Source organism: Flagellimonas hadalis (assembly GCF_007785775.2).
Taxonomy (GTDB): Bacteria; Bacteroidota; Bacteroidia; order Flavobacteriales; family Flavobacteriaceae; genus Flagellimonas; species Flagellimonas hadalis.
Map to the genome: position 1 here is coordinate 1 of NZ_VNIK02000013.1, position 57143 is coordinate 57143.

Below are 57143 nucleotides of genomic sequence, written 5' to 3' on the forward strand. Positions count from 1 at the left end.
TTCACGGAAGTGGACGGGAGCATCACCAATGAGGTGAACACCCGCTTCGAGGTAATTGGGACCAACCTAGAGATAGAGGACAGCAACGGGACCCTTCAGGTACCATTGGCCAATTTGGGCAGTGACGACCAGACCTTGTCTGAGGTACTTGCCGAGGGCAACAGCGCGGGGACCTCGATCACCAATGTGACGGACCCTACCAANAAACATCAATATAGATCAAACAGCTTCAGAAGTTGATTCTGACAACCCTGTGGACGTGAATGGAGATGGAACAGCAGAGGATACGGTAGAAGAAGTGATTCAAGCTATTGCCCCGATCACGGCCAAAGCCGCACGAATTTTCTATCCGCCTTCCATCGCTATTGATGCTTCAACAAACGGTACTTTCAATCTTGACCTTTACCAAGAATATATTGATCAATATGGTTCTCCAGCAGTGGGTAGCACCGGTGCTCCAGCAACGATTCCTACCTATAGTCGTTCCGAATTGTATTATTATGTGACTTATGCTGATCCAACGGTATTTGACATAAGTGCCATGGCGATTGATGCAAATGGTAACCTTACTTATAAGATTGATGCACAGCCATCGGATTACAATGCATTGATCAACGTGGTTTTTGTCGTAAAATAATAATCAATACGGACGCACAGATTTGAAACCAAAAACCTCATATACGTCTTTATTCATTGGATTGTTCATCCTGTTCATGGGGATCAACTTTGCAAATGCCCAGTTTTTGCTCCAGGCACCCAATACAGGGGATGAGAACAATTACCGATGGTATGAGGCATCCGACCCCGCTACAGTCTTGGGAACAAATTCATTTTATGAAGCTACTCAAACAGGGGTTTATTTTGCAACCTATGATGGAACCCTTTGCGGTTCCAACGCTACGGGATATTTTATTTTGACGGATTGTGAAGCTCCGAACAATCAGGTAACGCTCGATATTTCAGCGAGCATACCTTCTGGTGCAACTGTAAGTTGGAGTCCTTCGCTGAGCGGCGACCAGACCCGTCCCACGGTGACCAGTACACAAAGTGTAATGCGGTACACGGCTACCATCACAAAAGTTGGGAATAGCAGCGAGCTACCACGATTTACCGTGGTGTGCATGAGCCAAGCTGCCAATTTATTGGATGATGTAGTGGTGGTGAACGAAGACGAATCCGTGGTCGTACCCATATTTGATAATGATACCGATTTGCCGACTTCCGGTACCTTGACCATCACAGACCCAACCAATGGAACTGTGAATGTTGATGACAATGGAACCCCTAACGATCCAACGGACGATGTGGTTACCTATTCTCCAAATGCGGATTACAACGGCAGTGATAGCTTCGATTACACCATTTGCAACAATTTTGGGGATTGTAGTACGGCAACAGTGATAGTTGATGTACTTCCAATTTTGGATGTCAATGATGATGTGACCTCCACAGAACAAGGGGTGGATGTGACCATTTCTTGGCGGGCCAATGACAATGATATTCCCACTTCGGGCTCCATTTCGGCTACCAACCCTTCCAATGGAACCATTGTCTTGAACGATAATGGCACTTCGGCGAATCCATCCGATGACAACATCACCTATGTGCCCAATCTAGGGTATTCAGGTACGGATTCCTTTGAATATACCGTTTGTGATACCAATGGAAATTGTGGTACGGCCACGATTACGGTGGTGGTCACTTCACAACAAATCTTGGATAGCGATGCAGATGGTATATTGGATAGTTTTGAAGACCTTAATGTGGATAACGACAACGATCCATCCACCAATCCAACAGATACCGACGGTGATGGTATTCCGGATTATCTGGACATCGACAGTGACAATGATGGTATTCCGGATAATGTGGAAGCCCAGTCCATCTCGTCCTATATACCCCCAAGTTTGGTGGATGCCAACGGGAACGGTCTGGACGATGCCTACGAAGTGGATGGAAGCATAGGTTTGATCCCAGTGGATTCAGATGAAGATGGTATCCCGGATTATGTTGACCTTGATAGTGATGATGATAATGTGCCCGATGCCATAGAAGGACATGACCATGACCATGATGGTATTCCAGATGTGGAGTTCATAGGTTCGGATAAGGACAATGATGGTCTGGATGACGGTTTTGAGGGTGAAACAGTCATCGACATCGATGTGAACGACGAAATGGACGATCCAAGCACGGCCTTGCCTGATACCGATTCAGATGGTATTCCTGATTTCAGGGATTCGGACGATGATGGCGATGGCATAGAGACCATTGACGAAGACTTGAACGGAGATGGAAATTATGCCAACGACGATTCCAACGAAAATGGTACTCCAAATTATTTGGATCCCGATCTGGGTGAAACAACAATCGAAGAAATTGATGTGATCAATGTGATAACACCCAATGGGGACGGAATTCACGATGTGCTCAACATCAAGGGAATTGAAAATTATCCGAACAACACGGTGAGGATATACAATAGATGGGGTGTCATGGTATTCCAGACGAAGTCCTACAACACCAGTGGAAATGTGTTTGACGGAACCTCACAAGGTAGGGTCACCGTGGATAGTGACAATAAACTCCCTGTGGGCACCTATTTCTACGTGATAGATTATGAAGATCAAGGAGGAAACACAAAACAGCTTTCGGGCTACATATATATAAACAGATAAAGAAAATGGGTACGGCGGACAAAAATATCTTTATGGGAAAAACAGGATGGCTATTTCTGATTTTAATGATCTGTATCATGTCATCACTCCACGCACAGCAAGATGCCCAGTACACCCAATACATGTACAATACCGTGAGCGTGAACCCTGCCTATGCAGGTTCCCGCGGACATTTGAGCATAGCGGCACTCTACAGGAACCAATGGTTGGGCCTGGACGGTGCCCCGGAGACCCAGACGCTCAATATCCACACCCCAATGGGCTATCGTGGAGTTGGATTGGGTCTTTCCATTGTGAACGATAAGATAGGGCCCACCTCTGAAACCTATTTTGATGTGGACTTTTCCTATACCATCCAAACCTCTTGGGAAGGAAGGTTGAGCTTTGGCCTAAAGGCCAGTGCCCACATGTTGGATATCCGTTATTCCGAACTGGACGAATTTGAAGTGGATCCGCAGTTGCAATCCCAACAGGATATCCAAAATAAGTTTTCCCCGAACATAGGAGCAGGTGTCTATTACCATACGGACAGATTCTATGTTGGCCTGTCCGCACCCAGAATATTGGAGACTTCCCATTTTGATGAATCCTCCGTGTCCACGGCCAAGGAGCAGATCAATATGTATCTCATTACAGGTTACGTTTGGGACCTTAACCCTTTTTTGAAGTTCAAGCCCACCCTTTTGACCAAGGCTGTTCAAGGGGCGCCTTTGCAGGTCGATCTTTCGGCCAATTTCATGATGAACGAAAAGTTCATTGGTGGGGTGGCCTACAGATGGGACGCTGCGTTCAGCGGACTTTTTGGCTTCATGCTGTCCGACCAGTTGATGCTCGGTCTTGCCTATGACCGTGAAATAACGGAACTCGGTGCAGCGACCTTCAACGACGGTTCCTTTGAGGTCATCATACGGTACGATTTCATCAGGAATATCGGAAACCTGAAATCCCCACGTTTCTTTTAGCAAGAATTTAAATACTCTGATCGGATGTTTTTCCCCTAAAGGTCATATTTTTACCATATGACAGAGGAAAACGTGATATTGGTCAATGAAAATGATGAACCCATTGGGTTGATGCCCAAGATGGAAGCCCATGAAAAAGCCCTTTTGCATAGGGCATTTTCGGTTTTTATCATGAACGATAAAGGGGAGACCATGCTGCAACAACGTGCCAGTGACAAATACCACTCCCCATTGCTGTGGACCAATACCTGCTGTAGCCATCAACGGGAAGGTGAGGGAAACATTGAAGCGGGAAAGCGTAGGCTCATGGAAGAAATGGGTTTTACCGCCAATCTCGAGGAACTCTTTTCCTTTGTGTACAAGGCCCCGTTCGATAATGGCCTGACCGAGCATGAGTTTGACCATGTGATGATAGGTTTCTACAATGATGCTCCCAAGATCAATCCGGAGGAAGTGGCCGATTGGAAATGGATGCAGCCCAGCGACATCAAAAAGGACATGGCCCAAAACCCTCAGCACTACACCGAATGGTTCAAGATCATCTTTGAAAGGTTCTATGACCATCTAATGAAGAACATCCCTGTGCAATGAAAGTCAAAGTAAGCAGAAAGGCCAGTTTCAATGCGGCCCATAGGTTGTACAGACCGGACTGGGACGAGGAGAAGAACAATGCCGTTTTTGGCAAATGCAACAATCCCAGGTTCCATGGACATAATTATGACCTGATCGTGAGTGTGACCGGGGAGATAGACCAAGCCACTGGATTTGTGATGGATTTGAAGGTGTTGAAAGATTTGATCAAGGAACATGTGGAAGATGCCCTAGATCACAAGAACCTCAACTTGGATGTGCCAGAGTTCAAAGACTTGAACCCTACCGCAGAAAACATAGCCGTGGTCATTTGGAACAGATTGCGGCCACATATTGAAAACGAGAACGAATTGGAGGTGGTGCTGTATGAGACCCCTCGCAATTTTGTAACCTATTCCGGATAAAATGGACTTATACCCCTTAAAATTCCGCCCCATTCTTAAAGAACGCCTTTGGGGAGGGACAAAACTGAAAGAAGTACTTGGAAAACCAATAGAAAGTGACATAACAGGGGAAAGTTGGGAACTTTCTGGGGTCAAGGGGGATATTTCCGAAGTGGCCAACGGACCTTTGGAGGGCACTTCACTTGAAGACCTGATTTCGAAACAACCCGAAGCTGTACTGGGTAAAAGTGTAGTGGAACGGTTCGGAAACGAATTTCCCATACTCATCAAATTTATCGATGCCAAACAGGATCTGTCCATACAGCTGCACCCGAATGATAAGTTGGCCAAGGAAAGGCACAACTCCTTTGGAAAAACGGAAATGTGGTATATCATGGACGCCGACCCTGGGGCCAAGCTCATTGTGGGCTTCAATAAGGATGTGGAGAAGACAGAATACATCGAAAGCCTTGAGCAGGGTACCCTTTTGGACCTTATGAATTATGAAGAGGTGGAAGAGGGCGATACGTTTTTCATCAACACCGGAAAGATACATGCCATAGGCGCCGGAGTGCTGTTGGCCGAGATCCAACAGACCTCGGATGTGACCTACAGAGTGTTCGATTTCAACCGAAAGGACAAGGATGGGAACCTAAGGGAACTCCACACCGGTCTGGCCGTGGATGCCATTGATTACGAAAAGAAGGACGATTTCAAGGTAGGGTATCCCAACGACAAGGACACGGTGAACGATATGGTGGACTGTCCGTATTTCAAGACCAATTTTTTGGAGCTGACAAAAAATATGGAGCAGGATCTTTCCCAAAGGGACTCCTTTACCATTTATATGTGTGTTGGGGGTGGGGCGACCATCACCAATGATTGGGGCAGTGCCACCATTCAGAAAGGGGAAACTGCCCTTCTTCCCGCATCCAGCACCTTTGTGGAAATTGAAGCCAAAGGGGCCAAACTGTTAGAAGTTACCATTTAAGTAGTACATTTGAAAAAACACTAGTATGCCAAGCATTCGCGATCTTAAGAAAGACATCAATTTTGTCCTTGGGGACATCATAGAGGCGGTTTACATTTGGGAAGCCGGTTCCGGCAACAAGGAATCCGAAGAAGGGACGGTCATCATTGACAAGGCCATTGCCATATACGATGAGTTGATGGACAAGGTGAACCAAAAGAATGTGGAGGACCGTAAGGCCCACTTTACCCAAATACGCAAGGAGTTGGAAGAAAAGGCCACCGAATTGGTGGAGCAGTTCAACAGTCTGGCGGGCTAGTCCTTTTTGTCCAAAAATTCCTTGAACGCCTTTCCGTGTTTGGATGATGCCACTTCTGGGGAAAGGTTTCTATAGATGGAATCCAGATATTTTGGATTGGCCTCACTGGCCTCCGTCATCATAATGTACGGGGTGGCAAAGGAATTGCCATTGTTCAGGCCAAAGTTGAGGGCATACCGGTACCTGCTTATGGTATTTTGGTTGATCAGCCCTTGGAGTGAATCCAATGCCAATGAATCTTCTTGGAATTTGGGAAGCGAAGCCTGTTGGGCCAAGGACAGTTCCTTGATGTTGAACTTGGAGGCCATCTCATAGAACTCCACCAATTTCTCATGTGATTTGGAGCCCATTATTTCCGAGTTGGTGTCGAATGTGTTCCAAGAGGTGTTGATGGTGATATTTCCTGCCTCGCCAAAAAAGGTGATGCGGTCGTTGATGTCGTTATTGTCCTCTTTCTTCAGGTAGAGATAGAAGATATCAGGGGTTTCCACTTCCTCATTGAAAGAAAACTGTCCATCCCCTTGGATTTCCAACGAATCCAAGGTCACAAGTGTCGAATCTTGGAACTGCTGCAGGTAAAGGGTCCCCTTTTTCAGACCTTTGATGTTTCCATTGACCACCATGGTGTTCTCCGTGTTCTTTTCACACGAAACCATTATTGCTCCCAATAGCAATACGAAGAATATCCGCTTCATTGTAAATTTTTTGCAGGGCAAATATGCATAAACTTCTGAAATAATCTAAACTTTGGAAGCGACTTCCATCAACAAAGCGCACAAATAGGCCCCTGCCGTGCCCACCACATAGCCAAAAACGGCCAAAAGGATGCCCACAGAGGTAAGGGATGGGTGAAATTCGGCCGCCACCACAGGAGCGGAGGCTGCTCCGCCCACATTGGCCTGACTACCCACTGCCAAGAAAAAGAACGGAGCCTTGATGAGCTTTGCCACCAAGATCAACAGTCCGGCATGGATGGTGATCCAGATAAGGCCAATGGCGATCAACCCTGGGTTATCGAGTACCTTGCCCAGGTCCATTTTCATGCCGATGGTGGCCACGAGAATGTAGATGAACATACCCCCGATCTTACTGGCTCCCGCACCTTCATAGTTTTTGGCCTTGGTAAAGGACAGGCCTATGCCGATGGCCGTGGCAAAGACCACCATCCAAAGGAAATCGGAACCCAATGAGGACAGTATTTTCTGGGGATTTCGGACCACTTCGAAATTGTTCTGCAAAAAATCGGCAAAATGGAAGCCCAACAAATGGGCAAGGCCCACCCCGGTAAATGCATAAAAGAGCATCATGATGAGATCCTTGAGCGAGGTGACCCTTGCAATTTTTTCGGTATGGGCGGATACTTTTTGTTTCAATTCTTCAATGGAAGATGTGTCCGCCTTGAGCCATCGGTCTATCTGTTTCGTTTTGCCCACGCCCAATAGGATAATGGCCATCCAGAGATTGGCCACCACAATGTCTATGAGCACCATGCCACCATAATTCTCTTGGTTGTATTGGAACACTTCCAGCATGGCCGCCTGGTTGGCACCGCCGCCGATCCAACTCCCGGCTATGGTGGCCAGACCCCTCCAAACAGCATCAAATCCATTTCCGCCCACGGTCTCAGGGGAAAAAATGGAAACGATCAATATAGCGATGGGGCCACCAATGATGATACCAGCGGTTCCCGTCAAAAACATGATGAGGGCCTTGGATCCCAAGTTCATGATGGCCTTGAGGTCAATGCTCAGGGTCATCAAGATCAGTGCGGCAGGCAGCAGATACCGGCTGGCCACAAAATAGGTTTGGGAAGAGGCTTCGTCCACAATGCCTACACTGGCCAAAATGGCGGGCAACAGGTAGCACATGAGTACGGTGGGCACAATGGTGTAAAACTTACTCCAGAAACCTGAGGCAATGGATGAGGTATAAAAAACAAAGCCGAGGCAAAGACAGAGAAGCCCAAAGATGACGGTGTCATCGGTAAACGGTAGTTGGTCCATGGATTTTAAGCTAGTTGCCCAAATATATGGAATTCGGAGGGGGTGTCCATCCTATTGATGCATATAATGTACGATGCTAAAATCAAATTGAGTCAACAATTCCACCGTTTGAAATAATAACATGACTGCTTTTTGCCTATTTTTAGGATATAACACAAAAACCATAACATCATGAGAAGTTTACTTTGGTTAGTTGCCGTAATTTGTATTATAATTTGGGTATTGGGGTTTTTTGGCGTGGTCGCTGGTATGGCTACCAGTAATTTGATCCATATCCTGTTGGTGATTGCCGTGATTGCCATCTTGTACAATATTATATCTGGACGTAAGCCCTTGTAATTGTTTCAAGGACTGGAAATCTGGATTTTTTTCCGGTAGGAAAAAACACAGTATAAAGAACAGTTGTCCGTATGGGACAGCTGTTTTTTTATTTGAGTTGGGGCCGATTCCTATTGCTGAACATTTGGACATAGTTAAAAAAAAGCCAAAATTGCAAATTCGATTGCCCATCGATAAAACATTCTGAAATTTAGCTAAACCTATTGCCATAGGAATCATACCTTATTATATAAGAGAAGCTGGAAATGAAAAAAACCGTATTCGTATTGCTTTTGTTGCCCATTATTGGTTTTGGCAACACCATTTGGGGGAAAACGGGACACCGTGTCACGGGAGAGATTGCCCAGAGCCACTTGACTGGAAAGACCAAAAGGGCATTGACCGATCTATTGGACGGGCACAGTCTTGCCTTTGTATCGACTTTTGCGGATGATATCAAGGCAGATCGTGCCTATAACAAGTTTTCACCATGGCACTATGTAAACTATCCCTTGGGAATAAATTATATAGATTCTGAAAAAAGCGAGGAAGGTGATATCATCACAGCCATAGAGGAATGCAGGGCCATCATCAAGAATAAAGCGAACAGTAGGGAGGACCGTGTGTTCTATCTAAAGATGTTGATCCATTTCATTGGAGATCTGCACCAACCCATGCACGCGAGCAGGGCAGAGGACAAGGGAGGCAATGACATCCAGGTGCAATGGTTCGGGCAGGGGACCAACCTGCACAGCATCTGGGACAAGAACCTTATCGAATCCTATGGGATGACCTTTACAGAGTTGGCCGATGAACTGGGCAATGTTTCCAAAAAGGAACGAAAAAAGATACAGGAGGGCACCATTTACGATTGGGTGGACGAATCCCACGACATTTGCGCGGAACTCTACGATTCTGTCAAAGTGGGTGACAAACTGGGCTACCAGTATTCTTATAAATACAATGACCTATTGTTCCAACAGCTCCAAAAAGGAGGATTGCGATTGGCGAAGGTCCTCAACGATCTATTTGATTGAAAACTATCCTTTAGGATAGAACGGTCTTCAACTGGTTTCGGTACTCGGATGGGTTCTGCCCGGTAAATGCCTTGAACGATTTGTTGAAGTGCGAAAAATTATTGAAACCACTGTCATAACATACTTGGGTGATGCTGATGGGCTGTTCGGCCAATAGTTTCGAAGCGTGCACCAAACGGTATTCGTTCACGAACTGGGTAAAGGTTTTGTTGGTGATCTTTTTGAAGTACCTACAGAATGAGGGGACCGTCATGCTCACCATGTCCGCAATTTCATCCAGACTGATGTCCTCTTTGAAATGGGCCTTCACGTGGTTGAACACAATATTGATACGATCGTTGTCCTTCACCTCGGTCTCCAGGGAAAAGCCTTCTGCGTTCAAAACATTCATTTCGTTGGAAGTGGCCAAGATGTTCAAAATGTTGAGGATGGACAATAGCCTTTGGAAATCGGTCTGGTATTCCAAGATCTCCATTTTTTCACCGACCTTCATCTTGGTCTTTCCCGAAAAGGCAATGCCGCCTTTGGCGACTTCGAACAATTTTTGGATGTTCTTCATTTCCGGGATGTTGAAAAAATCACTGCCCAGAAAATCGGCCTTCATCTGTACCAAGGTCTCACTTTTGTTACCGGTAAGCTTATCGGTGAACCCGCAGTGGGGCAAGTTGGAACCGATAAGGATAAGGTCTCCGTTCCTAAAATAGGAAACATGGCTGCCTATCTGGCGTTTGCCAGACCCCCCGTTCACATACACCAGCTCCAGTTCAGGGTGGTAGTGCCAGCCATTGTTCTTGTTCTCGTTGCTTTCATTGAACTTCTGAAAAGTGAACGAGTGGCCAAAACTAGGTGCAATGGATTCAAAAGCAGGTTTTTGGGTCATGTATGCCAAATTTTGTTCTGTACTATAAAGGTATATCGATGTTGGTCGAACACTTATCTGCAAAATTACCAAAAAGATGTGCTATTTTATCATTAATAAAAGGTTAATATCCACGCCATGTTAAAATTGCATATAAACTGGAAAACATGGTGGTGTTCCTGTCCTATATTGCGCCATACATTTGTATCATCATCCTAAAAAAACAAAGTGTTATGAAAGCAGTAGTAAAAAACCTAACAGTAGTAGCGGTCCTTTTGGTATCTGCCATGGGATTGGCTAACGGAACAGCAACCGATTTTGGTAAGAAAGTAACTGCCAAGAGCGAAGTGGAGAAAAGCATTATCAATATAGAGTTGGACCCCGTGTTCGTGAAAAAAGGTCAGAAAGTGATGATGAACCTTTTGAACATTTCACAGGACAAAGTGACCCTAAAGGTGTATGACAGCCAGGACAGGCTTGTGTACAACGAATCCATCAGCGGTCAACTTGTTGTGGAAAAGGCGTTCAACTTTGAGAAAGCTTTTGAAGATAAATACACCATCGTAGTCTCCGATAAAAACGGTACCTACAAAGAGACTATGGAAGTAAGATAGTTTGTTTAGTTAATTTTTATGTGCACGGGGGGTCGAAAGGCCCCCTTTTTTTATGCCCACTTTTTTAACCGTTCCCTTTTTCCGGGAGGCAAAGCCTCATTGTCTATGGCCCACTGCAAAAGTGTTTTGTCCTTTTCCTTGGCAAAGAGCAGTTGGTAAAATTGTTGGGTGGTCAATGGGTTTTTGGATTCTTCCACCAGTTCCATCCCATCACCAACGGACACTTTCCCGGTTTCCACAATACGGAGATAGGTACCCGGCCAGCCGTGGTCTATAAAAGCTTTCAATATATTCTGGTCACCAAACCGAATGCCCAATTTGTAGCAAGGTTCCCTAGGTTGGCTGATCTGCACCAGTGCCGACCCCAATCTATAGATGCTGCCTATCCTGATTTGGGACTCGTCCAGCCCTTCCACGGTCAGGTTTTCGCCGAACATGCCCCAGTTCCAATCCAGATGGGGGTATTTTTCCCGCCAGTACGGATAGTGGTCGGAAGCGAAGAGGTAGCATGCCTTGTATTCCCCTCCATGTACCTTTCTGTCGGCAACGGTATCGCCCTTAACTTCTTCCACATCCAGAAACAGCGGTTCCTGTACCGGAAATTTGTAGATGCCCGTAGTGGTTTCCTTGCCGTTCCAAGTTATTTGGGTCGGGCGGCCTATGTTGGTAGAGATGATTTTCATCCTACCAAGATAAAAAAACCACTGCTTTTGGCAGTGGTCCTTTCATTTGTTTTTAATGGGGCCCTTCTTATTGCTTTTCCAAGCGCCTGGTCATGGTAAAACCTACCAAAAGCCCCACGCCCGCCAAAGTGAAGATGGTACCGGGGTACGCTACTTCATCATCCATCCCAAGATTGTACACCAAGATGGAAGCCACGAAAATGGCCAATCCAATACCGATGAGCAATAATGAAATGTTGAGGATGATGATTTTCCAGAAGGGTGCTGCACCCTCGCGTCTGCCCTTGACAAAAATACTGGCGTCCGCTCCTTTTTCTATCAAGGCAAGGCGCTCTTTGTTCCTGGTTGAAAAATAGAGGTAGGCAATGGCAAAAATGACCCCAAAAATAATAGGTATGATAATTACTTCAGATCCCATAACAGTTCGTTTTTAATGATTAAAATTATTTGCTTTTCATATCGTATGACGACAGGTTTTAGATGCAGGTTACATAATTTTATAAAATATGTAATCTGTGTAACCCAACCCCGTGTTTCGTCGTCCAATGTGCAATGCTGACCACTAACGAAAAAGAACTGATCAAGAAAATAAGCAACGGAAACACCGTGGCGTTCTCTGATTTGGTGGACGGTCATAAGGACCTGGTCTATACCTTGTGCATACGGATGTTGGGCAATCGGGAAGACGCAGAGGAAGTATCACAGGATGTTTTTATCAAAGTGTTCACAGCTTTGCGTACCTTTAAAGGAGATTCCAAATTGTCCACATGGATCTATAGGATAGCCTATAACGCCTGTTTGGACCGCTTGAAAAAGAGCAAAAAGGAACGGATGCGCGTGGAAGTGGACCATTTGAAGAGCGCGGCATTTTCCGTGATGGACAATGCATTGGACAGGATGGTGCGGGAGGAGAGGTCGGTATTGATCAATTCCTGTTTGGCAGCATTGCCGGCCGAGGATGCAAGCATCCTGACGCTTTTTTATTTTGAGGAAAAGAACCTCTTGGAAATGGAAAAGGTATTGGACCTTTCCGCGAACACCATCAAGGTGAGATTGTTCAGGGCCAGAAAGAAACTGGCTGCTATCATGGAAAATAAATTTGACAAAGAAACAGTGGGAAGCAATGGATAAGCACGAAGAAAAAGAATTGGAAGCATTTGTGGACAAGATCATGGCAGAAGCTCCTTTGGAGTCGCCCTCCGCGGACTTTACCAAGAACCTTGTGCAACGCATAGAAGCCACACAACACAAAGAGGTATATCAATATAAACCCATAGTGCCCAGGCAAGTACTCGTCCTTCTTTTTATTGGATTGTTGACCTTGACTTTCTATCTCATTGCCCAATACGGTCTGGAAAGTGATGGCGGATGGTTCGGAAACGTATCCGTGGAACCTGTTTTTGACAACATTTGGGGCTGGTTGGAAAATTATACCTCATCCAAAATTTTGATGTATGCCGTATTGCTCTTTGGGCTGTTGTTCTTTGTACAGGTGCCCTTGTTGAAGAAACAACTGGACCGCAACGTGATGCTAGAGTGAGTAGGAGTAGGCCCAGTACATCAATGCGAACTGTAAGGGTATTCTAAGGACCAAGGCCCATTTGGGCAGACCTGCTGCGGCCTTTTCATTGGAGAGCATGTAAAAATGGACGGGCAGAAAAACAGCAAGCATCAAAATGATGCCAAAAGCGCTGAGTTTTTGTGTTGCCTCAAAGCATAGACCGATTCCCAAAATAATTTCGGCCATCCCGCTCAAGAACACCAACAACTTGTGGTAAGGGAGGTATCTTGGCATGATGCGCAGGTATATCTTCGGTTTAATGAAGTGCATGGTGCCCGCAAGAATGTACAGGCCTGCCATCAAGTAAAGGTGCCATGGTGCCATAGATCAATCCTTAAATTTCCAAAAAGGGACCACAGACTCCGTCAAGGTGACAATCTCGCCCTTATCTTTTCGTTTCCTTTTGAGTTTGAGGAGGTGTTTGCCCTCTTCCAGGTCCGATATTTTGAGGAAGGTCTCAAACCCAAGAACATTGTTGAGACCCGTGGTCAGGATGAAATCCCCATCCATTTGCAAGGTATCTATTTCGAAAGAATAGACATCGTTGAAGGTCCTCAAGTATATTTTTCGGATACTGTCCTTTTGTTGTTTCGTGGTGATTTCATCACTCCAGTTGGTAGTGATCTGGATGTTCGAGCTAAGGCCCCTTCTGTCTTTTTTGGGTTTGAGCGAATCATTGAAAATAAAGATACGCTCCTCGATATGTTCCGAGAACGGGACAAAAATGTTCAAGTAGGATTTGGTGGTCACTTTGGAAGGAATGATCATGGTACCCGGAAAATCCCCATCATCGATCAGCATGTCCCCATAATTCTCCTTATTGGCAAAAGTGCCGGATGAGTTCAAGTCTTTTTCCAGATAGTTGGAATGGCGGTACTCCAAACTGGTGATGACCAATATCAGAATATATATCGGTGCCAAAAAGAGGGTCAACCGCTTGCCAAAACGATGGTCCAGAAAATTATAGACCAAAGGTCTATACAGAAATGAGAGGGTCAAAAAACTGAATACCCAATAGATGGGAAAATAGATTTTGGATACCCACTTGTTCCGTTTGAGCAGTCCTTGGGTCAAAAAATCGATAAAGGTGAGGAACATTCCCACGATGATGAACACAATGAGGATGGAACCCACAATGCTTCCCAACTGTTCCGGCAACCATTCGCCCTGAATGATGAAAGTGGCCACCACTACAATCGAAATGATGATCATGGTCATGGCCAGCACATAGAAGATCAGCAAAAAGGAAATGGCAAAGAGCACACTACAATAGTTCTCCAGATTGGCGATATATCGGTCAAAGGAAACAATCCTCTTCTTCAGGTAGTTGGTGAACAGTTCGGAATACCTCAGTTTTTCGAACTCAATGTCACCCGACACATACCGAAGCCCGAGGGCACCGATCCATAATCCCCTAAGGATGACATGCAGCAACAAGTTGAACAGGAGTATGGAACTTGCAATGTGCAGGATGAAATAGGCAACAAACCGATAGATGTGTTGTTCGTTCTCGGCATTGACCATCTCTATACGAAGCGGTTCGTAGGCCGTGAACAGTCCAAAAATGGAGAATCCGGAAATGATGAGTTCCAATTCCCAGCTTTGCTGTTGAAGGGAATCCAACAATTTTTTGAAGGACGGACTCTTGTAGTCGTTATGGTCCACGGTTTGGTCGATTGATTGTTGGAACCAATATAGTCATTAAAACGAAAAACCGCTCAAAATGAGCGGTTTTGTATCAATTGGAAATCAAAGTAGATGTGCTACTTGATCATCTCGTAGCTACGGGCAATGAATTTGGTCAGTTCCTCACCTTTTAGCAATCCCTTGGACAATCGGGCCAAATCCAAGGATTGGTTGATCAACCGCTCCCGCTTTTTGTCCGTCTTGGTGTTCAAGATCTCGCCCACCAGCTCATGGTTGGTGTTCACTATGAGGTTGTACATATCGGGCATATTGCCCATTCCGAACATGCCACCGCCACCAGTGCGCTGCATTTCCTTCATTCTTCGCATAAATTCGGGCTCCGTGATGATGAAAGGGGATGCGGTACTGTCCATGGCCTCCAATTGGATGGTGTAGCCCTTGTCAGCAATGGCGTTTTCCAGACTGGTCTTCAACTGGTCTTTTTCCTCATCGGAAAGTTTGGAAATGGCCGTGTCCTCTTTTTTGATGAGGTTATCGATGTGGTCAGCATCCACTCGAACAAAAGAAACCTTCTCCTTGGAGGTCTCCAATTTTTGCAAAAGGTGCGGAACAATGGGCGAATCCATCAAAAGCACCTCATAGCCCTTGGTCTTGGCCGCCTCGATGTAGCTGTGCTGTGCCTCTTTGTCCGAAGCATAGAGTACCACCAGCGTGCCGTCCTTATCAGTTTGGGTATCCTTGATCTTGGCCTCCAGTTCCTCGAAGGTGTGATAGGATCCATCCACGGTGGGGAACAGGGCAAATTTTTCAGCTTTCTCAAAGAATTTCTCCTCGGTGAGCATTCCGTACTCGATCACCACTTTGATATCGTTCCACTTTTGCTCAAAATCCTCCCGGTTGTTCTTGAAGAGGGAACTCAATTTGTCTGCAACCTTTCGGGTGATGTAGGATGAAATTTTCTTCACCGCGCCATCTGCCTGAAGATAGGACCTGGACACGTTCAATGGAATATCGGGCGAATCGATTACCCCGCGGAGCATGGTCAGGAACTCTGGGACTATACCTTCCACATTGTCCGTTACGAACACTTGGTTTTGGTACAATTGTATCCTGTCCTTTTGGATGTTGAGGTCGTTGCTCAATTTCGGAAAGTATAGGATACCCGTCAGGTTGAAGGGATAGTCCACGTTGAGATGGATGTGGAAAAGCGGTTCCTCGAACTGCATAGGGTAGAGTTCCCTGTAAAAACTCTTATAATCTTCGTCCTTCAGGTCGGTAGGCTGTTTGGTCCAGGCCGGTTCTGGATTGTTGATGATGTTGTCCACCTCTTGGGTCGGGGCCGGTTCGTCTTCCTTGGCCCCTTCCGGTTTGGGCAGGGTCTCTTTTTTGGTGCCGAATTTGATCGGGATGGGCATGAACTTGTTGTACTTCACCAGAAGTCCACGGATTTTGGAATCTTCCAAAAACTCTGTGGAATCATCGGCCACATGGAGAATGATCTCCGTTCCTCGTTCCTTTTTATCGGCACTTTCCAAGGTAAATTCGGGCGATCCGTCGCAGATCCAATGTACGGCCGGTTCGTCCTTGAAGCTCTTGGTGATGATCTCCACCTTTTCGGCCACCATGAAAGCGGAATAGAAACCAAGACCAAAATGACCTATGATGCCTGCTTCCTTGCCAGCGTCCTTGTATTTGTCCAAGAATTCCTCGGCACCCGAGAAAGCAACTTCGTTAATGTATTTTTTGACCTCGTCCTCGGTCATCCCGATACCTTGGTCAATAATATGGATGCGTTTTTGGTCCTTGTCCACTTTCACCTCTATGATAGGGTTTCCATATTCCACCTTGGCTTCGCCGATTGAGGTCAAGTGTTTTAGTTTTAAGGTTGCATCCGTAGCGTTGGAAATAAGCTCCCTTAGAAAGATTTCGTGGTCACTGTACAGAAACTTTTTGATCAAGGGAAAAATGTTCTCTACCGAAACATTGATTTTACCTGTAGCCATCGTTTTTATTTTTTGTCTTTATCCCTTTCAGTCAAAAAAAATACCAGAACCCCAAATCTGACAAACTGACATTTGCCCCTTGTCGAGAATGGCAAATTTCAACTTTAACAAAATTTTGTTTATTCTTTTTGATTAAAAATTAAACAATATAGGTATATTTACAGTGTTATAGGAAAGATTGCTATGAGATAGTTTTACTATAACAATTTGTTTATTTATTGGTTAGGTTGTGGAAAATGCACTTTCGCCTGAAAGTGCATTTTCTTTAAGTGGTTCCACCGGACAGCCCAACACACAAAATTTAATTTTCGGTAAAATGGCAAAGACGACCAAAACAGTAATCACGGCGGACAAATTGATTGCCCTGTACATGGATCATGTCTTGGAATATGAAAAAGTCCCAGGGACGATCTATAAGTTTTGTAAGGACCATAAGATAAAGGAAGAGGAGTTCTATACTTTTTTTGGCTCATTTGAGGCCCTACAAGTATGCATTTGGAATCGATTTTTTGAAAACACCATTGGACTTCTGCAAAAGAACAAACAGTTCAACGCAATGTCCAATGAAGAAAAGATGCTCACTTTTTTCTTTACCTTTTTTGAAAACTTGGGGTTGAACAGGAGTTATGTCCTATTTGTTCTAAAGGCGCATAAGAATCCCATTGAAAATCTCTCCCAACTAAAAGGTCTTCGGAAGCAGTTCAAAAATTTTGCTTCAGGACTCATCGAGGAGAAGAACAGTGAAAAGAACCTGAAAATCTTACAGCACAATGCGCCACTTTTCTCGGAAGGGGCTTGGTTGCAATTTTTGTTCCTCCTAAAATTTTGGATGGAGGATGGTTCCCCTGGTTTTGAGAAAACGGATATCGCCATAGAAAAATCGGTGACCACCATTTTCCAGATTTTTGAAAACACCTCATTGGAGAAAATAATCGACCTTGGAAAGTTCCTATATAAGGAAAAGTTTGTGTAGTCGCCTATGAAAACATTGGACAGGATACCTACGGGGAAGATGGAACGCGCCGGGAAATTGGTCAGTACCGGGGTAAAGATCGGGGGAAACTACGTCAAATATTATGGCAAAAAACTGGTCGACCCGGAAACTTCCAAAGAAGAATTGGATAGGGACAATGCGGAGGACATTTATGATGGGCTCAAAAGCCTGAAGGGAAGCGCACTCAAGGTTGCCCAAATGCTCAGCATGGAGAAGAACCTATTGCCCCGTGCCTATGTGGAAAAGTTTTCCCTTTCGCAATTTTCCGTACCTCCACTCTCTGCGCCATTGGTGCGCAAGACCTTCAAAAAATACTTGGGAAAATACCCCGAGGACATCTTTGACACTTTTGAAAAGGATTCCATCAATGCTGCCAGTATTGGCCAAGTCCATAAGGCCACCAAAGATGGTAAACAGTTGGCGGTAAAGATCCAATATCCCGGTGTGGCAGAAAGTATAAGTAGTGATTTGGCATTGGTAAAGCCCGTGGCCATCAAAATGTTCAACTTGAAAGGGAAAGACTCTGAAAAATATTTCAAGGAGGTGGAGCACAAACTGATGGAGGAGACCGATTATATTTTGGAACTCCAACAAAGTACTGAAATCACCAAGGCCTGTGCAGTCATTCCAAACATGGAATTCCCGGAGTATTATCCCGAACTTTCCAGCGAACGGATATTGACCATGGATTGGATGAAGGGCATCCATCTGGGAGAGTTTGTCCAAACGGAATTTGGTTCCGAACTGGGCAATAGATTGGGGCAGGCATTGTGGGATTTTTACATGTTCCAGATCCATCAGCTCAGAAAAGTACATGCAGACCCCCATCCAGGAAATTTTTTGGTCAGCCCCAAGGGAAAACTCATTGCCATAGATTTTGGTTGCATCAAGGAAATACCCGAAGAGTTTTATGTCCCATATTTTGAACTGGCCAAAGAAGAGAACATCAATGATGATGAAGTCTTCATGCAGAAGTTGTACGAACTGGAAATACTGACCCCTACCGACACGAAGGAGGAACTTACCTTTTTTACGGAACTGTTCAAGGAAATGCTCAGTATATTCACATCACCTTTTCACAAAGCGGAATTTGATTTCGGGGATGATGTTTTTTGGTCGAGGATTGCCGATTTGAGTGAACGCTACTCCAAGGATGAACAGATTCGAAAAATGAACGGAAACCGTGGCTCCAAGCACTTTTTGTACATCAACCGAACCTTTTTTGGACTGTACAATCTGCTCCACGATTTGAAGGCCAAGGTGCGTGTGGGCAATTTTGCCACACAGATGAATTGATTCAACTTGTCATAAAAAAAGCATCCTAAACCTATTGGCTTAGGATGCTTTCAAGTGGATTGGGCCAATCTTAATTTGACCCGGAAATGTTGTCACTGTTCATTTCCTGCTTTTGCTTCACGTACTTTTCCAGCCATTGGTCCTGCTCCCACAAAAGGTGCAGAATGCTTTCCTTGGCCCTGTAGCCATGGCTTTCCTTGGGCAGCATCACCAATCGGACGGTAGCACCCAGTCCTTTCAATGCATTGAAATAACGTTCACTCTGCATGGGGTAGGTGCCGGAGTTGTTGTCCGCCTCACCATGGACGAGAAGTAAGGGCGTCTTCATTTTTTCGGCATGCATAAAAGGGGACATGGTATAGTATACTTCGGGGGCTTCCCAATAATTCCGTTCCTCACTCTGGAACCCAAACGGGGTCAGGGTCCTGTTGTAGGCACCACTTCGTGCAATCCCTGCTGCAAAAAGATCGGAGTGGGATAGCAGGTTGGCCACCATAAAGGCACCGTAGCTATGTCCGCCAACGGCAACACGATCCGTATCAATATATCCCATCGCGTCCAATGCATCTATCGCAGCTTTGGCATTGGCCACCAATTGGCTCCTAAACGTATCGTTGGGTTGCTCGTCGCCTTCACCGATGATTGGGAAGGAGGCATCATCCAAGACCACATAGCCGCGGGTCACCCAATAAATGGGCGAGCCCCAGTAGGGATAGGTAAATTCATTCGGGTTCTGTGTGTTCTGCGAGGCACTGTTCTTGTCCTTGAATTCCCTGGGATAGGCCCAAAGGATCATGGGCATTTTTTCTTTTTTCTGCATATCATAGCCCACAGGAAGGTATAGCGTGCCGGTCAGTTCCAAGCCATCGTCCCTTTTATAGGTAATGACTTCCTTGTGCACATTTTGGATGCTTTGGTAAGGATTTTCAAAAGCGGTGAGCTGCATGGGGCCTTTTCTTCTGATCACACTTTTGTAATAATAATTGGGGTATTCGCTGGGCGATTCGATACGGACCAATAATTGGTCATTCTCTGGATTGTATTCAATGAGGCGCTCCAACTTGTTTTCCAACTTGGAAGTGTACAAGCGGGTCTTTTTCAAGGTGTTCAGGTCCATTTTTTCCAAAAAGGGAAATTGGCCCTCCTCCGTATACCCATCTCCCAAAAGATAAGCGTTGTTGTTTTTATCGAGGGAGAGCACCCAACTTCCATTTTCATTCCTCTTGGTGATGAAGTTCCCGGGGTTGCTATACACATCCTGATAGTTTCTGTCCGAAATGACCTTGGGTTGTTTTTCTGGGTTGGAAGGGTCAAAAAGATAAGTTTTGGTGTTCCGATCGTTCCACCAACGGTCATGGGCAATGGCAATATCATCGTTGCCCCATTGGATCCAGGAGAACCTGTTCTTTGTTTTTAAAATAGATTTTCCTTGCCCATTGAAAGGTGCTTCCAGTTCAAAAACCTCGTCACGGTAAGGAACCTCATTTTGGGGGTCCCCACCATCCAATGCCTCCACATAGACCAAGGTTGCAGGCTTGTCGTTTCTCCAGCTGAGGTCGCGCATGCCCGTCCTTTCGGCCATAAAACCTTGGGGCAGGTCCTCAATAAGGGGTATTTCCAGCATTTTCTTTACCAACTTGCCATCCTTGTCAAAAATGTTCGTGGTGTTCGGAAACCTGTAATAGGGCACCAAATAGGAAAAAGGCTTGTCCAGGGTCACTGTCATTACATAACTGCCATCCGGTGAAAAGCTGATGCTGGTGTACATGTCCGTTTCTTTCCATTTGGTCTTGCTTCCATCCAATTTTACTTTGTAAAGTTCGGATCGTGCCAATTGCTCAAAATTGAATTCGTCATTGGGGTTCTTCAACAGATCCTGATAGGTCCTGTTCTGGGCTTTTTTGCCATCGTTCGCGGAAATGGTAGGGCCATCCGGAACGGCTTCGCTCACATCGATCAATGGTTTCCGGTCACCCGGCAACATTTTGACCAAAATGGATTCCCCATCCTTGAACCAATTGATCACATCCCTCATATTGGCATTCACATTCGCATCGGTAAGTTTGGTCGCTTTGGCGGTTTCCACATCCAGCACCATCACCTCCACGCCTTCCGAAGTAGTGTGGGTAAAGGCCATTTTGGATTGGTCCGGTGACCAGTTGAAATTGGCCAATCTTGGATTTTGAGGCAGACCTTCCACTTGGATTCCATCTTTCTCCCCAATTTTTTTCACCACGATGTTGTTGTAATAATTGGTACGGCTGCCGATGTTGGTTTTTGGGTTGATCCGAAGACCTGCCAGGCGAAGTTCTGTTTCTGAAAGTTCGGCTATCGTCTTGTAGTAATCGCTGTAGAGCAGCAACATATGTTCGCCATCGTCGGCAATCAGGACACTGGGTGCCGTAGGGGCATTGACCAGTTCCAGTATTTCTTCAGGTGGTTGTTGATAGGTCAGTTTCTCTTGCGATTGTCCCCAACCGAAAGCGAGCAACGCCAGAAAAACCAGGTAGTGTTTTCTCATGATGATTTTTTTAAGGGTTAAGAATTTGATGAATCTTTAAATGTACAATTTTTTAAAAGTATTATTTTGGCTGACTTTTGAACATTTGGCATGAATATTTGCTAATTTTCAATTTGTAACTATCTTTTTGACTTAAATTTTTTCACATGTATAATTCCAAGATTGCAGGATTGGGTTTCTATGTACCTGAAAACGTGGTCACCAATGATGACCTCTCCAAGATAATGGACACCAATGATGAGTGGATACAGGAACGTACCGGGATCAGAGAACGGCGCCATGTGGTCAAAGGTGAGGACACCACCACCTCCATGGGGGTCAAGGCGGCCCAAAAGGCAATAGAACGGGCCGGAATAGATAAGAATGACATAGATTTCATTGTTTTTGCCACATTGAGTCCGGACTATTACTTTCCAGGCCCAGGGGTATTGGTCCAACGGGATTTGGGGCTCAAGACCGTGGGCGCCCTTGATATCCGCAACCAATGCTCGGGTTTTGTGTACGGGGTTTCGGTGGCCGATCAGTACATCAAAAGTGGGATGTACAAGAATGTTCTGGTCATCGGTTCCGAATTGCATTCCCATGGTCTGGACATGACCACTAGGGGCAGAGGGGTATCTGTGATTTTTGGAGATGGTGCAGGTGCGGCCGTGATGACCCGCGAAGAAGATCCCAAGAAAGGGGTTCTTTCCACTCACTTGCATTCGGAAGGCGAACATGCCGAAGAACTTTCCCTCATTGCTCCCGGAATGGGAAAACGATGGGTCACGGACATCATTGGCGATGCCGACCCAGAGGATACATCCTATTTTCCCTATATGAACGGGCAGTTTGTCTTCAAAAATGCCGTAGTGCGTTTCAGTGAGGTGATCATGGAAGGTTTGCAGACCAATAATTTGACCCCAACGGATATCGATATGTTGATCCCCCATCAGGCCAATCTCAGGATATCCCAATTCATCCAGAAGAAATTTGGACTGTCGGACGATCAGGTGTTCAACAACATCATGAAATATGGGAACACCACGGCAGCATCCATTCCCATCGCTTTGACCGAGGCCTGGGAGGCCGGAAAGATCAAGGAAGGTGATCTGGTGGTATTGGCAGCCTTTGGCAGTGGCTTTACTTGGGGCAGTGTTATTATCAGGTGGTAACCAAACTACAAAAACGACTTAAATAACAAACCCCGATCTCTTTTGGAGATCGGGGTTCTTTATTGATGCCCTTGAAAGACTAACCAACCAACACTCTGGCAAGGACCATCAATTTACGTTAAAGGATGCCGCCACCACCTTGTTTGGTGTTGTCGTCCCTGTTCTTGCGTTGCTTCGCACGGTTCTTTCCACTGCCGAAGCGATAGGACAGCCCTACGTAAACATTGTTGCTCTCCCAGTTGAAGGCACCTTCCTGTGCATAGGGGTAATCACCCTCAAAAGCGAAACGCATGGTATTGAATATGTCGTTATAGTTCAGGCTGATGGTGCCCTTGCCCTCGTCGAAGCTGTAGCGTGCCCCCAAATTGACAAAGTACATGGGGTCTGCGTCAAACTGGATGCTCCTGTTCCTGCCCCGGTAAAAACCGAATGCCTGAAGGGTCAGTTTCTTGGTCACCGTGAAACTGTTGTTCATGCGTAGGTTCCAGGCCGTGTTGTCCACTTGCACCCTTTCCGCAACGATATCTTCTTCCGATGGATCAGGGTCTGTGGTGTTCAGGGTCTCCGTTATCCCACGTTGCGTTTGGGAGAACAGGTCAAAACTACCGTTGATGTTCCACCATTTGGCGGGTCTGTAGTTAGTGGACAGTTCCATACCATAGGCAGAGGTCTTGTCAAAATTGTCAAAGGTCAAGATGGTTTTGTTCAGGTCCAATCGGTCAATATAGATGGCCCTGTTGATTTCATCGGCGATACTTCTATAAAATACACCTGCCGTTATGCTTCCGCTCTTCAGGCGTTTGGTATAGTTGGCCTCATACGAACTGGTGAACTGTGGCACCAAGTTCGGGTTTCCAAATGCGGAGATCAATGGCGTGGCGAATTCCCTGATGGGGTTTACCTGCTGCAATCCGGGACGGTCCACACGTCTGCTGTAGCTCACTTGCACTTGGTCTCCTTCATTGATGCTATAGGTCACAAACGCCGATGGATAGATCTGTGTGTAATTGTCCGTGAATGCTCGTACGGCATTGGTGTCCGCCTGTACCTGGACATCCTCGATACGTACACCCATCTGATAGGACCATTTTTTATAGGTCTGGCCAAAAGTGGCGTAGGCAGAATAGATGTCCATGTCATAAATGAACTCGGTGGATGGGGTAGGGACCAGTTCGCCACCGGAATTAAAGGATTGCCCAGTGGAGGAATAATCCACAATGGTCTCAAAGTTTCTCGATTCCAACCCCAACTCCAATTTGGAAATACTGTCCAATGGGTTCACGTAGTCCAAGTTGGCTATGGTCTGGGTGCGTTCGGTGTCCACAAAATCCATGTAATCAGGATAGAGCGATGCCCCAGTGGACCTGAAATCGGCATCTTGGCCACTTTCAAAACGGTTGTGGTCCACTTCCAGTTCTATATTGTGTCCTTCCTTATTGAAATCCAGCTTATAATCAAAATTGTACTGTTCGCTCCTGTTGTCGGAGTCATCAATGAACAACTGGGTAACATTCCGGGAGGGATTGTTTGCATAAGAAACCTCCGTGGCCCCATTACCGATACCATCATAAATGTTCTGGTTGGTAAAGAAGGAAATAGTGTTCTTGTCGTTCAGGTAAAAATCGACCCCCAATTTGTAGAGGTGGGATTTGTTGTTGTTGAGAAAGTCGAACTCCTGGCGCGAGTTTTCATCCACCCGTAGAATACTACCGTCGTTCACCCATTTGCCAATATTGTTGCCATAGTTTCCATAAAAATTGAACTTTCCGTTCCTGTAATTCAGGTCGATGGAGCTGTTGAACTTGGCCTCGATGCCCTTGGTGAGTCCCATGCTCACATTTCCGTTGAAACCGATGTTGGCATTTTTGTGCAGCACAATGTTGATGATACCGCTCATGCCTTCGGGATTATACTTGGCCGATGGATTTGTAATAAGCTCTATGGATTTGATGGATGTTGATGGAATCTGTTTCAACAATTGTGCTACGGGCACGTTGGAGAGTTTCCCGTCCACCATGACCCTTACGTTGGAGTTGCCCCTGAGGGTAATGTCGCCCGTTTGGGAATCCACGTTCACGGAAGGGATGTTGTTCATGATGTCGGAGGCCGTGGCACCGGAAGTGGTGAGGTCCTTCCCAACGTTGATCACCTTTCGGTCCACCCGTTGCTCAATGGTGGTGCGCTCGCCCACCAGTTCCACTTCGTTGAGTTCCTGGGTCTGCTCCATCAAGGTGATGGTGCCAATGTCCACGTTGCGGTTATCTTTGTCAATGACCAGTTTTTGGGAATGGGTCTTGTACCCGATGAATTGTACCTCGAACAGAAAATTTCCATCTGGCAGTTTGTTGATCTCGAATGTTCCGTCTTCGGCGGTGATCCCCCCGGTAATGGTCTCTGTACCATCTTCAGATTTTACGACCACCGCGGCATAGGCCACAGGCTGGTTCAAGGCGTTGTCCACCACGGTTCCCGAAATGGAGCCCAGGGCGTCCGATGAATCGTTGATGGCGAATAATGAATTTAGACCGCACAAGAAAAGTGCAAAAAGTAAGGTCAACTTTTTCATGAGTTGTTCGTTTTTTGATTGATGATTGAGTTGATTGATGATATTTCTAAGACGCCAGTTGAAAGGGAATGTTACAGCAATCCATTTTTTTAACATTCTTTAACAAACAAAAAGAAAGCAGGGATCCATTTGTAAGGATGGAACTTCTTGAAGGACAAAGGAAAGTGTATAAAAAGAAGAAACCCCGACAATTTAATGCCGGGGTTGTACATTGATAAGCTATACTAAACACTAACCATTAACTATAAAAATACAGTCTTACCAATGAAAATATCTTATATACCAATAGACGGATTAATTTTGAAATCGTTACAGTCTATATATTAGTTTAACACAATAATTAACAAATGGCAAAAGCACTTGTTTTTGGGGCATCATTAGACCCGGGAAGATACAGTAACATGGCACTACGTAGGTTGGTTGAGAACAATATTGAAACAACCGCATTTGGGATACGTGGGGGAACTGTATCAGGGGTACAAATTAAAGACAAACTTGATGATTTTCAAAATATTGACACCATTACCTTGTATTTAAATCCCATAAAGCAGAAAGAGTACTACCAAAAAATAGTGGATTTGAAACCAAAAAGAGTGATTTTTAATCCCGGAACGGAGAACCCAGAATTTTACCAAATCCTTGAAAAAGCTGGGATTCAGGTCGAGGTGGCCTGCACTTTGGTGCTGTTGGCTACTGGACAGTATTAAACTTTTCCTTTTTTTTGATGAGCCATAACCCAAAGAAGGTCAACAGTCCGTTCAACGGTAACAATTCATAGCCCACCTGATACCCTCCCAAGTAGGAGGAAGGGATATTGGCGACCAAAACAATGATGCAGACCGATAGCAGGGCGACCACCCACACATATCCATCATGGATCTTGTGCTTGGTCAAAATGCCAAAGGCAAAGAGGCCCAACAGGGGTCCGTAGGTATATCCGGCAACCGTCAATAAACTGTCGATCACGTTGCTGCTCAGGATATATTTGAAGGCAATGATGACCAAAATCAGCATGAGGCTCATGCCCACGTGGGTGCGCTTGCGTATTTTTTTCTGCTCGGCATCTTCCTTTTTCTCCACGTTCAAAAAATCAACACAGAACGAGGTGGTCAGCGAGGTGAGCGCACTGTCGGCACTACTGTATGCCGCAGCGATCAGTCCCAACATAAAAGTAATCGAAAGGGCGAGTCCAAGTCCACTGTTCAGGGCTATCTCGGGGAAAAGTAAATCCGTTTTTGGCGTACCGTCCATAAGCGGGATACCTATACCGTTTCGTTTGTCGTATATGAACAGCAATGCACCCAACAACATGAAAAGAAAAGTAACGCCCACAAGGACAAAACTGAAGGAGACCATGTTTTTTTGCGCATCCTTCAAGGATTTGCAGGTGAGGTTCTTTTGCATCATGTCTTGGTCCAGACCCGTCATGCAAATCGTGACGAACATACCGCCGACAAAGGATTTTATAAAATAATTCCTGTCCAGAAAACTATCCGTCACCAAAAAATCATTGTAACCCTTCAATTCATCCGAGGCCAAGAACTCGCCAAAGCTCCAGCCCAATTCTTGGTTGATGAACACAATGGAAAGCAGCACGGCCACGATCATAAAGAGCGTTTGCAGCGTATCGGTCCAAACAATTGTTTTGATGCCTCCTTTGTTGGTGTAGATCCAGATCAGCAAAATGGAGATCACCACGGTAAACTCAAATCGCACCCCAAGATCATCAAAAACGAACTGCTGCAGCACAATCGCCACTAGGTACAGCCTAAAGGCCGCACCCAATACCCTGGAGACGAAGAAGAAGAACGCCCCCGTCTTGTGGCTCACCGTCCCGAACCGTTCCAGCAGGTATTCATAAATGGAAGTGAGGTTGAGCCTATAGTATAAGGGCAACAGCACAAAAGCCACCACAAAATAGCCGACCAAATAGCCCAGCACCACCTGCATATAATTGAACTGGCTGTCCTCCACCCATCCCGGAACCGATATGAACGTCACCCCCGATAGCGAGGCGCCCACCATGCCGAAGGCCACCACAAACCAAGGTGATTGTTTTCCCGCCTTGAAAAAATCGGCATTGGAATCATTCTTTCCTGTAACGTATGAAATCAATATAAGTACCAAGAAATAGGCGCCTATGAGCAGTAGAATTTGTGTGGCGGTCATAGATGAAATTTGATTTGCAAAGTACGAAAGTAAATTGGTAAAGCTAAAATCGTAATTTTGTGGGAGATTAGAGCCTATGGAATTTTCGTCCAAACTATTGGAAAATGCAGTTCAGGAAATGTCGCACTTGCCCGGCATAGGCAAGCGCACGGCATTGCGCTTGGTCCTTCACCTGCTGAAACAGCCGCAGGAGCGAACAGAACTGCTCACCGAGGCCCTGATGAAGCTCAAGAGCGAGGTGAATTTCTGCAAGAGCTGCCACAACATTTCCGATACCGAACTCTGCGAGATATGCGCCAACCCCAAACGGGACGAGAGCTTGGTGTGCGTGGTGGAGGACATCAGGGATGTGATGGCCATTGAGAACACCTCTCAATACAAAGGCCTTTACCATGTGCTCGGCGGAAAGATATCCCCTATGGAAGGTGTGGGTCCCCAAGACCTCAATATCGCTTCTTTGATCCAAAAGGTCAAGGAAGGCACGGTCAAGGAACTTATTTTTGCCTTGAGTTCGACCATGGAAGGGGACACTACCAATTTTTACATTTATAGACAATTGGAAGGGTTGGAGGTCGTTACCTCGGCCATAGCCAGAGGTATTTCCGTTGGGGACGAACTGGAATTTGCCGATGAGGTCACCTTGGGAAGGAGCATCGTGAACAGGGTGCCTTTTGAGAGTTCCATAAAGGCGAATTAAGGAATGATTAAAAAATGCACACAAACCAATAATAAGTGGATTTCTTTAGTATTTTTGCAAAATACTAGTCAAAATCACTTTGATAAATAGGAATATGGCAAAATTTGAATTGAAATTACCGCAAATGGGAGAAAGTGTCGCCGAGGCCACGTTGACCAATTGGTTGAAAGAAGTGGGCGATACCGTGGAATTGGATGAAGCTGTCTTCGAGATCGCGACCGATAAAGTGGATTCAGAGGTTCCCAGTGAAGTGGAAGGCGTGCTGTTGGAAAAGCGGTTCGATGTGGACGATGTCATAAAAGTGGGTGAAGTGGTTGCCGTGATCCAAGTGGATGGCGATGTGGATGATGTTTCAGGTGATACCGACAGCGCTGATGAAGAGGAAGAGCCCGTAGCGGAACAGGTTGAGGCCTTGGAAACCCAAATGGCCCATGTGAAGGAATCCGTGACCACCGCAAAACCCGATTTTTCCAGTTCAGAACGATTTTATTCACCTTTGGTGAAAAATATAGCGAAGGAAGAAGGGGTCTCCATGGAAGAACTGGAGGCCATCATAGGTACAGGTAAAGAAGGTAGGGTCACCAAGACCGATATCATGGCCTATTTGGAAAACCGTTCCAATGGGAATGCAAAACCTGCCCCAGCTACTCCGGCACCAAAAGAGCAAAAACAAGTTGAGGAGGCACCACAACCACAGAAAGTAATAGAGGAGAAACCCAAACATGCACCTATTGCTGTGGGACATGGGGATGAGGTCATTCCATTGACCCGAATGGGAAAACTCATCGCCCAGCATATGGTCGATAGTGTTTCCACCTCTGCGCACGTGCAGAGTTTTGTGGAAGTGGATGTGACCAATGTGGTGAATTGGCGGGAGAAGATGAAGAAGGCCTTTGAGCAACGGGAAGGGGAAAAATTGACCTTCACGCCCATATTTATGGAAGCTGTGGCCGTGGCACTGAAAAAATTCCCGATGATGAACATTTCACTGGACGGGGACAAGGTCATCAAAAAGAAAAATATCAATTTGGGAATGGCAGCGGCCCTGCCCGATGGCAACCTGATTGTGCCCGTCATCAAAAATGCGGACCAGTTGAACCTTGTCGGTATGGCAAAAATGGTGAACGATCTGGCCAATAGGGCCCGTAACAACCAGTTGAAGCCCGATGAGGTAAAAGATGGAACCTATACCGTGACCAATGTGGGTACGTTTGGCAGTGTGTTCGGTACGCCCATCATCAACCAGCCGCAAGTGGGCATCCTAGCTCTGGGAGCCATTCGGAAACTACCTTCCGTTATCGAGACCGATCAAGGGGAATATATAGGTATCCGAAGTAAAATGTTCCTTTCGCACAGCTATGATCATAGGGTGGTGAACGGTGCTTTGGGCGGAATGTTCGTCAAGACGGTCGCCGATTATTTGGAAGCTTGGGACGTGAACAGGGAAATATAACCGATAAAAACGGTCCATTTTCTTTTCACTATGTGTAATTTAGGGAGCTAAAGCCTTAAACAAACATTCAAAGACCCCACATGCAGTTACAATTGACCAAACCTATATGTTTTTTTGACCTGGAGACCACTGGGACCAATGTGGCAAAGGACAGGATCGTGGAAATTTCCATCCTAAAGGTATATCCCAACGGAAACAAAGAGAGCCGAACATGGTTGGTGAACCCAGAAATGCCCATTTCTCCCGAGTCGGAAGCCGTTCATGGCATATCCAACGAAAAAGTGGCCAATGAGCCCACCTTCAAACAACTGTCCAAGGAAATTTATAAAATGATCAAGGACAGTGATCTCGCCGGGTTCAATTCCGATCGTTTTGATATCCCGCTTCTGGTGGAGGAAATGCTCAGGGCGGATATTGATTTTGATATGAAGAACATGGTGTCCGTGGATGTGCAGACCATTTTCCATAAAATGGAAAAGCGCACCCTGGAGGCCGCCTATAAATTCTATTGCGATAAGAATTTGGAAGATGCCCACAGCGCCGAGGCCGATACCCTGGCCACCTATGAAGTGCTGTTGGCCCAACTGGAAAGATACCCCGAACTGGAGAACAACGTAAAAAAGTTGTCCGAGTTCACGACACGGAAACAATCGTTGGATTTTGCCGGTTTTATTGTCTTGGACGAAGAGGAACGGGCCATTTTTTCATTCGGCAAGCATAAGGGAAAAATGGTGGAAGAAGTCCTAGAGGCAGAGCCTGGCTATTTTGGCTGGATCTTGAACGCTGACTTCCCGCTGTACACCAAAAAAGTACTTACCCAGATCAAGTTGAGCAAGCTCAACACCAAAATTTAAGAGAAACACAAAAACACCCCCAATTACAAAGCTATATGAAACTGATATGTATAGGCCGCAACTATGTGGACCACATTGAAGAGCTGAACAATGAGCGTCCGGAGGAACCGGTCGTGTTCATCAAACCCGATTCGGCCATCCTGCCCAAAGAGCAGGATTTTTACATCCCGGAGTTTTCCAACGATGTCCACCATGAAGTTGAGGTCTTGGTCAAGATCAAAAAAGTGGGAAAGCACATCGCCAGGGAATTTGCCCATAACTATTATGATGAAATAGGCCTAGGGATAGATTTCACGGCCAGGGACCTGCAGGCCAAACTGAAAGCAAAAGGACTGCCCTGGGAAAAAGCCAAGGGATTTGATGGAGCTGCGGTCATTGGAAACTGGTTGCCCAAGAGCAGGTTCGAAAATGTGGACCATATCGATTTTTCCCTATCAAAGAACGGGGAAACGGTACAGGAAGGAAATACTGCTTTGATGTTGTGGAAGATAGATGAGATCATTGCCCATGTGTCCACTTATTTTATGCTGAAAAAGGGAGATGTTTTGTTTACGGGTACCCCTGCCGGTGTTGGTAAAGTAAGCCCAAATGACTACCTTTCAGGAATGCTTGAAGGAGAAAAACTATTTGAAATTAATGTAAGATAATGATTTACAACCTCGATAAAATCAATGAAATGGCCGAAGGTGATGAAGATTTCATTGCCTCTGTGATTTCCGTATTCTTGGAAGAAGTTCCGGAAGATTTGGAAGGACTGGAAAGGGCCATTGGAAATAGAGACCATGAAAATGTCTATAAACTGGCGCACAAAATAAAACCCAACGTGGATATTTTGGGCATGGAACAGACCAGGGACAGGGCACTGGAAATAGAGACCTTGGGAAAGAATGAGGCAAGTATGGAGGAGATTGAGGAAAAGTTCCCCCTGCTCAAGAAGGATGTCCTTCAGGTCGTGGCAGAACTTAAAAAAGATTTTGATCTATAGATGCAAGCCGAGATCATCACCATTGGGGATGAGATCCTTATTGGGCAAATAGTAGACTCCAATTCCGCGTTCATTGCCAAAGAGCTCAACCAGATTGGCGTTTCGGTATATCGGATAACCTCGGTGCAGGACGATCGGGAGCACATCACCAACGCACTGCAAGAGGCGGGCGATCGTTCTTCCGTCATCATTGTTACGGGAGGCCTAGGCCCCACCAAGGACGATGTGACCAAGGAAACGCTCTGTAACTTCTTCGGGGATACGCTTGTACAGGATCAAGCGGTCTTGGAACACATAGAGGAATTGTTCAAGAAATACATCACTACGCCCATTTCCGACCTGAACCGCAGGCAGGCATTGGTGCCTTCCAAGGCAACGGTGCTCCACAATGCATTCGGAACAGCACCCGGACTCTGGATGAAGAAGGGCGATGTGTCCTATTTTTTTCTGCCAGGTGTCCCATATGAGATGAAAAACCTCATCACCAGTTCGGTTTTGCCCAAAATCATGGAAACCTACGAGCGGCCCTATATCGTCCACAAGACCCTATTGACCTACGGCATGGGTGAAAGTGCGATTGCGGAAAAAATAGAGTCGTGGGAGAACCATCTGCCTTCCCATATCAAATTGGCCTACCTGCCGAATCTGGGCAGGGTACGGCTCCGACTTTCTTCCAAAGGAACGGATAGGGAAGCGCTCTTGGCATCCGTTGAGGCCGAGGCCAAAAAATTGTACCCCATCATTGGGGACATCATCTATGGTGAGGAAGAAGATGGGACCATCGAAAGCCAAATAGGCAAGTTCCTGAACCAAAAGCAAATGACCTTGGCCACGGCCGAGAGTTTTACCGGGGGAAAGATTGCCGAACAGATCACGTCGGTGCCCGGAGCGTCCAACTATTTTAAGGGCAGTGTGGTCAGCTATGCCACTGAGACCAAGATCAAGGTGTTGGGTATCCCGGAGGAAATGATCCAAAAGCATTCCGTGGTAAGCGAGGAAGTGGCCATGGCCATGGCGGAGAACGTCAGGAAATTACTGGGAACCGATTTTGCCGTGTCCACCACAGGCAATGCGGGACCCACCAAAGGTGACTCCGATGCGGATGTAGGAACGGTATATATTGGGATCAGTACCCCAAGAGGAACAACGGCCCATGAATTTGCCATGGGAAACCATCGGGAACGGGTGGTGAAGAAGTCTGTAAGCAAGGCTTTTGAACTCCTTTATAAAGAAATTTTAAATTTCTGAAAAAGAATTTTGTACGTCCCGTTAAAATGGTATAAATTTGCAGCCTCAATAAAATCACTCAAAAGTTAGGGAGATGTCTAAAGTTTGTGAAGTTACAGGAAAAAAGGTGATGTTTGGAAACAACGTATCCTTTTCTATCAATAAGACCAAGAGAAGGTTCGATGTGAACGTTTCCAAGAAGAAGTTTTACATCCCGGAAGAAGACCGTTGGGTAACCTTGAACGTATCTTCCAAAGGATTGAAAATCATCAACAAGAAGGGTATCTCTGCCGTATTGAAGGAGATGAACGCCCAAAAGTAAGTAGTATAAGCGTTTTAAGTACGATACAATGGCCAAGAAAGGAAATAGGATTCAGGTAATTTTGGAGTGCACAGAGCACAAGGAATCTGGTATGCCAGGTACATCCAGGTACATTACCACCAAGAACAAGAAGAACACGCCAGATAGGATGGAGATCAAAAAATTCAACCCTATCCTTAAGCGCATGACCGTCCATAAAGAAATCAAGTAATCCCTTTTCATCACGAAAAGGCAAACAATATATAAGCCATGGCAAAGAAAACAGTAGCAACGCTTCAATCATCATCCAAAAGATTGACCAAGGCCATCAAAATGGTAAAGTCTCCAAAAACGGGGGCCTATACTTTCGTAGAGTCTGTAATGGCTCCTGAAATGGTCAACGATTGGTTGAACAAGCAATAAGACAAATTTCCTTTGGAAATACAGAGCCGCTCAGATAGAGCGGCTTTTTTTATTCCGTTGATTTCTAATTTTTAGTCACGCGGTAGGTGATTCTTCGGTTGGTGACCACCGTACCAACCTGTAGTGTTAATGTAGCGGTATCGCTTGTAGTGGAACCGCATACAAAAGCATCATTGCTTGCCAACAATCGGTAGGCTGCATTGTTTTCGCTGGGGGTTGGGTTGGTGATGGTCAATGTGTTCGTGGTGGTACCGGAATAAATGCCCGTGTCGGAAAGGTTGACCCAGGAACCTCCATTGTAATATTGCCATTGGAGCTGGTCGGCAGTCACTGTTGCCGATATGTTTGTCGTGCATCCCGGGCAGGTGGCAACATCCATGGGTTGGGAGGTGATGGTGGGCGCAGCCCCTGCCTCCCTGAAATCATAGGTGGTATTGGAGTTGTTATCGCTAGGTACAGTGTAACCGTCCGATCCACTGGTCACCAATCCCTCCGAATTGATGGTGATGGGGTTCGGCCCCAGACGTCCATCTGCATTATTGTCCGTGAATCCAGACTCCACCACATCGTTGCAGCCATCCCCATCTGCATCCAGTACATAGGCATCATAACTGCCATCTCCGTTGGAATCAAAAATGGTATAGGTCAATAGGGCAGAGGCGGTATCGTTGTCCTCAATGGAGTTATAGATGCCGTTTGCCCCAGAATTCCCTAGGGCACCGTCTATCCTCCCGTCATTATTGGCATCACTGACTCCCGGCTCTTCCAATGCCCCTGATTCTACAAGGTCATATATCCCATCATTGTCCGAGTCAAGATCTAAATGGTTGCCAATGCCATCTCCATCCGTATCACAAATGGCACTGGCAAACAATTCCCCGGTAAAGCCTTCGGGGCCTGGACCAGCTTGGTTCGTGACAGTAAACGTATTGTTGTTGCCAGGTATCCAGGCAAGAGTGTTGAAAGGGGTTCCCCCTTGGGCCTCCATGGGTTCCAAGGAAGTCGATGAGGCATTTCTACTGCCATATAGGTTGATTTCTCCATATTCGTCAACTACCAACCGCAATCTGGGAATGCCATTGGAATTTGCCGTCCAAGGAGAATTGATGAAACTTCCGTCCGACTGAAAAACAAAATATTCCTCACCGGCACCCAATGCGCCATTCTCAAATTCCAGAATGGATGGGTGGATGTCTGTACCATTGATATCCAGTTGGAAGGAGTTGTCCATGGATGAAAAATCCAACCGTAAGTATCCAGTATCAGTATGGTTGATCACAACAGACCTTTCACCCACATCGGCAGATGTCAAAAAAGAGGCATTGAGCGCAGTACAATATTCTTCCTCATCCGTAATACCGTCATTGTCATCGTCCAGGTCAACCACATCTATGGTACCATCCCCATCGGTGTCCGTGGTAGGGGTTGAGGTTGTTGTAATCAGCACATTGTCAATATAGGCACGGTCGTTGCTTTGGGACCAGTTGGCCCCGCCCTTCATAAAACGAATGGTGGTGTTGCTTGATATGTATGCCGAAATGTCTTGGCTAAAGGAGCCACTTTGGTTGCCCGAAAAAGTATCCAATGTTGTGAAAGAAGTGCCGTCGCTTGAAATTTCAATTATCAGGGTCTCCCCGGCTTCCAAGCTGGAAGTTCGCCAGTCAAAAGAAAGATTTGCCGAAGTATAGCCACTTAGATCTGCGGACCTTCTGATGTTTTCGGTCCAGATGTAATAAAAATAGAGCTCTCCGCCAGTCACCCGAATGTATCCGTTGGAAGCACTGTTGTCATCGTTGTATTCCAACCAATTGGTGGACCAGTTTTGGGAACCAGTATTATTGGAATAGGAAATGGATCCAAAGTTGTCTGCAAAGGTATCTTGGCCCACAACTGGTAAGTAAATTACTGCGAGCAAGGCAAATAGAAATTTTCCTAGATTTCTTGTCATCTAATAAATCTATTTGTGGATAGTTCAAAAATACGCACATATCATAGCTTCGGCCTAAGTTTTGTTGTGTAGCCAAGTGTTTGACGGGTAAAACACTATTTATCTGGGGTTTATGAGGTTGATTTTTCACGATGGCAAAAGAATATAGGAAAGCTTTATCCTCAATTTGACCCAACATAACTCCCCTTACTTTGCTATCTTTGGGGATTATCTATTTGAACACGGGATGAGCTTATTCAAGAATATATTTTCAAAGGACAAAAAAGAGACCTTGGACAAAGGGCTGGAAAAATCAAAGACCAGTTTCTTTGGCAAACTGGGCAAGGCCGTGGCCGGAAAGTCCAAGGTGGACGATGAGGTGCTGGACAACCTGGAAGAGGTTTTGGTCTCTTCGGACGTAGGGGTGAACACTACCCTCAAGATCATTGAACGTATCGAGGAGCGGGTCTCCCGGGACAAATACATGGGTACGGATGAACTCAATACCATCCTTCGCGAAGAAATAGCAGGGCTCCTTTCCGAGACCCATGTGGGCGAAAACACCGAAATATCCATCCCTACCGATAAAAAACCGTATGTGATCATGGTCGTCGGCGTGAACGGCGTGGGCAAGACCACCACCATTGGCAAATTGGCACACCAGTTCAAGAACAAGGGACTGAAAGTGGTATTGGGCGCTGGTGACACCTTCCGGGCGGCCGCCATTGACCAGTTACAGGTATGGGCGGACAGGGTCCAAGTGCCCATCGTCAAGCAAAAAATGGGAAGCGACCCGGCTTCCGTGGCATTCGACACGCTCAACTCAGCCGTGGCGGACCAAGCCGATGTAGTATTGGTGGACACTGCCGGAAGGTTGCACAACAAGGTCAATCTGATGAATGAGCTTTCCAAAGTAAAGCGCGTGATGCAAAAAGTGGTGCCCGATGCGCCGCACGAAGTACTTTTGGTGCTGGACGGTTCCACGGGGCAGAATGCCTTTGAGCAGGCCAAGCAATTTACCAAGGCCACCGAAGTGACCAGTTTGGCCGTGACCAAATTGGACGGTACCGCAAAGGGCGGGGTGGTCATCGGTATATCGGACCAGTTCAAGATTCCCGTGAAATACATCGGAGTGGGAGAGGGCATCGAGGACCTTCAGGTGTTCAACAAATACGAATTTGTGGATTCGTTCTTCAAAATGTAAAATATATGTACAGACAACTTATTCTCGGTTTTTTGATCATTTTCCTTTCTGCCTGCAAACAACAAAAAGCAGAACCCAAAGAAGAAGTTGTCCTTTGGACCCCTTATAACGATTCCACAGAGGTGGCGGCCAGTGCCGACAACGAAAGCGAACGGATGCAGTATAAATTCATCCAGAGCAAGGTGTTGGACAAAAACGGGGTGTTTATGCCCTTGTATGGGGAAGTGTCCCGATTTCCATCGGCCCAATACGAGAAGATGAAACCTTTGGTCTTGGAGCAGGACATCCCCACCATCCAAAAACACATCAATGCGGGAACGTTTACCTATGAAGATTTGGTCCTGTTCTACCTGCACCGGATTTATACCTACGAACTTCCGAACAACACTACGCTGAACACCATCATTGCATTGAACCCAAACGTGTTGGAAGAGGCCCGGAAACTGGATGAAGGCTTGGAAATCCATCATCCCATTTATGGGATGCCCATTTTGCTGAAGGACAACATCGGCACTTTGGAAATGAAAACGACCGCCGGGGCTGTTGCTTTGAGGGACAACCAGACGGAGGATGCCTTTATTGTACAACGATTGAAGGAAAAGGGAGCGCTCATTCTGGGCAAGGTGAACTTGAGCGAGTGGGCCAATTTCATCTGCGATGTGTGCCCCAACGGACAGAGTGCCGTGGGCGGGCAGACCATGAATCCCTATGGACGACAACAATTTGATACAGGTGGCTCCAGTGCCGGTAGTGGCACATCGATGGCCGCTAATTATGCGGTAGGCGCGGTGGGGACCGAAACATCGGGTTCCATCCTTTCACCTTCCAGTCAAAACTCGGTCGTGGGCCTAAAACCCACCGTCGGACTGCTGAGCCGAACAGGCATTGTGCCCATTTCCAGTACGTTGGACACGCCGGGTCCCATGACCAGAAACGTGACCGACAATGCCATTTTGCTGGACGCCATGCTGGGGAGGGACGGTGCAGATGCCAAGTCGGTGGAACCTGAACCAGGGGTTTTATCTGCATGGACACAACCCGAACCCCTGAAAACTGTTCGTTTGGGTGTGATGAAAAATTTGATGGAGCGGGATTCCCTATATGCCCTTAGTGTTGAAAAGCTTAGGGAAGCGGGTGCCGAAATCGTAGAGTTTGAACCCGAGGATGTCGAATTGGACCATTTTCTTACCTTGTTGAATCTGGACATGAAAAAGGACCTTCAAGACTACTTGGAGGCCATGGTCAAGAACAAGGATGTGGTAAAGGTTGAAAAGATTGAGGATGTGGTCCGTTTCAACAGCGAAGATTCCTTGGTGCGGATACCGTATGGGCAGGCCCGTTTTGATGGGATTTTGGCCGATTCCACGTCCCAAGAAGATTTTGAAAAGATCAAGGCCGAACTGAAAAATGCGGGAAGGTCTTTCTTTGATGTGATGGAAGGGCAACAACTGGATGCCGTTTTGAGCATCAACAATTACCATGCAGGTTATGCTGCGGTGGCCGAATATCCTGCCCTAACCATCCCGATGGGGTACAAGACCGATGGCGAACCCGAAAGTTTGACCTTTATCGGGAAACCTTTTTCAGAGGCACATCTGCTGCGGATCGGAAAGGCTTTTGAGGATTTGACCCAGTTTCGAAAAATGCCAACGGCTTATCAGGAGTAGGTGGGGTCAGTGACCAATTTAAACTGAGATTCTGTAGTGAATATGGACGAAGGTGATGAGTGGGGATAGATTTTACTTCGCTCGATTGTATTTCGTGATTGTGCCAGAAGTAGGTGAAAACTTGTCTGCCTAAAGGTAGGCAAGCAATCACTTATGTTCATTGTTGAGCGTTCGTTTTTTTATTCGGTTAACAATTTCAAATCCCAAATACTCATTCAGTTTCGGAAATTCGTACCTATAATATTCATTCCAATAACTTATCATTCTACTTTCAGTTTGTTGCCAATATTTAGGATTTTGATGTCTAAATTCAGCGTAAAAATCCAAAGTATTCTCATTTACTTTTTTGTCAATAATTGGAAGCAATTCATAAACATATTCGCCAATTAATTGAGTGATAAATGGAACAGTCCACTTTTCTAGATTGTCCGATATTAAATTCAGTCGTTTCTCTCTTATATACCCATTGTAGTGGCGTAAATAGATACAATTCAACATATCTTTCTGCTTGTCGGTCAAAGACTTTTCTAATTCGGGATTCGGCTCGTTAAAATAAAGTCTGTAAGGAATTGTCAAAGTTTCGTTGCCAAATTCAATATTCAATTCAGTTTCATGAATCAGATTATCAACTCCGTGAACATTCCCATCACATAATTTCACATTATTATTTTCAAACGGTAAGATCTTCAAAACTTCATTTAAGTCCGAATGCAATTCCTTTGGAAATGACTTTTTTAATCTTTCCAGATATTCGGATTCATTATTTTGCTTAAATATCTTTAGCATTTCAGTTTTCTCAAATGACTACAACTTGTATACATAGCTGTAAAATACAACCATATACCCCAAATTAGCCATAAAATCAATGCAAAAAGAAAACCAAACCTTAACAAACCAAACAAGCGCAATTACTCCCCAATAAACGCATTCAGCCTTTCCCAGAGCAGATTGTCAAAACTGGAGGGGCCCAATTGGTTTTCCCCCGCATCGTCCCCCAATCGCACGATCATCAAGTTTTCACTGGGCACTAAGTAGAGTTTTTGGTCAAAGGCACCCAATCCTGCAATAAGGTCGTCAGGGGCATCGGGGAACAGTTCCCCCTCAAAAGTGGTTTCCGAACCCGGGGCCTTGTGCTGGCTCTTCCCGTTCAACCACCATAAATACCCGTACGAAGGGTTCAGGTTTTGGGAGGTGGTCGTCATTTCGGTAAAATAGGTCTTGTCCGATAAGATCTCGGTGTCGTCCCATGTGCCCTGGTTCAAACAAAGTAGTCCAAACCGGGCCATGCTCCGCGTATTGCTGAAGAAAAGGTTGTTGTAGCCCACCGTGATCCAATTGCCCTGCATCCCGATTCTGTCCCGTATTTTTTGATAGGAATAGGTTTTGAAATCCGTGCCGGTTGCGCTGGTCACGATTTGATCCAGTATCGTATAGGCGGCATTGTGATAATACCAATAGGTGCCCGGTTCATTTTTGTACAGCAGACATTCCTTATCGTAGCAAAAAGGATCGTCCACGGTATAGTCCAACCCTGTGGTCATGGTCAAATGGTGGCGCACGCTGATATTGGCCTCCTGTTCCGGGGTGAGCATGGACCATCCTTCGCCCAAATAGTCCATGGAGGAATCCCCAATGGACAAAAATCCTTCCTCTTGGGCAATGCCGACCGTCATGGCCGTCAAGGTTTTTCCGGCGGAGTTCCATGAATGGTTGTCCCCTGCGGTGAAATCGCCAAAATACCATTCCACCACAATTTTGCCATCTTTCAGGATGATGAAGCCATCCGTGCCTTTTTCCTCCAACAGATCGTAAAGGGCCTGTTCGGCAGTGGTGTCCCATCCCAAATCGTTCGGAGAGGTAGTTTCCCATTCCGCGGAACCCACAGGAGGGAAATACAGTTCTCCCGTTTCGGGATCAGGGATATTGTCGTCATCTCCCGGGCCATCGTCCGAAGAACAACTGAAAACCAAAACTAGACAAAGCAGAAGAAAGGGATGTGTAAATCGTTTCATGACCATCGAATTTGGACGTTAGACCTCCGTTGGGGCCAATGGTTTAACGCCATAACAGCAAAATTATGCAGGCAAATCGATGTAATGCGCTGTGTTGTTGTATTTTTGCACTCCATTTATAGCAACTATGCGGACAAAATCGCTCAAGAAGAACAAAATCAATGTGGTGACACTGGGTTGTAGCAAAAATGTCTATGACTCCGAAGTGTTGATGGGACAGCTACGTGCCAACAACAAAGAGGTCGCCCATGAAGAGGAGGGCAATGTGGTGGTGATCAACACCTGTGGTTTCATTGCCAATGCGAAGGAGGAGAGCGTGAACACCATTTTGGAATATGTGCAGAAGAAGGAAGAGGGCCTCGTGGACAAGGTTTTTGTGACCGGCTGTCTCAGCGAGCGCTACAAGCCAGATCTGCAACGGGAAATTCCCAATGTGGACGAGTATTTTGGTACGAGCGACCTGCCCAACCTGCTCAAAGCACTTGGGGCGGACTACAAACATGAGCTGATTGGTGAACGGTTGACCACCACACCAAAGAACTATGCCTACCTGAAAATTGCCGAAGGTTGCGACCGTCCCTGTTCGTTCTGTGCCATTCCCCTCATGCGGGGCAAGCACAAGAGCAAACCCATAGCAGAATTGGTGGCCGAGTCGGAAAAATTGGCGGCCAAAGGCGTGAAAGAACTTATTTTGATCGCCCAAGATCTTACGTATTACGGGCTGGACCTGTACAAAAAACGGAACTTGGGCGAACTGCTCCAAGCCTTGGTCAAGGTGGAGGGCATTGAGTGGATCCGTTTGCATTATGCCTTCCCGACAGGTTTTCCCATGGATGTGTTGGAGGTGATGCGCGAAGAGCCCAAGATCTGCAATTATATCGATATCCCATTGCAACATATTTCAGATGCCATACTTAAAAGTATGAGGAGGGGCACCACTCAGGCCAAGACCACCAAATTGTTGCAGGACTTTAGGGCAGCCGTCCCCGATATGGCCATCAGGACCACGTTGATCGTGGGTTATCCCGGGGAGACCGAGCAAGATTTTGAGACCCTACGGGATTGGGTCAAGGAAATGCGTTTTGAGCGTTTGGGATGTTTCACCTACAGCCATGAGGAGAACACCCATGCCTACTCCTTGGAGGATGATGTGCCCGAAGAGGTGAAACAACAGCGTGCCAATGAGATCATGGAAATCCAATCGCAGATTTCATGGGAGCTGAACCAAGAGAAGATCGGAAAGAAGTTCCAGTGCATCATCGATAGAAAGGAAGGCAACCATTTTGTGGGACGCACGGAATTTGATTCCCCCGATGTGGACAACGAGGTGCTTATCGATGCTACCAAGCATTACGTGAAAATTGGGGACTTTACTACCATCGAGATCATCGATGCTTCAGATTTTGATCTGTATGGGGTTCCCGTACAACTGTCCTAGAATTTCAACGTTTCCGTTGTAGCTCATAGTGATACAATTCCCTGCCCAATTGGGCCAAGAAGGGAATGCCCACCTCGTCATAGTCGTAGGCATCATCATTGAAGATGCCATCACTGTTCACTAATAGGGTGGCAGTTATCATAAAATCCACCCTGTTCTGTGTATCTTGGATATAGGCGCAATCGGTCAAAGTACCATAGGCATAGCCCACCTTGTTATATATTTTGATGTGTTCCGGCATGGGATCCGTGGAATCGCCGAACATAAAGAATTTGACATAACTGTCATAAAATTCCTCCGGATCGTACCCCAATTTTGGAGGAAGGGTGTGCATGGCCTCCAACAAAAAATCACGCTGTTCCGTACTCAGGTTGAAACGTTGGTTTTCGGCAAATGCCTCGGGGAAAATGACCCGCTTGAGCAGGGCATGCTGTGCTTGTATTGGATAATGGTTTTTCAGAGAAAAATCAAAAGGTTCGGTTTGCAGGGAATCATCGGCATAAAACCCCTTTCCCTTTTTGATGCCATTCAGCGCTAAGGGCTTGGCGGAAGTGTTGATGATGGGTTTGCTCACGGCGGTTGTGGAATCGTTCAGGTAGATCACCAAAGGTGTGGTGGTAACATCGTCCGCATTGGGGGCAGACAGTCTATGGGCTATACGGATGGGTTCCACGCCCCTTCTACGCATGCGTTGGTTGAGGTCGTTCTGCCCCAAAAATTCGATCAACCTATTGTTGGCGGCATTGTCCGACACGGCAAATATTTCCGAAATGGCCTTGGCAAAAGTGGTTTCCACGGAATCCCCCTCGATATAGAAGCGGGTATACATATCCAACGAATCCACTTCGTTGAGTTTTTCCAAAGTGGCCACGGCAGCAGGAAACTTGACCGTGCTGGCCGGATAGAAATAATTTTCAGGGTTTACCTGAAAATCATGGTCCGTGAAGAAAATACTATCGTTCCTCCGGTCGATTTGCGTGTAGCGGATCTGGACCTCGTGAGCGTCAATATTTTCCATCACCTGCCTGATGTATGGGTTCTCCGAGGCAAGCGCCTTTTCCAGCGGTTCAATTGGCTTGGTCTCCGAACAGGAAGTTCCAAGTGCCATCAACCCAAAAAGCATGCATCTGGTCCACATGGTGTATTGTTTTACAGTTCGCCCGAATAGATCTGGCCACGATGGGGCTTAAGGATATCCTTGACCTCCTTCAGTTCAAACTCGGCCACTACCAAAAAGGCAATGCTGTGGGTGGGTCCAAAGTGCTCCACTCCACTGAGGTCGTATTTCAGTTCCTCCACAGTGACGAATTCTTCCAGGTGTTTTCTGTAGTGTTCTGCAGTCCTAGCTGCACCGGGCCCCCTAAAGTCCCAGATCATCTTGATTTTTCGGTCCAAAATTTTTTCCATTTCCTTATTATTGGTCCAATACGGATATTCCCTTTTCGGCAAAGTTCTTAAAATCTTCCATGTATTTCAAGGATTGTTTTTTGAATGCGCCCGGCATAAGCAATCCCATGAGTTTCATGCCAAAACCTGAAAATTGGAATTCGGATTCCGAGATCCATCGCGTCTTCCCATTTTCTTCCCTGAAATAATTTTTTTGGATGTTGTGTACGCCCTTGGTGTCGTAAGTGGTGTGCATTTCTTCGGGAAGTTTGCGCTTGATGATGGTCTCAACCATTTCCATCTTGCGTTTGCCCATTTGGTAACTCAGGCTCATCCGGGAGCCTTCCTGACCAGGGGTTTGGGACAACTGTTCGTAGGCCATAAGGCCCCGTTGCCAATGTTTCATGTTCTCGGGGTCGTCCATTTTTTGGATGAATTCGGCCCGGGGAAGGTCAACGACAATTTCGTTGCTGTACTTCATTTTTGTTTGGTTTTGCACTAATGTAACAATTTCTGGGTTGGCACTGCCTACTAAAAATCTGTTAATGAGAAAGGAACCTGCTTGTAAGGGATCGTGTAATTGTTATTTTTGCGAAATGCTTATGCTCCAAAAAAACGACCTGTTCTTGCTTTGTGCAGCTTTTGCACTACTGTTTTCTTCCTGCGATTCCTTGTTCAATGATGAGGAGGAGAAAGAACCATTGGCAAGGGTAGGCGATACCTACCTATATAAAGAGGACATTGCCACGCTCATTCCAGATGATATGTCCAAACAGGACAGCACCTTGTTCGTGACCAATTATATCAACAATTGGGCCTCCAAACAGTTGTTCCTGACCAAGTCGAAGATCAACCTGCCCGAAGGGAAACTGGCCGAATTTGACCGATTGGTGTCCGATTATCGCGCCGACCTCTATACCAGGGCCTACATCGAGGCCTTAGTGCTACAGGCACAGGACACGGCTGTGACCAAAGGTCAATTGCGACAGTATTACGAACAGGAAAAGGAGAACTTCAAATTGAACGAAAAGCTGGTACAATTGCGATTTGTGGGCATGCCGGCCCAGTTTTTGGACAAGGATGGGGTAAAGGCCAGGATCAGGAGTTGGAAGGACGAAGACAAAAGATATTTGGATTCCATAGCGGTACAGTTCAAGAAGATACATTTCAACGATTCTGTTTGGGTAAGTGCCTCCAGGGTCATAGAGGAAATTCCGCCGCTTACAGCGATGAACGAGGCCTCGCACTTAAAAAAATCACAATTTTTTGAGTTGCAAGATTCATTAGGGGTATATTTGGGCGTGATCAATAACATGCTGGAAGTCAATGACACAGCACCATTTGAGTATGTGGAACCGGATATCAGGCAACTGATCCTGAACCGCAGACGTTTGAATTATGTGAAGAAACTGGAAACCGAGATTATAGATGAAGCCATTAAGAAGAAAGAATTTGAGGTTTATGACAAAGAATAACAAAACACTTTTCGGCCTAGCGTTCCTTGCGCTGTTCGGTTTTGCGAACGCCCAGGAAAACGATGAGGCCCTAAGGGTAGAGCCTGACACGACCACTTCCGTCAACAAGACAAAACTGGACGGGATTGCCGCAGTGATCGGCGACTATGTGATCTTGGAATCGGACATTGACAAAACACTGATTGACCTTCAAAGTCAAGGTGCTTCCACGGAAGACATTACCCGTTGCGGCCTTTTGGGCAAGCTCATGGAGGACAGACTCTATGCACACCAAGCCGTACAGGACAGTTTGCTCGTCTCCGATGAGCAGGTAAATGCACAGAGCGATAGACAGATCCAGCAATTGGTGGCCCAAGTGGGCTCCATGGAAAAGGTCTTGAAGTTCTACAAAAAAGCAGATGTGGAAAGTTTCCGTGCCGAACTCTTCGAGATCAACAAGCTTCGTATGCTTTCCGAAAAGATGCAGAGCAGCATCGTGGAAAAAATCGAGGTGACCCCAGAAGAGGTTCGCCAGTTTTTCAATAAGATCCCGGAAGATGAAAGACCGGTTTTTGGGGCCGAGTTGGAAATCGCCCAAATCGTGAAGCAACCTGTGGCGCCAGAGGAAGAGAAACAAAAGGTTATCAACCAATTGAAGGAGATCAGGCAGGATGTGTTGGACAATGGTGCCAGTTTCAATGTAAAGGCAATTCTATATTCACAAGATCCTGGCTCCAAATCCAGAGGAGGATTGTACACCATGACCAAGGAGACCCAATTTGTCAAGGAATTCAAGGATGTTGCCTTCAGTCTTCGCGAAGGGGAGATATCCGAACCCTTTGAGAGTACGTTTGGGTACCATATCATTTTTGTGGAAAAAGTAAGGGGACAGGAAAGGGATATTCGCCATATCCTCATGATCCCAGAGATTCCAAAAGCCTCTGTGGACAAGGCGGTACAGGAATTGGATTCTATCAGAAAGCATATTTTGGACGGCAAATATACCTTTGCGGATGCCGCATTGAATTTTTCGGATGAAAAGGAGACCAAATTTGACGGAGGACTGCTTCGCAACCCGATCAATTTTGATTCCCGTTTTGAACTCACCAAGATGGACCCCACGCTCTACAACCAGGTCCGTAACCTAAAGGATGAGGAAATTTCCAGACCGGTACGGGAAGATGACCCAAGGGGAGGGGCACCCAAGTTCAAGATCATGAAGATTTCCAACCGATATGATGAGCACAAGGCAGATTTTGCAAAAGATTATATCAAAATACAGGAACTGGCCCTTAGGGAAAAACAGTTGAAGGCCATCAAAAAGTGGATGGACGAGCATATTGAGGATACCTACATCCATGTGAATGTGGACAACAAGGGCTGCGATTTTGCAAACAACTGGGTAAAGGAATAGGTGCATGTCGGACGTAGTTGCAGTTGAAAATCTCGTAAAGAAGCACCAAGCCCTAAAAAAAGAGATTGCCAAGGTCATTGTGGGCCAGGATAAGGTGATCGAGCAGATACTATTGTCCATTTATACCGGGGGGCATTCGCTTTTGATCGGTGTTCCGGGCTTGGCAAAGACCTTGATGGTCAACACCATTGCCCAGACCTTGGGATTGGATTTCAAACGGATACAGTTTACCCCGGACCTCATGCCCAGCGATATATTGGGAAGCGAGGTATTGGACCAGAACCGTAACTTCAAGTTCATCATGGGACCTGTTTTTGGGAACATCATCTTGGCGGATGAGATCAACAGGACCCCACCTAAGACCCAGGCCGCTCTTTTGGAGGCCATGCAGGAAAGGGCCGTCACCATCGCTGGAAAACAATACAAGCTCAACAGGCCATACTTTGTGTTGGCCACGCAAAACCCCATCGAACAGGAAGGGACCTATCCCTTGCCGGAGGCACAATTGGACCGGTTCATGTTCGCCATCGAGTTGAAATATCCCTCCATTGAAGAAGAGATCCAAGTGGTCAAATCCACCACATCGGACGAAGAGGTGCAACTGAGCACCCTTTTTGATGCGGACGAGATCATTGCCGTGCAGCATTTGATAAGGCGCATTCCCATACCCGACAATGTGGTCGACTATGCCGTGAGGCTTGTCAATAGGACCCGGCCAGGTCAGGAAGGGTCATTGGATTTTGTCAACAATTATGTGGATTGGGGAGCTGGGCCAAGAGCGTCCCAGAACTTGGTGTTGGCGGCAAAGGCACACGCGGTCATCCACGGGAAGTTTTCCCCGGACATCGAGGACATCAAGGCCGTGTCCACAGGAATCCTTCGTCATAGGATCCTAAAAAACTACAAGGCGGAGGCCGAAGGCATTTCTGAGGAGAAAATAATCTCGGAATTGTTATAGATATCAAATCTTCACCATTTATTTAGGTCGATTCTAATTCCGAAATACCCTGTATTTTAGTAAATTTACCAAATTACTAAAATCTTAAAAATCGATTGTAGAATGGCATTTGATATTGATATGATTAAGGGTGTCTACGCTTCCATGGGGGAACGCGTGGAAAAGGCCCGTGAATTGGTTGGTAAACCGTTGACTTTATCGGAGAAAATATTATACTCACATTTATGGGACGGGACACCCACCAAAGAATTTATCAGAGGGAAGGATTATGTTGATTTTGCGCCGGACAGGGTAGCCTGTCAGGATGCGACCGCTCAAATGGCATTGCTACAGTTCATGCATGCTGGGAAGCCTAAAGTTGCCGTACCGACCACCGTACACTGCGATCACTTGATCCAGGCAAAAGTAGGTGCCGAGGCCGATTTGAAAAGGGCCAACCAGACCAGTAACGAGGTTTTTGATTTCTTGGAGTCTGTGTCGAACAAATATGGGATCGGGTTCTGGAAACCCGGTGCGGGGATCATTCACCAAGTGGTTTTGGAAAACTACGCATTCCCAGGAGGGATGATGATCGGGACCGATTCCCATACCGTGAACGCTGGTGGTCTTGGAATGGTGGCCATCGGAGTAGGTGGGGCAGATGCCGTGGATGTAATGTCAGGCATGGCATGGGAATTGAAATTCCCCAAACTCATCGGTGTGAAGTTGACCGGTAAACTTTCCGGCTGGACCGCACCCAAAGATGTGATCTTGAAAGTGGCCGATATCCTTACCGTAAAAGGAGGAACTGGGGCCATCATCGAATATTTTGGCGAAGGGGCAACTTCCATGTCCTGTACCGGAAAAGGTACCATTTGTAACATGGGTGCCGAGGTGGGTGCCACTACTTCCACCTTCGGCTATGATGAATCCATGGACCGTTACCTAAGGGCCACAAACCGTGCCGATGTTGCCGATGCCGCCTTGGCGGTAAAACAGCATTTGACCGCAGACCCTGAGGTGTATGCCAATCCGGAAAACTATTTTGACCAAGTGATCGAGATTGACCTGGACACTTTGGAACCCCATTTGAACGGACCTTTTACCCCGGATTTGGCCACTCCTATTTCCAAAATGGGCGAAGCAGCCAAGAAAAATGATTGGCCATTGAACGTTGAGGTAGGATTGATCGGGTCTTGTACCAACTCATCCTACGAAGATATTTCAAGAGCGGCCTCTTTGGCCAAACAAGTGGCCGACAAGAATTTGAAGACCAAGTCCCAGTTCACCATCACCCCTGGTTCCGAACAGGTCCGTTTCACCATTGAGCGTGATGGATTTATCGATACATTCAATAATATTGGTGCCACCGTATTTGCCAATGCCTGTGGACCTTGTATAGGGATGTGGGACCGTTATGGCGATAAAGCCGCCGATGGACCCCGAAATACCATCGTTCACTCTTTCAACAGGAACTTTGCGAAAAGAGCCGATGGAAACCCCAATACCTTGGCCTTTGTAGGCTCACCCGAACTGGTCACGGCCATTGCCATTGCCGGTAGGTTGGATTTCAATCCAGTGACCGACAAGTTGATCAACGAGGACGGGGAAGAGGTGATGTTGGACGAACCAAGAGGATATGAACTTCCTCCAGAGGGCTTTGCTGTTGAAGATGCAGGCTACATCGCCCCTAAGGAAGATGGTAGCAGCGTTGAGGTGAAAGTTGCCCCAGATTCTGAGCGTTTGCAGCTTTTGGATCCTTTTGAGCCCATCACCCCCGCAAGTCTCAAGGGAATGAAACTGTTGATCAAGGCCTTTGGCAAATGTACCACCGACCACATTTCCATGGCAGGACCATGGTTACGCTTCAGGGGGCATTTGGACAACATTGCCAACAATACGCTTATCGGTGCGGTGAACGCATTCAACAAAAAGACCAATTTTGTCAAGAACCAATTGACAGGTGAATATGGAGGCGTTCCCGATACCCAGCGTGCCTACAAAAAGGCAGGGATCAAGACCCTGGTCGTGGGAGACCACAACTATGGGGAGGGATCATCGAGGGAGCATGCCGCCATGCAACCAAGACATTTGGGCGTTGCAGCCGTTTTGGTGAAATCCTTTGCCAGGATCCACGAGACCAACCTGAAAAAGCAGGGAATGTTGGCCTTGACCTTTGCCAAGGAAAGTGATTATGATCTGATACAAGAAGACGATACCTTCAATTTCTTGGACATTGACCAATTCGCTCCTGACAAACCATTGACCATTGAAGTGGTCCATGCCGATGGCAGCAAGGACACCATCATTGCGAACCATTCCTATAATAATGCACAGATCAAGTGGTTCAATGAAGGTTCAGCACTTAATTTGATCAAAAAAGAGAATGCTTAATTCTTTTTGAGATAATTCAAGAAAACTCCTGATATTGCCAAAGTATCAGGAGTTTTAATTTTATATCCTAACTAAATGAAGATCAGTAAAAAGACCGTCCTCAACATTATATTGATTCTTGTTGTGCTCTCTTTTTTTGTTACCCCAATGGGACATTATGGCAAAATTTTGCTCAACCGGATGTTTTCCTTTTCCCCACCAGTGATCGAACAAGCCGAAAGAAAACAGATCACCGATTACGATTGGAGGTTGAAGGATGCCGATTGGAATTTTTTCAATTTTGAAAGGTCGAAGGGGAATGTGGTCTTCATCAATCTCTGGGCCTCTTGGAAACTCCCTTCGGAAGCCGAACTTGCCAGTGTACAGGAACTCTATGACAAGTATAAAGGCAAGATGGATTTCTACATCATTACCAACGAGAACAGGCCTCCCGTGGAAGAATTTATGGAAAAGCACGGGTTCACCTTTCCCGTGACCTACTTGATCATTGGGGACAAGATGCCCATAGATCCCAGCCAAGTGCCTTCTTCTTATTTGATTGACAAGTCGGGGAACATTGTGATTTACGAGAAAGGAATCTCGGATTGGAGTACCAAAAAGGTATACAAGTTATTGGATGGATTGATTGCGGAATAACCAGACATGAAACTTTCCAAGGAACAGATCAACAATGTGATATGGATATTGGTCCTAGTACTCATCCTGTTTACCCCTTTGGGGTTCCATCTTCGGGTGTGGGCCAATAAGGTGATTGCAGCGACTATGAGTGCGGATGTCGTAGAAGATGATGAGCAGATCACGCTCGAAGATTACCATTGGAACTTGGTGGATCTTGAAGGCAAGCGAACCGATTTTCAGTCTGTAAAAGGAAAAGTGGCTGTAGTGAATGTTTGGGCGACCTGGTGTCCGCCCTGTGTTGCAGAGCTCCCCAGTTTTGTGGAGTTATATGCTGATTATAAAGACAAGGTGATCTTTGCCTTTGTGGCCAATGATGAAAAGACCAAGGTGGAAACATTTCTGGAGAAAAAAGGATATGCACTTCCCGTGTATTTTCAGGCATCCGAAGCGCCACAAGAATTGATGGGAAGTACCATTCCAGTTACTTACATCATCAGCAAATCGGGCAAAATCGTGGTGGATGAAGAGGGTGCGGCCAACTGGAATTCCGAACGGATCCGTAGGCTGTTGGACGAGCTGATCGCCGAATAAGCTATTGCTTTTTAAAGTATTTGAAGGGGACCACCAGCATCCCAAAGCATTCCCCATCTTCCTTGCCCAAGTGTTTGTGGTGCATTTTGTGTGCCCTTCTTACCCCTCTTGCATACCAATTGTTGGCATTCCTGAGGAATTTGAACCGTTGGTGGATAAAGATATCGTGCACCATAAAATAGGCAATACCATAGGCCAAGATGCCAAATCCCAATGGCCAGCCATACCAGAACGAAGTGGAGCTGCCCAAGTAAAACAAAGTGATGCTCACCGCGGCATAGAAGAGAAAAAAGGCATCGTTTCGTTCAAACCAGGAATCGTGGTCCTTTTTGTGATGGTCTTTATGAAGGCTCCACAAAAAACCGTGCATCACATATTTGTGGGTGAACCACGCCATGAACTCCATAAAACTGAAGGTTGCCAAAAAAATGAGTATCCAGAGCGCTATCTTCATTGTATCATTTGCAGTTTATAATTGAGGTATGAATGCGCCAATAGGCCAAATTTTTGATAGTTGGGCACTCGGATGCGTGAGTTCTTGATTTCCAGTGGGGGAGTGCCCTGTAGTTTTTGGAGCAGTTTTTTGTAGTATCGATAGGCTGTATAAACGCCAAATTTGGCCTGTTCAGGCAATTTGGTAATACCGGAATAGCCGAGGGCAAAATCTGCCTTGATCTCGTTCACGATGCGTTTTTTGGATTGCTCATCCAATTCCAATAAGTTGGTGTTGGGGAAATAGGTGCGGTTCAGGTCTTCATAGTCGGCTTTCAGGTCCCGCAGAAAGTTCACTTTTTGGAAAGCGGACCCCAGGGCCATCGCAGATTCCTTGAGTTCTTCATATTTTTCCTTGTCCCCGTTCACAAAGACGCAAAGACACATCAGACCTACCACATCTGCGGAACCATAGATATACTTTCGATATTCGTCAAAAGTCTCATATGTTTTTTTTGTGAGGTCCATGCGCATGCTCTCCATGAAGGACTCTATCAAGTGATGGGGAATATCGTATTTGTGATAGGTATGTTGAAAGGAGTTCAGGATCGGGTTGAGGCTGATCTTGTTCTGGATAGCTTCTTCCATATCCTTTTCAAAGGCATTGAATAGCTTCTCCTTGTCGTAGTCGTGGAAGGTATCCACAATTTCGTCCGCAAACCTTACAAATCCATAAATGTTGTAGATATCCGAACGGATGGAGGGCGCCAGCATTTTGGTGGCCAGTGCAAAAGAGGTGCTGTAGGATTTCGTCACAATTTTGCTACAGTGGTACGAGACATCATCAAAAATAGTTTTCATTTTTTTACATCTTTAGTGATTAGATCGGCCACCAATTTTCCAGAGATCAAGGATGGCGGTACCCCTGGTCCCGGCACGGTGAGCTGACCGGTAAAGAACAGGTTCTTTACCTTACTACTTTTGAGGTTAGGTCTTAAAAAAGCGGTCTGCTTCAATGTATTTGCCAAGCCATATGCGTTTCCTTTATAGGAATTGTACTGCTCCACAAAATCATTTACACAGAAACTCTGCTTAAATATAATGGTATTTTTTATCTGTTGGTGGGTCAATTGTTGAAAACGATCCATCACAATGTCAAAATATTGCTCCCTCAACTCGGGTGTGTCCTCCAACCCGGGAGCGATCGGAACCAAGAAAAATCCGGTTTCACAACCTTCGGGTGCCATGGATGCATCGGTCACCGAGGGGAAATTGGCATAGAACAAGGGATTACTGGGCCATTGGGGATCATCGTAGATTTCCTGTGCATGCCTTTCAAAATCGGTGTCAAAGAAAAGGTTGTGGTGCTCTATGTTTTTCAACTTTTGGTTGAAACCGATATAGAACAACAGGGAGGAAGGGGCGTAGGTCTTTTTTGCCCAATATTCCTCGGAGTATTGCCTGTATTTTTTGTCCAGCAAGGTTTCGGAATGATGGTAGTCCGCACCACTGACCACATCATCTGCCAGATGGTTTTTTCCTAGGCTACGGATACCGATGACTTCCCCATCGGCCACCAAAATGTGGCTGACCGGACTGCTGGTATGGATTTTGACCCCCAGTTCCTCCGCCAAGCTTTTCATGGCCTTGATGATTTCGTACATGCCCCCTTTGGGATGCCATGTGCCCAGACCGAAATCGGCAAAGTTCATAAAATTATAAAAAGAAGGGGTATTGCTCGGTTTAGCACCCAAAAAAAGGACGGGAAACTCCAACGTGGAAACGAGCTTTTGGTTTTTGAACCTTTTTCTGACCTCTTGGCTGATGGTCTTGAAAAACTGGTCCACCCGGAGCACTGTTTCCTTGGTGACCAGTTCCAGTGGCGAGAGGCCGGGCCTCAGCACCACCTTGTTGATGGCAATGTTATAATTCTCTTGGGCCTGACCGATAAATTGCCGTAGAGGGCCACTGCTTCCGGGCTCAATGCGTTCAAATTCCTCACAAATGGTTTCCATGCAGTCCCCAATGGTAAGGATATCGTCCTCAAAAAATATCTTGTAGGCTGGGTTCAATTTGTCCAATTGGTAGTAATCGGCAGTGGTCTTTCCGAAATCGGCGAAGAACTTGTCAAAAATATCGGGCATCCAATACCAACTGGGACCTATGTCAAAAGTAAAGCCGTCCTTCACCAACTGTCTGGCCCTTCCCCCTACGGTGTCGTTTTTTTCAAAGATTTCCACCTCAAATCCGGCCTTGGCCAAATAACAGGAAGCGGACAGTGAAGAAAAACCGGAACCTATGACAATTGCTTTTCTCATACAGGTTCCAGGAATTCTACAAGGTGTTCAATGGAGTTGAACAATTTTACGGTATCGGGAAGCCCCTCTTTGTTGATATGTTGTATCTGGTGCCCCAACGCATAAAGTTTGGAGTCTGGGGACATTTCCAGGACTTCGTTGAACCTTTTCAAGTAATCGTTCAGGTCTTGCTGGGTCGGAGCTACGGTGAAGTAGGATATAAAACGGATGTTGTTGTAATACTTGAGCAGGTCCACCAAATTTTCAATGGGCATGGTCTGGCCCAGATAAATCGTTTTGTAGCCCCGTAATGCAATCTGATAGTTGATGTACAACAATCCTATTTCATGGATTTCATTTTCGGGGAGGAATAACACATACACCTTGTCCTTTCTTGTGGGCTCCTCAATTTGGAGCTGCTCGGTGTGGATATAGATTTTCTGCTTTATCAGGTTGGAAATGAAGTGCTCATGTGCCGGACTGATGGTATTCGTCTGCCACAGAAGCCCCAACTCGTTCAGAAGGGGAATGAATACCTTATTGAAGATATCGGTAAAGGTCCTGCCTTCCATCAAATTGTTGTAAGTCTTCAGGAAAAGGGACTGGTCAAAGTTGAGCATGGCCAGTTTGAGGGAATTGAGCGCATGGCTCTTCTCACTGTTCTTGGCCACAATTTCCTTGACCAGGGCAGGAATTTTGGAATCTTCCAGTTTGGCGATCTTGGATATTTTATAGCCGTTGTTGTAAAGTAGGGTAACGTTCAACAGTTTTTGCAAACTGGCAAGGCTATAGGTCCTGATATTGGTATCAGTCCTTTCCGGGTCAAAAAGATTGTACCTTTTTTCCCAGATACGGATGGTATGGGCCTTTATGCCGGAAAGGTTCTCCATATCCCGAATACTGAAAGAGTTTTTTACGCTGTTCATACTTTTAAAGTAAACGTTAAACAAATTTACAATTAAAACAATGTCAACCTATTATTTTATCATAAATTTTGGATTGTCTATGCTGAACAGTGCATTTTTATAGTGTGAAGAGGATTACCTCTTGCCAATAAGGGACAAATAGATTTTGAATTCTTTGTTTACAGAAGGGAAAAGAATGAGCAGACCTATCATGTTGGGAAATACCAATGCCAAGATCATAGCGTCCGAAAATTTTATAACGGCATCCAAGGTTATGGCCGAACCAAGTACAGTGAACAGTAAAAAGATAATTTTATAAGTAAGGTCGATGACCTTACCCCTTCCAAAGAGATATTTCCATGCCTGCAATCCGTAGTAGGACCAGGACAGGATAGTACTGAAGGCGAACAGACACACGGCGACCATCAGGATCCATGAGGAACCGTTTATGGAATTTTCAAAAGCGAGGGAAGTTATGTTCACCCCTCCCAACCGGCTCCCATCACCCATCAGGGCCTGACCATCCACAACATTTCCATAGACAAAGGCACCGTCCATATTAAAGAGGATGATGACTATTGCGGTCATGGTGCAGACCAAAACGGTATCAATGAATGGCTCCAACAATCCTACCAATCCTTCAGAAGCAGGAAAAGAGGTGTTCACCGCTGAATGGGCAATGGCCGCCGAACCGGCACCGGCCTCGTTGGAGAAGGCGGCTCTTCTGAACCCTTGGATCATGACCCCCACAAATCCCCCTGAAATGGTGGCCGTTGGAGTAAATGCCTCCGAAACGATCAGCGCAAGGGCATCATCGACCCACTCAATTTTAGAAAAAATGATGAAAAGGGCCGCACCTACATACAGAATGGCCATGAACGGGACCACTTTTTCGGTGACCTTTGCTATCCGCTTGATACCACCTATGATTACGATTCCTGCCAGTATTGCAAAAACAAGGCCTATTATGCTCCCCGTAGCTTCCCCGGTCAGGCCAAAGCGTTCAATGATCTGTGCTGCCGCCTGATTGCTCTGAAAGGCATTGCCGCCACCAAAGGAGGCACCTACACATAGTATGGCAAAAAGGGTCGCCAAGAATTTGCCCAAGCGCGAAAACCCTCGTTGCTTCAATCCTCTTGATAGATAATACATAGGACCGCCAAATACATTTCCATTTTTGTCTATGTCCCGATGTTTTACCCCCAAAGTGCATTCCACAAACTTGGAAGACATACCGAGCAGCCCGGCCAATATCATCCAAAATGTGGCCCCAGGACCGCCTATGGAAATGGCAACGGCCACCATGGCTATGTTGCCCAGGCCCACAGTACCGGATACGGCCGTTGCCAGAGCTTGAAAATGGTTGACCTCTCCCGTAAGGCCCTCATCTTTGATGGTGTCCACCAAATCCCCATCGATTTCATACACATGGGGCTTAAGTTTTGGAGCGCTTTTTTCCAGTTCATCGTATTTTCCCCGCACCACCTGTATGGCCGTTGGAAAATGGCGGATGTTGACAAAACCAAAATACAAGGTGAAGAACAGGGCCCCCAATATCAGAATGATCAGGACGATAGGGATGCCATGCCCAAAAAATGGGATTTCGGCAAGAACCAGGTTTTCCCACCATACAGCAAAGGGCATAAAGGTTTCGTTGATTTTTTCATCCAATCCTTTATCGGGGCTGGATGCTAGGTTGATGAATGTTGGAAAGGATAATGTAGTGTACAGAAGCGATTTGCCCATGATCGAAAGTTTTCCTGAATTTCGATGCTATAGTTAAATTTCTCGGGCTTTGTCGGAACAGATTTCAAAATGTCAGTAAGTCAAAAACTGACAAATTGGGTTTAAGTCATTCATTTTCAATGCGAATATTCTCTTTTGGGACGAGCAACCGAATTTTTCGTTCCCTATTTTCCGACATTTCGAACAGGCTATTTTTTAAGGGGTCGTAGTGCTTGTCCTTGGTCCAGTTCTGTTTGCCAAAAAGCCCATCCAGCAAAGCTGTCATCAACCTTTTGAGTTCGTTGTGGTCATTGATGTCATAGTTTTTGGAAGTCTCAAAATTTTTGGGTTTTATTTCCAACCAACCATTTGTAGAATTTCGTTTCCGCTCAGCAAAAGTCCTGAACAATTTGTAAAGGGCTGGAGTCAGTGGAACGGTCCTGTCCTTGTTGCCTGGGAAACCAATCAAGGTAACGTTGGTCGTACTGCTGCTATTTTGCCTCTTATCTGTTTTTGCGAACAAAATTTGCAGCTGTTGGGGCTCGGGAATCACGGTTTCGGTGAGTTCTTTTACCCAGCTCAAGGCCAGGGCAAAGAAAAGCATGATCAATGATGTCTTAAAAATGGCCGAGAAGAGCAATAGGTTGACGGTATCATCCATCAGTTTGTATATCTGGGCCAAAAGCGTGATCATAATGGTGATCAATGCGAGCCAACCCAACAGGGGAAGTCGCCTTTTTGTAAAAGATTCCCACAGCACAAATCCCAGGAAAATTAAGGTCAAAAAAGCATAGACGACATCCAGTTCGTTGATTACGGATGCTTCACGGGCGAGGAACATTTTGAACAAAGTGGGAAAGAGGGCAAATGCAAAGGGAATTCCGATGATATATGGCCAAAACTTAGACTTGATCAAAGGGGCAAACGGTTTGGGCAAATATTTGAACCATGAAAGGGCCAACAGGATGAACAGGCTATTGGTCAATGAAAAAATACTCCTTAGCCCATCCTTGAAGTGAAGATGTGAACCATCATCGTTGAGGTATAGGATTTCCACAAGGCCCGAAAATGCCCAACAGAGCACGGAAAGTGCCAGCCAAACAGGCCCATAGTCTTTTTGTCTTTTACCTATATGGTACCAAATGGCCATCAATGAAAGAAATGCAAAAAGGCACACCGAAAGTTGCCACCAACCATAGAACATGGAAATCTCACTTGAAGAAACTGTTTCCATATCTTGGTATTTTGGATGGATGGCTATCAAATTAGACTGGTTCTGTTATGCTGAAATATATTAAAAATAAGAAGAGTTAAAAAATGGAGGTGAACAATGGTCGCCTTGAAACTATATGGCTAATGGGAGTGGGCCAAAAAAAATCCCCTCCAATCAAATGTTGGAAGGGATCTTGGTGCCCACGACTGGATTCGAACCAGCACGTCCTTACGAACACCACCCCCTCAAGATGGCGTGTCT

General features: G+C 46.0%; 57 protein-coding genes and 1 tRNA gene (1 of these 58 running past the window's edge). 34 read left to right on the forward strand and 24 right to left on the reverse strand.

The annotated features are described in order from the left end of the window. Positions 1 to 259 precede the first annotated feature (259 nt). The 7 genes from FOT42_RS15280 to FOT42_RS15310 are packed head-to-tail and all read left to right on the forward strand — an operon-like array spanning position 260 to position 5903. Positions 260 to 637: a hypothetical protein gene (locus FOT42_RS15280; protein WP_151891393.1), complete on the forward strand. Its 378-nt coding sequence runs from the start codon at positions 260 to 262 to the stop codon at positions 635 to 637. 22 nt (positions 638 to 659) lie between these two features. Next, the gene (locus FOT42_RS15285) at positions 660 to 2678 is read left to right on the forward strand and encodes a T9SS type B sorting domain-containing protein (RefSeq protein WP_417938431.1); all 2019 of its coding nucleotides are present in this window, start codon (positions 660 to 662) and stop codon (positions 2676 to 2678) included. A 32-nt stretch (positions 2679 to 2710) separates the two neighbouring features. After that, the gene (locus tag FOT42_RS15290; protein ID WP_226789917.1) at positions 2711 to 3640 is read left to right on the forward strand and encodes a PorP/SprF family type IX secretion system membrane protein; all 930 of its coding nucleotides are present in this window, start codon (positions 2711 to 2713) and stop codon (positions 3638 to 3640) included. Between the two features lie 57 nt (positions 3641 to 3697). Next, positions 3698 to 4231: an isopentenyl-diphosphate Delta-isomerase gene (gene idi, locus FOT42_RS15295; protein WP_151891395.1), complete on the forward strand. Its 534-nt coding sequence runs from the start codon at positions 3698 to 3700 to the stop codon at positions 4229 to 4231. Further along, a complete protein-coding gene (locus tag FOT42_RS15300) occupies positions 4228 to 4635 on the forward strand; it encodes a 6-pyruvoyl trahydropterin synthase family protein (protein WP_151891396.1) in 408 nt (135 codons plus the stop codon). The genes idi and FOT42_RS15300 overlap by 4 nt, the downstream gene beginning before the upstream one ends. Before the next feature lies 1 nt (position 4636). Next, positions 4637 to 5605 carry a type I phosphomannose isomerase catalytic subunit gene (locus FOT42_RS15305; protein ID WP_151891397.1) on the forward strand — a complete coding sequence of 323 codons (969 nt, stop codon included), beginning with the start codon at positions 4637 to 4639 and terminating at the stop codon, positions 5603 to 5605. Positions 5606 to 5630: 25 nt separating this feature from the next. Continuing rightward, positions 5631 to 5903 (forward strand): hypothetical protein, encoded by a 273-nt coding sequence (locus FOT42_RS15310; RefSeq protein ID WP_151891398.1) that lies wholly within the window; start codon positions 5631 to 5633, stop codon positions 5901 to 5903. Here the strand turns inward: FOT42_RS15310 and FOT42_RS15315 are convergent. Together FOT42_RS15315 and FOT42_RS15320 are read right to left on the reverse strand one after the other, a co-directional pair. Beyond that, complete coding sequence (locus FOT42_RS15315) at positions 5900 to 6598, reverse strand: DUF4369 domain-containing protein (protein WP_151891399.1); 699 nt, start codon at positions 6596 to 6598, stop codon at positions 5900 to 5902. The two genes, FOT42_RS15310 and FOT42_RS15315, sit on opposite strands and share 4 nt — an antisense overlap. 45 nt (positions 6599 to 6643) lie before the next feature. After that, positions 6644 to 7906 (reverse strand): DUF819 family protein, encoded by a 1263-nt coding sequence (locus tag FOT42_RS15320; protein ID WP_151891400.1) that lies wholly within the window; start codon positions 7904 to 7906, stop codon positions 6644 to 6646. 171 nt (positions 7907 to 8077) lie between these two features. Here FOT42_RS15320 and FOT42_RS15325 point away from each other — a divergent pair, with 171 nt between their 5' ends. Beyond that, positions 8078 to 8245, forward strand: coding sequence for a lmo0937 family membrane protein (locus FOT42_RS15325; protein ID WP_119619661.1), 168 nt, complete (start codon positions 8078 to 8080; stop codon positions 8243 to 8245). 245 nt (positions 8246 to 8490) lie between these two features. Next, on the forward strand, positions 8491 to 9261 hold the full coding sequence (locus tag FOT42_RS15330) for a S1/P1 nuclease (RefSeq protein WP_151891401.1): 771 nt from the start codon (positions 8491 to 8493) through the stop codon (positions 9259 to 9261). 10 nt (positions 9262 to 9271) lie between these two features. Here FOT42_RS15330 and FOT42_RS15335 read toward each other — a convergent pair whose 3' ends face one another. Beyond that, positions 9272 to 10141, reverse strand: coding sequence for an AraC family transcriptional regulator (locus FOT42_RS15335; protein WP_151891402.1), 870 nt, complete (start codon positions 10139 to 10141; stop codon positions 9272 to 9274). 212 nt (positions 10142 to 10353) lie between these two features. On the opposite strand from FOT42_RS15335, the gene FOT42_RS15340 reads away from it, so the two are divergent. Then, positions 10354 to 10734: a hypothetical protein gene (locus FOT42_RS15340; RefSeq protein WP_151891403.1), complete on the forward strand. Its 381-nt coding sequence runs from the start codon at positions 10354 to 10356 to the stop codon at positions 10732 to 10734. A 50-nt stretch (positions 10735 to 10784) separates the two neighbouring features. Here the strand turns inward: FOT42_RS15340 and FOT42_RS15345 are convergent, their stop codons facing one another. Together FOT42_RS15345 and FOT42_RS15350 are read right to left on the reverse strand one after the other, a co-directional pair. Beyond that, positions 10785 to 11417, reverse strand: coding sequence for an MOSC domain-containing protein (locus FOT42_RS15345; RefSeq protein ID WP_151891404.1), 633 nt, complete (start codon positions 11415 to 11417; stop codon positions 10785 to 10787). A 67-nt stretch (positions 11418 to 11484) separates the two neighbouring features. Further along, on the reverse strand, positions 11485 to 11835 hold the full coding sequence (locus tag FOT42_RS15350) for a DUF6249 domain-containing protein (protein WP_151891405.1): 351 nt from the start codon (positions 11833 to 11835) through the stop codon (positions 11485 to 11487). A 134-nt stretch (positions 11836 to 11969) separates the two neighbouring features. On the opposite strand from FOT42_RS15350, the gene FOT42_RS15355 reads away from it, so the two are divergent. Together FOT42_RS15355 and FOT42_RS15360 are read left to right on the forward strand one after the other, a co-directional pair. Then, complete coding sequence (locus FOT42_RS15355; RefSeq protein WP_151891406.1) at positions 11970 to 12548, forward strand: RNA polymerase sigma factor; 579 nt, start codon at positions 11970 to 11972, stop codon at positions 12546 to 12548. Next, the gene (locus FOT42_RS15360) at positions 12541 to 12957 is read left to right on the forward strand and encodes a hypothetical protein (RefSeq protein WP_151891407.1); all 417 of its coding nucleotides are present in this window, start codon (positions 12541 to 12543) and stop codon (positions 12955 to 12957) included. The genes FOT42_RS15355 and FOT42_RS15360 overlap by 8 nt, the downstream gene beginning before the upstream one ends. Here the strand turns inward: FOT42_RS15360 and FOT42_RS15365 are convergent. The 3 genes from FOT42_RS15365 to htpG all read right to left on the reverse strand — a co-directional run bounded on the left by FOT42_RS15365 (position 12949) and on the right by htpG (position 16628). Further along, complete coding sequence (locus FOT42_RS15365; RefSeq protein ID WP_151891408.1) at positions 12949 to 13302, reverse strand: DoxX family protein; 354 nt, start codon at positions 13300 to 13302, stop codon at positions 12949 to 12951. The genes FOT42_RS15360 and FOT42_RS15365 overlap by 9 nt on opposite strands. Positions 13303 to 13305: 3 nt before the next feature. Further along, a complete protein-coding gene (locus FOT42_RS15370; protein WP_151891409.1) occupies positions 13306 to 14643 on the reverse strand; it encodes a hypothetical protein in 1338 nt (445 codons plus the stop codon). Between the two features lie 98 nt (positions 14644 to 14741). Continuing rightward, complete coding sequence (gene htpG, locus FOT42_RS15375) at positions 14742 to 16628, reverse strand: molecular chaperone HtpG (protein ID WP_151891410.1); 1887 nt, start codon at positions 16626 to 16628, stop codon at positions 14742 to 14744. A gap of 316 nt (positions 16629 to 16944) precedes the next feature. Between htpG and FOT42_RS15380 the strand changes: the two genes are divergently transcribed. Beyond that, entirely contained in the window at positions 16945 to 17601 is a 657-nt protein-coding gene (locus FOT42_RS15380; RefSeq protein ID WP_151891411.1) for a TetR family transcriptional regulator C-terminal domain-containing protein, read from the forward strand. Between the two features lie 6 nt (positions 17602 to 17607). Next, the gene (locus FOT42_RS15385; protein ID WP_151891412.1) at positions 17608 to 18918 is read left to right on the forward strand and encodes an ABC1 kinase family protein; all 1311 of its coding nucleotides are present in this window, start codon (positions 17608 to 17610) and stop codon (positions 18916 to 18918) included. Between the two features lie 70 nt (positions 18919 to 18988). Here the strand turns inward: FOT42_RS15385 and FOT42_RS15390 are convergent, their stop codons facing one another. Then, positions 18989 to 21439 (reverse strand): alpha/beta hydrolase family protein, encoded by a 2451-nt coding sequence (locus FOT42_RS15390; protein WP_151891413.1) that lies wholly within the window; start codon positions 21437 to 21439, stop codon positions 18989 to 18991. A 146-nt stretch (positions 21440 to 21585) separates the two neighbouring features. On the opposite strand from FOT42_RS15390, the gene FOT42_RS15395 reads away from it, so the two are divergent. Beyond that, the gene (locus FOT42_RS15395; protein ID WP_151891414.1) at positions 21586 to 22593 is read left to right on the forward strand and encodes a 3-oxoacyl-ACP synthase III family protein; all 1008 of its coding nucleotides are present in this window, start codon (positions 21586 to 21588) and stop codon (positions 22591 to 22593) included. Positions 22594 to 22711: 118 nt separating this feature from the next. Here the strand turns inward: FOT42_RS15395 and FOT42_RS15400 are convergent, their stop codons facing one another. Then, a complete protein-coding gene (locus tag FOT42_RS15400; protein ID WP_151891415.1) occupies positions 22712 to 25159 on the reverse strand; it encodes a TonB-dependent receptor in 2448 nt (815 codons plus the stop codon). Positions 25160 to 25506: 347 nt separating this feature from the next. Here FOT42_RS15400 and FOT42_RS15405 point away from each other — a divergent pair, with 347 nt between their 5' ends. Beyond that, positions 25507 to 25866 carry a CoA-binding protein gene (locus FOT42_RS15405; protein ID WP_151891416.1) on the forward strand — a complete coding sequence of 120 codons (360 nt, stop codon included), beginning with the start codon at positions 25507 to 25509 and terminating at the stop codon, positions 25864 to 25866. On the opposite strand, the gene FOT42_RS15410 is transcribed toward FOT42_RS15405, so the two are convergent. Continuing rightward, on the reverse strand, positions 25850 to 27328 hold the full coding sequence (locus FOT42_RS15410; protein ID WP_151891417.1) for a sodium:solute symporter: 1479 nt from the start codon (positions 27326 to 27328) through the stop codon (positions 25850 to 25852). The two genes, FOT42_RS15405 and FOT42_RS15410, sit on opposite strands and share 17 nt — an antisense overlap. A gap of 76 nt (positions 27329 to 27404) precedes the next feature. On the opposite strand from FOT42_RS15410, the gene recR reads away from it, so the two are divergent. From recR to FOT42_RS15455, 9 genes are all read left to right on the forward strand, one after another. Then, a complete protein-coding gene (gene recR / locus FOT42_RS15415) occupies positions 27405 to 28025 on the forward strand; it encodes a recombination mediator RecR (protein ID WP_151891418.1) in 621 nt (206 codons plus the stop codon). A 94-nt stretch (positions 28026 to 28119) separates the two neighbouring features. Further along, the gene (locus FOT42_RS15420; protein ID WP_151891419.1) at positions 28120 to 29478 is read left to right on the forward strand and encodes a dihydrolipoamide acetyltransferase family protein; all 1359 of its coding nucleotides are present in this window, start codon (positions 28120 to 28122) and stop codon (positions 29476 to 29478) included. Positions 29479 to 29558: 80 nt separating this feature from the next. Next, positions 29559 to 30332, forward strand: a complete 774-nt coding sequence (locus FOT42_RS15425; protein WP_151891420.1) for a 3'-5' exonuclease — start codon at positions 29559 to 29561, stop codon at positions 30330 to 30332. Positions 30333 to 30367: 35 nt separating this feature from the next. Continuing rightward, positions 30368 to 30979, forward strand: coding sequence for a fumarylacetoacetate hydrolase family protein (locus FOT42_RS15430; RefSeq protein WP_151891421.1), 612 nt, complete (start codon positions 30368 to 30370; stop codon positions 30977 to 30979). Then, positions 30979 to 31317, forward strand: a complete 339-nt coding sequence (locus tag FOT42_RS15435; protein WP_151891422.1) for an Hpt domain-containing protein — start codon at positions 30979 to 30981, stop codon at positions 31315 to 31317. Before FOT42_RS15430 ends, FOT42_RS15435 begins: the two co-directional genes overlap by 1 nt. Further along, the gene (locus tag FOT42_RS15440) at positions 31318 to 32565 is read left to right on the forward strand and encodes a competence/damage-inducible protein A (protein ID WP_151891423.1); all 1248 of its coding nucleotides are present in this window, start codon (positions 31318 to 31320) and stop codon (positions 32563 to 32565) included. Positions 32566 to 32638: 73 nt separating this feature from the next. Further along, entirely contained in the window at positions 32639 to 32866 is a 228-nt protein-coding gene (rpmB, locus tag FOT42_RS15445) for a 50S ribosomal protein L28 (RefSeq protein WP_072879694.1), read from the forward strand. 28 nt (positions 32867 to 32894) lie between these two features. Further along, the gene (gene rpmG, locus FOT42_RS15450; RefSeq protein ID WP_031444791.1) at positions 32895 to 33077 is read left to right on the forward strand and encodes a 50S ribosomal protein L33; all 183 of its coding nucleotides are present in this window, start codon (positions 32895 to 32897) and stop codon (positions 33075 to 33077) included. 38 nt (positions 33078 to 33115) lie between these two features. Further along, positions 33116 to 33268: a DUF4295 domain-containing protein gene (locus tag FOT42_RS15455; protein ID WP_072879696.1), complete on the forward strand. Its 153-nt coding sequence runs from the start codon at positions 33116 to 33118 to the stop codon at positions 33266 to 33268. A 64-nt stretch (positions 33269 to 33332) separates the two neighbouring features. On the opposite strand, the gene FOT42_RS15460 is transcribed toward FOT42_RS15455, so the two are convergent. Continuing rightward, positions 33333 to 35216: a hypothetical protein gene (locus FOT42_RS15460; RefSeq protein WP_151891424.1), complete on the reverse strand. Its 1884-nt coding sequence runs from the start codon at positions 35214 to 35216 to the stop codon at positions 33333 to 33335. 226 nt (positions 35217 to 35442) lie between these two features. Here FOT42_RS15460 and ftsY point away from each other — a divergent pair, with 226 nt between their 5' ends. Further along, the gene (gene ftsY, locus FOT42_RS15465; protein WP_151891425.1) at positions 35443 to 36399 is read left to right on the forward strand and encodes a signal recognition particle-docking protein FtsY; all 957 of its coding nucleotides are present in this window, start codon (positions 35443 to 35445) and stop codon (positions 36397 to 36399) included. A gap of 5 nt (positions 36400 to 36404) precedes the next feature. Continuing rightward, positions 36405 to 38066: an amidase family protein gene (locus tag FOT42_RS15470; RefSeq protein ID WP_151891426.1), complete on the forward strand. Its 1662-nt coding sequence runs from the start codon at positions 36405 to 36407 to the stop codon at positions 38064 to 38066. Positions 38067 to 38213: 147 nt separating this feature from the next. Here the strand turns inward: FOT42_RS15470 and FOT42_RS15475 are convergent, their stop codons facing one another. Further along, positions 38214 to 38852, reverse strand: a complete 639-nt coding sequence (locus FOT42_RS15475; RefSeq protein ID WP_151891427.1) for a hypothetical protein — start codon at positions 38850 to 38852, stop codon at positions 38214 to 38216. A gap of 122 nt (positions 38853 to 38974) precedes the next feature. Then, positions 38975 to 40078, reverse strand: a complete 1104-nt coding sequence (locus FOT42_RS15480) for a serine hydrolase domain-containing protein (RefSeq protein WP_151891428.1) — start codon at positions 40076 to 40078, stop codon at positions 38975 to 38977. Positions 40079 to 40205: 127 nt separating this feature from the next. Between FOT42_RS15480 and rimO the strand changes: the two genes are divergently transcribed. Beyond that, positions 40206 to 41516: a 30S ribosomal protein S12 methylthiotransferase RimO gene (gene rimO, locus FOT42_RS15485; RefSeq protein ID WP_151891429.1), complete on the forward strand. Its 1311-nt coding sequence runs from the start codon at positions 40206 to 40208 to the stop codon at positions 41514 to 41516. Between the two features lie 4 nt (positions 41517 to 41520). Here the strand turns inward: rimO and FOT42_RS15490 are convergent, their stop codons facing one another. Genes FOT42_RS15490 through FOT42_RS15500 form a run of 3 tightly spaced genes read right to left on the reverse strand, consistent with a single transcriptional unit; the run spans position 41521 to position 43383 of the window. Further along, on the reverse strand, positions 41521 to 42654 hold the full coding sequence (locus tag FOT42_RS15490) for a serine hydrolase (protein ID WP_151891430.1): 1134 nt from the start codon (positions 42652 to 42654) through the stop codon (positions 41521 to 41523). Positions 42655 to 42665: 11 nt separating this feature from the next. After that, complete coding sequence (locus FOT42_RS15495; RefSeq protein WP_072879938.1) at positions 42666 to 42923, reverse strand: hypothetical protein; 258 nt, start codon at positions 42921 to 42923, stop codon at positions 42666 to 42668. A gap of 7 nt (positions 42924 to 42930) precedes the next feature. Next, positions 42931 to 43383 carry an SRPBCC family protein gene (locus FOT42_RS15500; protein ID WP_151891431.1) on the reverse strand — a complete coding sequence of 151 codons (453 nt, stop codon included), beginning with the start codon at positions 43381 to 43383 and terminating at the stop codon, positions 42931 to 42933. A gap of 121 nt (positions 43384 to 43504) precedes the next feature. Here FOT42_RS15500 and FOT42_RS15505 point away from each other — a divergent pair, with 121 nt between their 5' ends. The 6 genes from FOT42_RS15505 (at position 43505) to FOT42_RS15530 (ending at position 50310) form a co-directional block, all read left to right on the forward strand. After that, complete coding sequence (locus tag FOT42_RS15505) at positions 43505 to 44377, forward strand: peptidyl-prolyl cis-trans isomerase (RefSeq protein WP_226789918.1); 873 nt, start codon at positions 43505 to 43507, stop codon at positions 44375 to 44377. After that, positions 44364 to 45770, forward strand: a complete 1407-nt coding sequence (locus FOT42_RS15510) for a peptidylprolyl isomerase (protein ID WP_151891433.1) — start codon at positions 44364 to 44366, stop codon at positions 45768 to 45770. Before FOT42_RS15505 ends, FOT42_RS15510 begins: the two co-directional genes overlap by 14 nt. Before the next feature lie 4 nt (positions 45771 to 45774). Next, on the forward strand, positions 45775 to 46728 hold the full coding sequence (locus tag FOT42_RS15515; protein WP_151891434.1) for an AAA family ATPase: 954 nt from the start codon (positions 45775 to 45777) through the stop codon (positions 46726 to 46728). 102 nt (positions 46729 to 46830) lie between these two features. Continuing rightward, positions 46831 to 49101, forward strand: coding sequence for an aconitate hydratase (locus tag FOT42_RS15520; RefSeq protein ID WP_151891435.1), 2271 nt, complete (start codon positions 46831 to 46833; stop codon positions 49099 to 49101). 75 nt (positions 49102 to 49176) lie between these two features. Continuing rightward, entirely contained in the window at positions 49177 to 49737 is a 561-nt protein-coding gene (locus FOT42_RS15525) for a TlpA family protein disulfide reductase (RefSeq protein ID WP_151891436.1), read from the forward strand. A gap of 6 nt (positions 49738 to 49743) precedes the next feature. Further along, on the forward strand, positions 49744 to 50310 hold the full coding sequence (locus tag FOT42_RS15530; RefSeq protein ID WP_151891437.1) for a TlpA family protein disulfide reductase: 567 nt from the start codon (positions 49744 to 49746) through the stop codon (positions 50308 to 50310). Between the two features lies 1 nt (position 50311). On the opposite strand, the gene FOT42_RS15535 is transcribed toward FOT42_RS15530, so the two are convergent. From FOT42_RS15535 to FOT42_RS15565, 7 genes are all read right to left on the reverse strand, one after another. After that, on the reverse strand, positions 50312 to 50764 hold the full coding sequence (locus FOT42_RS15535) for a sterol desaturase family protein (RefSeq protein ID WP_151891438.1): 453 nt from the start codon (positions 50762 to 50764) through the stop codon (positions 50312 to 50314). After that, a complete protein-coding gene (locus FOT42_RS15540; RefSeq protein WP_151891439.1) occupies positions 50761 to 51603 on the reverse strand; it encodes a phytoene/squalene synthase family protein in 843 nt (280 codons plus the stop codon). Before FOT42_RS15540 ends, FOT42_RS15535 begins: the two co-directional genes overlap by 4 nt. After that, positions 51600 to 53060 carry a phytoene desaturase family protein gene (locus tag FOT42_RS15545; RefSeq protein WP_151891440.1) on the reverse strand — a complete coding sequence of 487 codons (1461 nt, stop codon included), beginning with the start codon at positions 53058 to 53060 and terminating at the stop codon, positions 51600 to 51602. Before FOT42_RS15545 ends, FOT42_RS15540 begins: the two co-directional genes overlap by 4 nt. Further along, on the reverse strand, positions 53057 to 53965 hold the full coding sequence (locus FOT42_RS15550; RefSeq protein ID WP_151891441.1) for a MerR family transcriptional regulator: 909 nt from the start codon (positions 53963 to 53965) through the stop codon (positions 53057 to 53059). The genes FOT42_RS15545 and FOT42_RS15550 overlap by 4 nt, the downstream gene beginning before the upstream one ends. A 114-nt stretch (positions 53966 to 54079) precedes the next feature. Beyond that, entirely contained in the window at positions 54080 to 55690 is a 1611-nt protein-coding gene (locus FOT42_RS15555; RefSeq protein ID WP_151891442.1) for an alanine/glycine:cation symporter family protein, read from the reverse strand. A gap of 106 nt (positions 55691 to 55796) precedes the next feature. Continuing rightward, the gene (locus tag FOT42_RS15560; RefSeq protein WP_151891443.1) at positions 55797 to 56903 is read right to left on the reverse strand and encodes a UbiA prenyltransferase family protein; all 1107 of its coding nucleotides are present in this window, start codon (positions 56901 to 56903) and stop codon (positions 55797 to 55799) included. A 173-nt stretch (positions 56904 to 57076) separates the two neighbouring features. Then, positions 57077 to 57143: transfer RNA gene (locus FOT42_RS15565), tRNA-Leu, on the reverse strand; it runs 20 nt beyond the window's last position.

Bases quoted from the DNA above. Each gene is read 5' to 3' on its own strand.
- rpmB (WP_072879694.1), top strand. From the start codon at position 32,639: ATGTCTAAAGTTTGTGAAGTTACAGGAAAAAAGGTGATGTTTGGAAAC.
- FOT42_RS15520 (WP_151891435.1), top strand. From the start codon at position 46,831: ATGGCATTTGATATTGATATGATTAAGGGTGTCTACGCTTCCATGGGG.
- FOT42_RS15505 (WP_226789918.1), top strand. From the start codon at position 43,505: ATGCTCCAAAAAAACGACCTGTTCTTGCTTTGTGCAGCTTTTGCACTA.
- FOT42_RS15315 (WP_151891399.1), bottom strand. From the start codon at position 6,598: ATGAAGCGGATATTCTTCGTATTGCTATTGGGAGCAATAATGGTTTCG.
- FOT42_RS15400 (WP_151891415.1), bottom strand. From the start codon at position 25,159: ATGAAAAAGTTGACCTTACTTTTTGCACTTTTCTTGTGCGGTCTAAAT.
- FOT42_RS15475 (WP_151891427.1), bottom strand. From the start codon at position 38,852: ATGCTAAAGATATTTAAGCAAAATAATGAATCCGAATATCTGGAAAGA.
- FOT42_RS15530 (WP_151891437.1), top strand. From the start codon at position 49,744: ATGAAACTTTCCAAGGAACAGATCAACAATGTGATATGGATATTGGTC.
- FOT42_RS15440 (WP_151891423.1), top strand. From the start codon at position 31,318: ATGCAAGCCGAGATCATCACCATTGGGGATGAGATCCTTATTGGGCAA.
- FOT42_RS15545 (WP_151891440.1), bottom strand. From the start codon at position 53,060: ATGAGAAAAGCAATTGTCATAGGTTCCGGTTTTTCTTCACTGTCCGCT.
- FOT42_RS15385 (WP_151891412.1), top strand. From the start codon at position 17,608: ATGAAAACATTGGACAGGATACCTACGGGGAAGATGGAACGCGCCGGG.
- FOT42_RS15350 (WP_151891405.1), bottom strand. From the start codon at position 11,835: ATGGGATCTGAAGTAATTATCATACCTATTATTTTTGGGGTCATTTTT.
- FOT42_RS15425 (WP_151891420.1), top strand. From the start codon at position 29,559: ATGCAGTTACAATTGACCAAACCTATATGTTTTTTTGACCTGGAGACC.
- FOT42_RS15335 (WP_151891402.1), bottom strand. From the start codon at position 10,141: ATGACCCAAAAACCTGCTTTTGAATCCATTGCACCTAGTTTTGGCCAC.
- FOT42_RS15410 (WP_151891417.1), bottom strand. From the start codon at position 27,328: ATGACCGCCACACAAATTCTACTGCTCATAGGCGCCTATTTCTTGGTA.
- FOT42_RS15550 (WP_151891441.1), bottom strand. From the start codon at position 53,965: ATGAACAGCGTAAAAAACTCTTTCAGTATTCGGGATATGGAGAACCTT.
- FOT42_RS15535 (WP_151891438.1), bottom strand. From the start codon at position 50,764: ATGAAGATAGCGCTCTGGATACTCATTTTTTTGGCAACCTTCAGTTTT.
- FOT42_RS15325 (WP_119619661.1), top strand. From the start codon at position 8,078: ATGAGAAGTTTACTTTGGTTAGTTGCCGTAATTTGTATTATAATTTGG.
- FOT42_RS15490 (WP_151891430.1), bottom strand. From the start codon at position 42,654: ATGTGGACCAGATGCATGCTTTTTGGGTTGATGGCACTTGGAACTTCC.
- FOT42_RS15330 (WP_151891401.1), top strand. From the start codon at position 8,491: ATGAAAAAAACCGTATTCGTATTGCTTTTGTTGCCCATTATTGGTTTT.
- FOT42_RS15420 (WP_151891419.1), top strand. From the start codon at position 28,120: ATGGCAAAATTTGAATTGAAATTACCGCAAATGGGAGAAAGTGTCGCC.
- FOT42_RS15510 (WP_151891433.1), top strand. From the start codon at position 44,364: ATGACAAAGAATAACAAAACACTTTTCGGCCTAGCGTTCCTTGCGCTG.
- FOT42_RS15515 (WP_151891434.1), top strand. From the start codon at position 45,775: ATGTCGGACGTAGTTGCAGTTGAAAATCTCGTAAAGAAGCACCAAGCC.
- FOT42_RS15290 (WP_226789917.1), top strand. From the start codon at position 2,711: ATGGGAAAAACAGGATGGCTATTTCTGATTTTAATGATCTGTATCATG.
- FOT42_RS15460 (WP_151891424.1), bottom strand. From the start codon at position 35,216: ATGACAAGAAATCTAGGAAAATTTCTATTTGCCTTGCTCGCAGTAATT.
- FOT42_RS15480 (WP_151891428.1), bottom strand. From the start codon at position 40,078: ATGAAACGATTTACACATCCCTTTCTTCTGCTTTGTCTAGTTTTGGTT.
- rimO (WP_151891429.1), top strand. From the start codon at position 40,206: ATGCGGACAAAATCGCTCAAGAAGAACAAAATCAATGTGGTGACACTG.
- recR (WP_151891418.1), top strand. From the start codon at position 27,405: ATGGAATTTTCGTCCAAACTATTGGAAAATGCAGTTCAGGAAATGTCG.
- FOT42_RS15455 (WP_072879696.1), top strand. From the start codon at position 33,116: ATGGCAAAGAAAACAGTAGCAACGCTTCAATCATCATCCAAAAGATTG.
- FOT42_RS15435 (WP_151891422.1), top strand. From the start codon at position 30,979: ATGATTTACAACCTCGATAAAATCAATGAAATGGCCGAAGGTGATGAA.
- FOT42_RS15555 (WP_151891442.1), bottom strand. From the start codon at position 55,690: ATGGGCAAATCGCTTCTGTACACTACATTATCCTTTCCAACATTCATC.
- idi (WP_151891395.1), top strand. From the start codon at position 3,698: ATGACAGAGGAAAACGTGATATTGGTCAATGAAAATGATGAACCCATT.
- htpG (WP_151891410.1), bottom strand. From the start codon at position 16,628: ATGGCTACAGGTAAAATCAATGTTTCGGTAGAGAACATTTTTCCCTTG.
- FOT42_RS15320 (WP_151891400.1), bottom strand. From the start codon at position 7,906: ATGGACCAACTACCGTTTACCGATGACACCGTCATCTTTGGGCTTCTC.
- FOT42_RS15470 (WP_151891426.1), top strand. From the start codon at position 36,405: ATGTACAGACAACTTATTCTCGGTTTTTTGATCATTTTCCTTTCTGCC.
- FOT42_RS15365 (WP_151891408.1), bottom strand. From the start codon at position 13,302: ATGGCACCATGGCACCTTTACTTGATGGCAGGCCTGTACATTCTTGCG.
- FOT42_RS15310 (WP_151891398.1), top strand. From the start codon at position 5,631: ATGCCAAGCATTCGCGATCTTAAGAAAGACATCAATTTTGTCCTTGGG.
- rpmG (WP_031444791.1), top strand. From the start codon at position 32,895: ATGGCCAAGAAAGGAAATAGGATTCAGGTAATTTTGGAGTGCACAGAG.
- FOT42_RS15405 (WP_151891416.1), top strand. From the start codon at position 25,507: ATGGCAAAAGCACTTGTTTTTGGGGCATCATTAGACCCGGGAAGATAC.
- FOT42_RS15380 (WP_151891411.1), top strand. From the start codon at position 16,945: ATGGCAAAGACGACCAAAACAGTAATCACGGCGGACAAATTGATTGCC.
- FOT42_RS15305 (WP_151891397.1), top strand. From the start codon at position 4,637: ATGGACTTATACCCCTTAAAATTCCGCCCCATTCTTAAAGAACGCCTT.
- FOT42_RS15355 (WP_151891406.1), top strand. From the start codon at position 11,970: ATGCTGACCACTAACGAAAAAGAACTGATCAAGAAAATAAGCAACGGA.
- FOT42_RS15390 (WP_151891413.1), bottom strand. From the start codon at position 21,439: ATGAGAAAACACTACCTGGTTTTTCTGGCGTTGCTCGCTTTCGGTTGG.
- FOT42_RS15495 (WP_072879938.1), bottom strand. From the start codon at position 42,923: ATGGAAAAAATTTTGGACCGAAAAATCAAGATGATCTGGGACTTTAGG.
- FOT42_RS15430 (WP_151891421.1), top strand. From the start codon at position 30,368: ATGAAACTGATATGTATAGGCCGCAACTATGTGGACCACATTGAAGAG.
- FOT42_RS15525 (WP_151891436.1), top strand. From the start codon at position 49,177: ATGAAGATCAGTAAAAAGACCGTCCTCAACATTATATTGATTCTTGTT.
- FOT42_RS15300 (WP_151891396.1), top strand. From the start codon at position 4,228: ATGAAAGTCAAAGTAAGCAGAAAGGCCAGTTTCAATGCGGCCCATAGG.
- FOT42_RS15340 (WP_151891403.1), top strand. From the start codon at position 10,354: ATGAAAGCAGTAGTAAAAAACCTAACAGTAGTAGCGGTCCTTTTGGTA.
- FOT42_RS15345 (WP_151891404.1), bottom strand. From the start codon at position 11,417: ATGAAAATCATCTCTACCAACATAGGCCGCCCGACCCAAATAACTTGG.
- FOT42_RS15560 (WP_151891443.1), bottom strand. From the start codon at position 56,903: ATGGAAACAGTTTCTTCAAGTGAGATTTCCATGTTCTATGGTTGGTGG.
- FOT42_RS15500 (WP_151891431.1), bottom strand. From the start codon at position 43,383: ATGAAGTACAGCAACGAAATTGTCGTTGACCTTCCCCGGGCCGAATTC.
- FOT42_RS15395 (WP_151891414.1), top strand. From the start codon at position 21,586: ATGTATAATTCCAAGATTGCAGGATTGGGTTTCTATGTACCTGAAAAC.
- FOT42_RS15540 (WP_151891439.1), bottom strand. From the start codon at position 51,603: ATGAAAACTATTTTTGATGATGTCTCGTACCACTGTAGCAAAATTGTG.
- ftsY (WP_151891425.1), top strand. From the start codon at position 35,443: ATGAGCTTATTCAAGAATATATTTTCAAAGGACAAAAAAGAGACCTTG.
- FOT42_RS15360 (WP_151891407.1), top strand. From the start codon at position 12,541: ATGGATAAGCACGAAGAAAAAGAATTGGAAGCATTTGTGGACAAGATC.